General features: G+C 72.1%; 47 protein-coding genes. 26 read left to right on the forward strand and 21 right to left on the reverse strand.

Annotated features, from left to right (window positions below; translation table 11 throughout):
* From ACFWAR_RS28750 to ACFWAR_RS28785, 8 genes are all read right to left on the reverse strand, one after another.
* Positions 1–198: hypothetical protein (locus ACFWAR_RS28750; RefSeq protein ID WP_385783079.1), on the reverse strand; the 198-nt coding region annotated here is incomplete at its 3' end.
* Complete coding sequence (locus ACFWAR_RS28755; protein ID WP_385783082.1) at positions 195–1,079, reverse strand: NTP transferase domain-containing protein; 885 nt, start codon at positions 1,077–1,079, stop codon at positions 195–197. The genes ACFWAR_RS28750 and ACFWAR_RS28755, both read right to left, overlap by 4 nt.
* Positions 1,080–1,260: 181 nt before the next feature.
* Positions 1,261–1,800, reverse strand: a complete 540-nt coding sequence (locus tag ACFWAR_RS28760) for a bacterial proteasome activator family protein (RefSeq protein ID WP_385783085.1) — start codon at positions 1,798–1,800, stop codon at positions 1,261–1,263.
* Positions 1,801–1,883: 83 nt separating this feature from the next.
* Positions 1,884–4,733: an ABC transporter permease gene (locus ACFWAR_RS28765; RefSeq protein WP_385783087.1), complete on the reverse strand. Its 2,850-nt coding sequence runs from the start codon at positions 4,731–4,733 to the stop codon at positions 1,884–1,886.
* Positions 4,730–5,524 (reverse strand): ABC transporter ATP-binding protein, encoded by a 795-nt coding sequence (locus ACFWAR_RS28770; RefSeq protein WP_385783090.1) that lies wholly within the window; start codon positions 5,522–5,524, stop codon positions 4,730–4,732. The genes ACFWAR_RS28765 and ACFWAR_RS28770 overlap by 4 nt, the downstream gene beginning before the upstream one ends.
* Positions 5,517–6,200, reverse strand: coding sequence for a PadR family transcriptional regulator (locus ACFWAR_RS28775; RefSeq protein ID WP_385783093.1), 684 nt, complete (start codon positions 6,198–6,200; stop codon positions 5,517–5,519). The genes ACFWAR_RS28770 and ACFWAR_RS28775 overlap by 8 nt, the downstream gene beginning before the upstream one ends.
* Positions 6,201–6,288: 88 nt before the next feature.
* A complete protein-coding gene (locus tag ACFWAR_RS28780) occupies positions 6,289–6,789 on the reverse strand; it encodes a hypothetical protein (protein WP_385783096.1) in 501 nt (166 codons plus the stop codon).
* A 122-nt stretch (positions 6,790–6,911) separates the two neighbouring features.
* Positions 6,912–8,570 (reverse strand): protein kinase, encoded by a 1,659-nt coding sequence (locus ACFWAR_RS28785; protein ID WP_385783099.1) that lies wholly within the window; start codon positions 8,568–8,570, stop codon positions 6,912–6,914.
* 226 nt (positions 8,571–8,796) lie between these two features.
* On the opposite strand from ACFWAR_RS28785, the gene ACFWAR_RS28790 reads away from it, so the two are divergent.
* Positions 8,797–10,350 (forward strand): protein kinase, encoded by a 1,554-nt coding sequence (locus ACFWAR_RS28790; protein WP_385783102.1) that lies wholly within the window; start codon positions 8,797–8,799, stop codon positions 10,348–10,350.
* Positions 10,351–10,472: 122 nt separating this feature from the next.
* On the opposite strand, the gene ACFWAR_RS28795 is transcribed toward ACFWAR_RS28790, so the two are convergent.
* Positions 10,473–10,889 carry a pyridoxamine 5'-phosphate oxidase family protein gene (locus ACFWAR_RS28795; RefSeq protein WP_385783105.1) on the reverse strand — a complete coding sequence of 139 codons (417 nt, stop codon included), beginning with the start codon at positions 10,887–10,889 and terminating at the stop codon, positions 10,473–10,475.
* Positions 10,890–11,072: 183 nt separating this feature from the next.
* Positions 11,073–11,732, reverse strand: coding sequence for a response regulator transcription factor (locus ACFWAR_RS28800; protein WP_330331424.1), 660 nt, complete (start codon positions 11,730–11,732; stop codon positions 11,073–11,075).
* A gap of 323 nt (positions 11,733–12,055) precedes the next feature.
* On the opposite strand from ACFWAR_RS28800, the gene pdhA reads away from it, so the two are divergent.
* The 15 genes from pdhA to ACFWAR_RS28875 all read left to right on the forward strand — a co-directional run bounded on the left by pdhA (position 12,056) and on the right by ACFWAR_RS28875 (position 30,457).
* Positions 12,056–13,267, forward strand: coding sequence for a pyruvate dehydrogenase (acetyl-transferring) E1 component subunit alpha (pdhA, locus tag ACFWAR_RS28805; protein ID WP_385783108.1), 1,212 nt, complete (start codon positions 12,056–12,058; stop codon positions 13,265–13,267).
* A gap of 2 nt (positions 13,268–13,269) precedes the next feature.
* Entirely contained in the window at positions 13,270–14,250 is a 981-nt protein-coding gene (locus ACFWAR_RS28810) for an alpha-ketoacid dehydrogenase subunit beta (RefSeq protein WP_385783111.1), read from the forward strand.
* Positions 14,251–14,281: 31 nt separating this feature from the next.
* Positions 14,282–15,703 (forward strand): dihydrolipoamide acetyltransferase family protein, encoded by a 1,422-nt coding sequence (locus tag ACFWAR_RS28815; RefSeq protein ID WP_385783208.1) that lies wholly within the window; start codon positions 14,282–14,284, stop codon positions 15,701–15,703.
* 175 nt (positions 15,704–15,878) lie between these two features.
* Positions 15,879–16,196: an SseB family protein gene (locus tag ACFWAR_RS28820; RefSeq protein WP_385783114.1), complete on the forward strand. Its 318-nt coding sequence runs from the start codon at positions 15,879–15,881 to the stop codon at positions 16,194–16,196.
* Positions 16,193–16,759 (forward strand): hypothetical protein, encoded by a 567-nt coding sequence (locus ACFWAR_RS28825; RefSeq protein WP_354378765.1) that lies wholly within the window; start codon positions 16,193–16,195, stop codon positions 16,757–16,759. Before ACFWAR_RS28820 ends, ACFWAR_RS28825 begins: the two co-directional genes overlap by 4 nt.
* Positions 16,760–21,574 (forward strand): putative T7SS-secreted protein, encoded by a 4,815-nt coding sequence (locus ACFWAR_RS28830; protein ID WP_385783118.1) that lies wholly within the window; start codon positions 16,760–16,762, stop codon positions 21,572–21,574.
* Complete coding sequence (locus tag ACFWAR_RS28835) at positions 21,574–21,981, forward strand: hypothetical protein (RefSeq protein ID WP_385783121.1); 408 nt, start codon at positions 21,574–21,576, stop codon at positions 21,979–21,981. Before ACFWAR_RS28830 ends, ACFWAR_RS28835 begins: the two co-directional genes overlap by 1 nt.
* Positions 21,982–22,036: 55 nt before the next feature.
* Positions 22,037–22,990, forward strand: coding sequence for a GNAT family N-acetyltransferase (locus ACFWAR_RS28840; protein WP_385783124.1), 954 nt, complete (start codon positions 22,037–22,039; stop codon positions 22,988–22,990).
* A 97-nt stretch (positions 22,991–23,087) separates the two neighbouring features.
* Complete coding sequence (locus tag ACFWAR_RS28845) at positions 23,088–23,852, forward strand: hypothetical protein (RefSeq protein ID WP_385783127.1); 765 nt, start codon at positions 23,088–23,090, stop codon at positions 23,850–23,852.
* A gap of 219 nt (positions 23,853–24,071) precedes the next feature.
* Entirely contained in the window at positions 24,072–24,884 is an 813-nt protein-coding gene (locus tag ACFWAR_RS28850) for a hypothetical protein (protein ID WP_385783130.1), read from the forward strand.
* 170 nt (positions 24,885–25,054) lie between these two features.
* Positions 25,055–25,951, forward strand: coding sequence for a hypothetical protein (locus ACFWAR_RS28855; RefSeq protein ID WP_385783133.1), 897 nt, complete (start codon positions 25,055–25,057; stop codon positions 25,949–25,951).
* Between the two features lie 131 nt (positions 25,952–26,082).
* Positions 26,083–28,044 carry a C1 family peptidase gene (locus ACFWAR_RS28860; RefSeq protein ID WP_385783136.1) on the forward strand — a complete coding sequence of 654 codons (1,962 nt, stop codon included), beginning with the start codon at positions 26,083–26,085 and terminating at the stop codon, positions 28,042–28,044.
* A gap of 10 nt (positions 28,045–28,054) precedes the next feature.
* On the forward strand, positions 28,055–28,390 hold the full coding sequence (locus ACFWAR_RS28865) for a protease inhibitor I42 family protein (RefSeq protein ID WP_385783139.1): 336 nt from the start codon (positions 28,055–28,057) through the stop codon (positions 28,388–28,390).
* 64 nt (positions 28,391–28,454) lie between these two features.
* Positions 28,455–29,105, forward strand: coding sequence for a GntR family transcriptional regulator (locus ACFWAR_RS28870; protein WP_385783142.1), 651 nt, complete (start codon positions 28,455–28,457; stop codon positions 29,103–29,105).
* Positions 29,102–30,457 carry a nitrate/nitrite transporter gene (locus ACFWAR_RS28875; protein ID WP_385783145.1) on the forward strand — a complete coding sequence of 452 codons (1,356 nt, stop codon included), beginning with the start codon at positions 29,102–29,104 and terminating at the stop codon, positions 30,455–30,457. Before ACFWAR_RS28870 ends, ACFWAR_RS28875 begins: the two co-directional genes overlap by 4 nt.
* A gap of 171 nt (positions 30,458–30,628) precedes the next feature.
* On the opposite strand, the gene ACFWAR_RS28880 is transcribed toward ACFWAR_RS28875, so the two are convergent.
* On the reverse strand, positions 30,629–31,456 hold the full coding sequence (locus ACFWAR_RS28880; RefSeq protein ID WP_385783148.1) for a maleylpyruvate isomerase family mycothiol-dependent enzyme: 828 nt from the start codon (positions 31,454–31,456) through the stop codon (positions 30,629–30,631).
* A 159-nt stretch (positions 31,457–31,615) separates the two neighbouring features.
* Between ACFWAR_RS28880 and ACFWAR_RS28885 the strand changes: the two genes are divergently transcribed.
* Entirely contained in the window at positions 31,616–32,428 is an 813-nt protein-coding gene (locus tag ACFWAR_RS28885; protein ID WP_385783152.1) for a carbon-nitrogen family hydrolase, read from the forward strand.
* A 214-nt stretch (positions 32,429–32,642) separates the two neighbouring features.
* On the opposite strand, the gene ACFWAR_RS28890 is transcribed toward ACFWAR_RS28885, so the two are convergent.
* The gene (locus tag ACFWAR_RS28890) at positions 32,643–33,200 is read right to left on the reverse strand and encodes an LURP-one-related/scramblase family protein (RefSeq protein WP_385783155.1); all 558 of its coding nucleotides are present in this window, start codon (positions 33,198–33,200) and stop codon (positions 32,643–32,645) included.
* A 32-nt stretch (positions 33,201–33,232) separates the two neighbouring features.
* On the opposite strand from ACFWAR_RS28890, the gene ACFWAR_RS28895 reads away from it, so the two are divergent.
* Together ACFWAR_RS28895 and ACFWAR_RS28900 are read left to right on the forward strand one after the other, a co-directional pair.
* Positions 33,233–34,054 (forward strand): hypothetical protein, encoded by an 822-nt coding sequence (locus ACFWAR_RS28895; protein WP_385783158.1) that lies wholly within the window; start codon positions 33,233–33,235, stop codon positions 34,052–34,054.
* Positions 34,055–34,069: 15 nt separating this feature from the next.
* Positions 34,070–35,896 carry an NHL domain-containing thioredoxin family protein gene (locus tag ACFWAR_RS28900; protein ID WP_385783161.1) on the forward strand — a complete coding sequence of 609 codons (1,827 nt, stop codon included), beginning with the start codon at positions 34,070–34,072 and terminating at the stop codon, positions 35,894–35,896.
* 330 nt (positions 35,897–36,226) lie between these two features.
* Here ACFWAR_RS28900 and ACFWAR_RS28905 read toward each other — a convergent pair whose 3' ends face one another.
* The 7 genes from ACFWAR_RS28905 to ACFWAR_RS28935 all read right to left on the reverse strand — a co-directional run bounded on the left by ACFWAR_RS28905 (position 36,227) and on the right by ACFWAR_RS28935 (position 43,850).
* Positions 36,227–37,519, reverse strand: coding sequence for a M18 family aminopeptidase (locus ACFWAR_RS28905; RefSeq protein ID WP_385783164.1), 1,293 nt, complete (start codon positions 37,517–37,519; stop codon positions 36,227–36,229).
* Positions 37,520–37,631: 112 nt separating this feature from the next.
* The gene (locus ACFWAR_RS28910; protein ID WP_385783167.1) at positions 37,632–38,360 is read right to left on the reverse strand and encodes a hypothetical protein; all 729 of its coding nucleotides are present in this window, start codon (positions 38,358–38,360) and stop codon (positions 37,632–37,634) included.
* Positions 38,361–38,493: 133 nt separating this feature from the next.
* Entirely contained in the window at positions 38,494–40,320 is a 1,827-nt protein-coding gene (locus ACFWAR_RS28915) for an acyl-CoA dehydrogenase (RefSeq protein ID WP_385783170.1), read from the reverse strand.
* A 179-nt stretch (positions 40,321–40,499) separates the two neighbouring features.
* On the reverse strand, positions 40,500–41,033 hold the full coding sequence (locus tag ACFWAR_RS28920) for a hypothetical protein (protein ID WP_385783173.1): 534 nt from the start codon (positions 41,031–41,033) through the stop codon (positions 40,500–40,502).
* Positions 41,030–43,093 (reverse strand): hypothetical protein, encoded by a 2,064-nt coding sequence (locus tag ACFWAR_RS28925; protein ID WP_385783175.1) that lies wholly within the window; start codon positions 43,091–43,093, stop codon positions 41,030–41,032. Before ACFWAR_RS28925 ends, ACFWAR_RS28920 begins: the two co-directional genes overlap by 4 nt.
* Positions 43,093–43,536, reverse strand: coding sequence for a hypothetical protein (locus tag ACFWAR_RS28930; protein ID WP_385783178.1), 444 nt, complete (start codon positions 43,534–43,536; stop codon positions 43,093–43,095). The genes ACFWAR_RS28925 and ACFWAR_RS28930 overlap by 1 nt, the downstream gene beginning before the upstream one ends.
* 95 nt (positions 43,537–43,631) lie before the next feature.
* Positions 43,632–43,850, reverse strand: coding sequence for a hypothetical protein (locus ACFWAR_RS28935; RefSeq protein WP_385783181.1), 219 nt, complete (start codon positions 43,848–43,850; stop codon positions 43,632–43,634).
* Positions 43,851–43,968: 118 nt separating this feature from the next.
* Here ACFWAR_RS28935 and ACFWAR_RS28940 point away from each other — a divergent pair, with 118 nt between their 5' ends.
* The 6 genes from ACFWAR_RS28940 (at position 43,969) to ACFWAR_RS28965 (ending at position 48,116) form a co-directional block, all read left to right on the forward strand.
* Positions 43,969–44,844 carry a helix-turn-helix transcriptional regulator gene (locus ACFWAR_RS28940; protein ID WP_385783184.1) on the forward strand — a complete coding sequence of 292 codons (876 nt, stop codon included), beginning with the start codon at positions 43,969–43,971 and terminating at the stop codon, positions 44,842–44,844.
* Positions 44,822–45,004 carry a DUF397 domain-containing protein gene (locus tag ACFWAR_RS28945; protein WP_385783187.1) on the forward strand — a complete coding sequence of 61 codons (183 nt, stop codon included), beginning with the start codon at positions 44,822–44,824 and terminating at the stop codon, positions 45,002–45,004. Before ACFWAR_RS28940 ends, ACFWAR_RS28945 begins: the two co-directional genes overlap by 23 nt.
* Before the next feature lie 48 nt (positions 45,005–45,052).
* Positions 45,053–45,514 carry an SseB family protein gene (locus ACFWAR_RS28950; RefSeq protein WP_385783190.1) on the forward strand — a complete coding sequence of 154 codons (462 nt, stop codon included), beginning with the start codon at positions 45,053–45,055 and terminating at the stop codon, positions 45,512–45,514.
* Positions 45,515–45,535: 21 nt separating this feature from the next.
* Entirely contained in the window at positions 45,536–46,504 is a 969-nt protein-coding gene (locus tag ACFWAR_RS28955; protein WP_385783193.1) for an ArsR/SmtB family transcription factor, read from the forward strand.
* A 112-nt stretch (positions 46,505–46,616) separates the two neighbouring features.
* Positions 46,617–46,994 (forward strand): hypothetical protein, encoded by a 378-nt coding sequence (locus ACFWAR_RS28960; protein WP_385783196.1) that lies wholly within the window; start codon positions 46,617–46,619, stop codon positions 46,992–46,994.
* Between the two features lie 126 nt (positions 46,995–47,120).
* Complete coding sequence (locus ACFWAR_RS28965) at positions 47,121–48,116, forward strand: pirin family protein (protein ID WP_385783198.1); 996 nt, start codon at positions 47,121–47,123, stop codon at positions 48,114–48,116.
* Between the two features lie 30 nt (positions 48,117–48,146).
* Here the strand turns inward: ACFWAR_RS28965 and ACFWAR_RS28970 are convergent, their stop codons facing one another.
* Positions 48,147–49,229, reverse strand: a complete 1,083-nt coding sequence (locus ACFWAR_RS28970) for an AI-2E family transporter (RefSeq protein WP_385783200.1) — start codon at positions 49,227–49,229, stop codon at positions 48,147–48,149.
* Positions 49,230–49,234: 5 nt separating this feature from the next.
* Positions 49,235–51,436 carry a SpoIIE family protein phosphatase gene (locus ACFWAR_RS28975; protein ID WP_385783203.1) on the reverse strand — a complete coding sequence of 734 codons (2,202 nt, stop codon included), beginning with the start codon at positions 51,434–51,436 and terminating at the stop codon, positions 49,235–49,237.
* A gap of 125 nt (positions 51,437–51,561) precedes the next feature.
* Between ACFWAR_RS28975 and aspS the strand changes: the two genes are divergently transcribed.
* Positions 51,562–53,373, forward strand: a complete 1,812-nt coding sequence (gene aspS, locus ACFWAR_RS28980) for an aspartate--tRNA ligase (RefSeq protein WP_385783205.1) — start codon at positions 51,562–51,564, stop codon at positions 53,371–53,373.
* Positions 53,374–53,412 lie beyond the last annotated feature (39 nt).

A 53,412-nucleotide genomic window follows, 5' to 3' on the forward strand; every position in this document is an offset into this window, starting at 1 on the left:
CGCCGCGGCCGCGGCGCGGGGCGGGGCCGTACGCGCGGCGGCACCCGGCGCGTCGGCGTGGGCCGGGTCGGCGCCCGGTCCCGCGCCCGAGCCGGTGTCCCGGGCCGGGGTCGGGTGGTGTCGGGCGGTGGGGCGGCTCAGCGCGGCCAGGGCTTCGTCCAGGGCGCGCTCGGCGTCGGTGGCGTCGGCGGGTGTCATCCCGAGCCGGTCCCGTCGGCGGAGTCGGCCTCCGCCGCCCAGCGCAGGGCCAGGGCCGCGGCCTTGCGGGAGGCTTCGGCGACCGCCTCGGCGGGGTCGGCTCCGGTGGCTTCGGCCCGCGCCGCCGCGTAGCCGACCAGGAAGGTGGTCAGCGGCGCGGCGGGACGGGCGACGCCATGGGCGGCGTCACGGGCGAGGTCGAGCAGGGTCTTGGTGTCGACGGCGACGTCGATGCCCAGCTCGTTCTTGACGGCGGTGATCCATTCGTCCAGCACGGACCCATGCTCCCTGATCCGGGCGCGCGCGGCCGCGAGATCGTCCCAGGTGTCGCAGTCGAAGGAAGCGAGGGGCGCGGCCGCGCCCACTCGGACCAGTTCCAGTTCGGCGGTCAGCGCACGCAGCGGCAGCCCGGTGAGGCCGCCGTGTTCGGCGGCCAGCAGGGCGACCCCGTGGCGCAGCGATTCGGCCCGGTAGGCGGCGACGAGCGGCTGGTCGCGCCCCTCGGCGTCGCGCAGCAGGGCCCCGTCCACCGGGGCGCCCGCCGCGCCGGTGCCGGTCACGGCGGCGCGCAGCGCCCGTACGGTCCCGCGGTCGAGGAAGGGCAGGTCGGCGGAGAGCACGAGCACCAGCTCGGATTCGGTGTGCCGCAGCCCGGCGGCCAGCGCGGCCAGCGGCCCGCCCCCGGGCGGTTCCTCGCGGGTCCAGCGCACGGGCCGGGAGGTGGGGCGGCGGGCGCCGACGACCACGGTGTCCGCGGCGTCGGCGCAGGCGTCGAGCACCCGGTCGAGCAGGGCCCGTCCACCGACGCTCAAGGCGGGTTTGTCGGCGCCACCGAGCCGTCGCGCGGCGCCGCCGGCCAACACGATCGCGTTGTACGTCATGTCCCGAGTATGCGGGGGTTGTGTTTCATCTGGTTGACCCCGCTTAACCGGCATTTATCCAGAACCTCCCCGCGGGGCGGGGGCGGCGCTGAGGACGGGGCGAACGCCCGCGCCCCGCCACCCCCGTTGAGGGGCGGCGGGGCGCGGGCGGCGCGGGGTCCCGGCGGTGCGGGAGCCGGTGCTACAGGTACGGGCCGGAGCGGACGGCCCCGTGGCCGCCGTCCTCGTCGTCCTCGTGTCCGGAGCCGGGCGGCAGCGCGCGGCGCATCTGTTCCAGCTGCGCGCGGGCCGCCATCTGCTGGGCGAACAGGGCGGTCTGGATGCCGTGGAAGAGGCCTTCCAGCCAGCCGACCAACTGGGCCTGCGCGATCCGCAGTTCCGCTTCGGAGGGGATGGCCTCCTCGGTGAACGGCAGGGAGAGCCGCTCCAGTTCTTCGACCAGCTCGGGGGCCAGTCCGTCCTCCAGCTCCTTGACCGAAGCCGCGTGGATGTCCTTGAGGCGGACGCGGCTGGCCTCGTCGAGAGGAGCGGCGCGGACCTCTTCCAGGAGCTGCTTGATCATGCTGCCGATCCGCATGACCTTGGCGGGTTGTTCGACCATCTCCGTCACCGGCACCTCGCGAGACTCGTCATCGGCGCCGCCGACCGCCATCCCGTCCTGTCCCAGGATCAGGACGTGCGGGGGGCTGTCCTGCGACCGTTCACCACTCGGCATCTCCATGCCGACCATTCTCTCGCACACCTTCGTACTCACACGGTGTGCCCCCGGACAGGCGTGATCCAACCTGTCCGGGGGCACCGGGATCAGCCCGTGGCCCGGCGGGCCAGGGCGCCGCTGGAGCGGGTGACCAGTGCGGCGAGCAGGGCGGCCCCGAGCGGGACCACGACCATCAGCTCCAGGATGGTCTGCCACGGCACCACCACGGGCACCCACGGCGGGCTGCTGACGGCCTCATGGCCGTTCGCCACGCCGTACTCGTACAGGCGCGTCAGGTCGCGCCGCTCGACGAGCCGGAGCCCGGCGCCCGGCAGGATGCCCGCCGCGCAGCCCAGCACCACGCCCATCAGGGCGACCACCCCGCACTGGAAGCCGCTGAGGGTGCGCCGCACCCGCGGGGGTGCGCCGACCGCGGCCAGCGTCTTGAGATCCGCCTCCGAGTCCGCCTGGGCGAGGCCGGTGGCGATGCCCGCCGCACCGATGGTGACCAGACCCGCGAAGAGGGTCAGGGCCATCAGGACGATGCTGGAGGGCGCCTGGTAGCCCGCCTCGACGAACACCTCGGCGTCCGTGCCCATCCGGTCGATCTCGCCTTCCAGCTTCTGCTTCTGGACGGAGGTCGGGGTGCCGTCCAGGGTGAAGTACGAGCCGAAGGGGGCGGTGGTGATCCCGGCGGCCTTGACCGCGGTCGGCGGCAGGATCAGCTGGATCCCGTAGCCCTCGACGGATTCCGGCGCCTGGTGGACGGGGAACACCTTGTCCTCGCCCGGCAGTTCCTTGTGGGTCGAGCGCGCGGCGCTGGCCTTCTCCAGGTCGGTGATCAGCCGGATGGTGACCTTGCCGTCCTTGACGTTGCGCTTGTCGAAGGAGACGGCCTTGCCCGAGGTGAGGGCCGCCACCGTGCCGGGGTCGGTGACCGCCAGCGCGGTCAGCAGCTTCTGGTCGGCGACGACCGTCTGGTAGCGGGCGTAGTGGTCGCCGCGCGCACAACGCCAGTCGCTGCGCAGCTTCTTCTGCTCTTCGAGGCCGAAGGAGGCGGGACCGTGCTCGGCCTCGTCCAGCGGGCAGCGCTGTTCCTTGGGCACGATGAGTTCGGCCTCGCCGCAGCCCTTGACGTTCTGGCCGTAGCGCTCGCAGCTGGGCTTGCCGACGACGAGCCGGTCCACATCGGCCCGGACGGCGATCGGGTACTGCTGGGAGAGGGCCTCGCGGACGGCGGGCACGTCACGGTAGGAGCCCGCCTCGTTCGTGACGACGGTGCCGGAGCCGCTGGGCAGCTTGGCCACGTACTCGTGCACGGACTGGACTTCCTTGCTCTCGTGGTACGTCGCCACGGCGATCGTGCCGGCCACGGCGGCCAGGACGGCGGCCACGGCGGGGGCCGTGCGCCCGCGGTTGCGCACCGCGTCGCGCAGGGCGAGCCGCGGGGAGAGCGGCAGCCAGCGCCCGATCCGGCCGAAGAGGCCGACCAGCATCGGGGTCATGGCGACGAGGCCCAGCTCGGCGATGGCGCTACCGCCCGCGACGACGATGAAGCCCATGCCGGACACCGTGCCGTAGAGCGCGATCGCGGCGCCTGCGGCGAGGGCGAGCAGGCCGAGGACCGGCAGGATCCGGTTGGACCTGCGGACCCCGCGACGGCCCGTGAGCGAGGCCAGGACGCTCTGCCGCGACGCCGTGATGGCCGGGACGATCGCGGCCAGCAGGCCGGTCAGCACGGCCAGCAGGGCGATCCCGACGAGCTCCAGCGGCACGATGTTGAAGCCGGCGAAACGGGCGCCGAGCTTCTCCTCCAGCAGCGGACGCAGGGAGAGGGTGAGGATCACGCCGAGCCCGGTGCCGATGACAGCGGCGATGACGCCGAGCACCAGGCCGCCTGAGAGCACGATCGACCGGATGTGTCGCCGGTCGCCGCCGTTGGCGCCGACCAGGCCGAGCTGGCGGCGCGAGCGGCGCGCGCCGACCGCGAAGGCGGGACCCGCCAGCAGGCAGATCTCCAGCATGGCGAGACCGACGATGGTCGCCGCGATGGCCATTTCGGTGGTCCGGCCCGTCCGGCCCGTGTAGGTGTCGTGCCCCTCCTGCTGGAAGTACGGCACCGCGGAGTCGGCCGGCGGGTTCAGCACGACCGCCCGCGAGACCACGACCACGCCCTTGGCGTTGGCCTCCTTGACCATGTTCCACGTGAAACCTTCGCCGCCGACCTTGACGAGGTAGCTGTCGCTGGGGTGCAGGGGGTTCAGCCCCGCCTCCGTCAGCGCGCGGTCGAGCGGTTCGAGCAGGCTCCCGGGCGGGGCGAGGAGCTGCGGGGCCCCCAGGCTGTTGGGCAGTTCGTAGGAGCCGACGATCGTGTACGAGTTCTTCATGCCGCGGGGGGTGACCGAGGCGCCCACCGCGTACCCGGACTCGGCCAGGAACGCGTCGGTGGCGAGGATCTCGCCGTTCTGCCGGGGCAGCCGTCCGCTGTTGAGCGTGAGCATTCCCTTGAGCAGCGGGCTCGCGGCGTCCACTTCGCGCAGCTCGGTGCTCATCAGCCCGTTCGCGGTGCGCACCCTCCCGTAGGCGGTCGTGTTCTTGAGGCCCTGCGCGCCGGCCGGGAGCACCGCCTTGAGGTTGTCGGTGCGGTTCTCGTCCTCCTTCGGCGGCGTGAAGTTCTTGAAGCCGCCGACGGGCGCGTAGCTCTCCCCGTCGGGCTGCTGGTAGAGGGGTACGCCGAAGCTGGCGGCCCGCAGTTCGGCGTCGGCGGCGCCGAGCTTGCGGTCCATGGTCTGTGCGGGGGAGAGCTGGGCGCTGCGCAGGGTGAGGTCGGTGGCGCTCACCCCGATGATGGGCAGCGCCAGCATGGCCAGCACCAGGACGCTGCGGCCCTTGGCGCGCCAGGCGTCGCGGCGGGCGATCCGCAGGGCCGCGATCCAGGAGTGGTACCAGGCCTTCACTGAGCGGTCCCCAGCCCCGACAGCAGGGAGTCGGCCCCCGAGCGCAGGGTCTCGTCGACGACGCTGCCGTCGCGCAGGAAGACCACCCGGTCCGCCCAGGCCGCGAAGCGCGGCTCGTGGGTGACCAGGATGCCGGCGGCGCCCGCGTCGCAACGGGCGCGCAGCAGCCCGAGCACGGACTCGCCGGTCTCCGAGTCCAGGGCGCCGGTCGGCTCGTCGGCCAGCACGAGGCGGCGGTCGCCCACCAGGGCACGGGCGATGGCCACGCGCTGCTGCTGGCCACCGGACATCTCGTCGGGGAAGCGGTCGGCGAGCTTGCCCAGGCCCATCTCCTCGAGGGCGGCCAGGGCGGATATCCGGGCCTTGCGGGCGGAGGTGCCGTCCAGCTCGCGGGGCAGGGAGACGTTCTCGGCGGCGGTGAGGGCCGGTATGAGGTTGTAGTCCTGGAAGACGTAGCCGATGCTGCGGCGGCGCAGGGCGGCCAGCTGCTTGCGGTTCGCGGTGGTGATGTCGGTGCCCTCGACGATGACCCGGCCGCTGCTGGGGGTGTCGAGCCCGCCCGCGAGGGTCAGCAGGGTGGACTTGCCGGAGCCGGAGGGGCCCATGACGGCGACGAGCTCACCGGGGTAGACGCTGAGGTTGATGCCCCGCAGGGCGTGCACCTCGGTGGCGCCGCTGCCGTGGGTGCGCACGAGCTGGTCCAGCTGGAGGACGGGCTGTTGGGCGTCCCGGGCCGGGCGGCCGTGGTGCGGGTGCTGGTTCGGCTGCGGGTACGGGTGCTGGTCAGGCATGCGGAAGTCCCCCTCGGGACGGCTGGGCGGTGGCGGAAGCGGTGCTGGAGGCGGCTCGTGCCGGGGCGGGTCCCGGATCGGGACCGGGGTCGGCCGTCGAAGGTGCGGGTGCCGGGGCTCCCCGTTCGGCCAGGACGGAGAGCCGCACCAGCCGGGATTCGGAGTGGTCGAGCCACCGGGCCTCGGCCTCGGTCTGGAAGATCAGCTGTTCGACGACCAGGAGCCAGGCCACGTCGTCGCGTTCCTGGGACTTCCCGCTCTCGATGGCGGCGAGCGCCTGGGCCTTGAGCCGGGTGTAGTCCTGCATCGCCCGGATCGTGGCGTGGCGCTGGGACTGGATGACGGCGCGGATGTCCACGCCGGGCGCGCCCACGGCCATGGCGAGCTTGATCGACAGCTCGTCGCGGGGCGGGTTGGCGCGGTCGACGGGGCGCTCGTACCAGGAGCGCAGTTCCTCGTGGCCGGCGTCGGTGATGGCGTACAGGGTGTGGCCCGCGGTGTCCTCGCCGCCGGGGGCGACCAGGCCGTCACGTTCCAGCCGGGCGAGGGTCGTGTAGACCTGCCCGACGTTGAGCGGCCAGGTGGAACCTGTGCGGGATTCGAACTCGGTGCGCAGCTGTGAGCCGTACCGAGGTCCCCGTTCCAGGAGGGCGAGGAGGCCATGGCGGATAGACATACTCAGTATGTATACCGAGTATGTCGAGCGGGACAACCGCCAAAAGGCCTACGTCGTGAGGGGGACCCGGCCCTTTCGGGCCCTCGTGTCAGAGCCGGCGCAGCCGCACGCCCATGTAGCCCAGACCCACTCCCATCAGGGCGAATCCCGTACCCAGCGGCAGTATGTGCGCGGCCAGGTCGGCGGCCCGCCCGCCCGGTCCGCCGCCCAGCGCCTGGGCCGCGGGCTCGGGCGGCGGGCTCGGCTCGGCGCGCGGCGGGGCGACCTGCTCGACGGGGCGCGGCCGCACCGGCAGCAGCGGTCGGGAGGCCAGGACGGTCTCCGGGTTCGCGGGCTCGGCGGCGGGTCGCCCGGGGTGCTCGCGCCCGGCGCCCGCGACGCTGCCCGCCAGCTCGTCGTCCTCGGGGCCGTCGTACCCGGGCAGGACGTAGCGGACGGGCGCGGGGACGGCGTACGCGGGCGGTGCGGCCAGGGCCGGAGCGGCGGGCGCGAGGCAGGTGAGGGCGAGTACGGCGAAGGCCGTGAGGGCCAGGGGCGATGCGGCCGGGCCCGGCGCCGTCCCGGCGGGCCGGCGGAAGTACTGCGTCACGGGGAGCCCCTCCCGTCCCGAGCGACCGAGGTGTCACGCTCAGATTTACACGGTGGGGCAAAAGCGGCATCCCGGGCGCCCCATCAGGGGTGCCCGGGATGCCGAAGTGTCCTGCGGTGGGGCTACTGCGGGTCTCCGGTGGAGACGACGAGGGTGAACTCGGCGCCGTCCTTCGGCACGTCGGACATGGCCGCGGGCAGCTGCTCCAGCACCGTGTCCTGGCCGTAGACCGCCTCGTCGCGCGTCTGGATGGTGAACTTCCAGCCCGCTGCCTGGATGCACTCCTTCACCGACCGGACGTCCTTGTACCGGAAGTCCGGGGCGTCGACCTTGGTCGCGTCCTTGTACGACTTCGTGGCTTCCTTGCACTTCGCCGCGTCGATGGTGCGGGTGGTGTCCGGGCCCTTGTGGCCGCTCTTGGCCGAAGGGGACGAGCTCGCGGAGGAGGCCTGCTTCGGCTCGTCACCGCCCTTGTCGCCGCCGCTCAACGAGATCGCCGTGATCAGACCGCCGATGGCGAGCAGGGCCACCACGATCGAGCCGACGATCACCGGGGTGTTCCGGCCGCCCCCGGCGCCCCCGCCGCTCGTGGACGAGCTGGTGGTCGCGGGCGAGATGGTGAAGGGCGGTGGGGTCTGCGGCGCGTGCGGGGCGTACTGCGCGTGCTGCTGGGGCGGCGGCGTGTGCTGCTGCTGGTGCGGGTACGCGTACGCGGGCGGCGGCGTCTGCTGGTGCTGCGGCGCCGGGGTGGCGGGCCCGTACGGCGACGACTGGTACGGCTGCTGGAGCGCCTGCGGCGGCGGGGACTGGAACCCGGAGTCCACCGGCGGGAAGACCGCCGAGGACACCCCGGCGCCGCTGCTCACGGGCGCGCCCGCGACGATCACGGGAGCGCCGGTCTGCCCCGCCGACAGCACGCGCAGGACCTCGCCGCGCATGGCCTCGGCCGTGGGGAAGCGCTCGTTCGGGTTCTTCTTCAGCGCGCGGGCGACCAGCGCGTCCATCGCGGGCGTCACGGAGCGGTTGATGGAGGACGGCGCGACCGGCTCCTCCTGCACGTGCGCGTACGCGATCGCCAGCGGCGAGTCCGCCTCGAAGGGCAGGCGGCCCGTCAGCAGCTGGAAGAGCATGATGCCGACCGAGTAGAGGTCGGAGCGCGCGTCGACGGCCCGGCCGAGCGCCTGCTCCGGGGAGAGGTACTGCGGGGTGCCCACGACCATGCCGGTCTGGGTCATGGAGGTGACGCCCGACTGCATGGCGCGCGCGATGCCGAAGTCCATGACCTTGACCACGCCGCGCTTGGTCATCATCACGTTGCCCGGCTTGATGTCCCGGTGGACCAGGCCCATCTCGTGGCTGGTCTCCAGGGCCGCCAGCACGTCGCCGGTGACCTTCAGCGCCTTGTCGGCCGGCATCGCCCCGTACTGCGTGATGTCCGACTGGAGCGCGTTGCCGAGGGGCTGGCCCTCGACGTACTCCATGACGATGTACGGCATGAGCATGCCGTCGAGATCACCCTCGCCGGTATCGAACACCGACACGATGTTGGTGTGCGACAGTTTCGCTACAGCCTGGGCCTCGCGGCGGAAGCGCTCGCGGAAGGACTGCTCCCGACCGAGCTCGCTGTGGAGCGTCTTGATCGCGACCTGCCGGTCGAGCGCGGAGTCGTACGCGAGGTACACGGACGCCATGCCGCCCTCGCCGAGCAAGTCCCGCAGCTGGTACCGGCCGCCGGCCAAGGACCCGCCTGCGTACCGGCCCTCGGTGCCGTCCTGGCTCATGACTGTCGCTTCCCCTCAAGCAGTGTGCGTACGCGTCTGACAGAGCGCATATCGCGCCCAGTCTGCCGGAGGGCAAGCCCACGTCAAGCCAGCTGCCCGATCCGTGACCACACGGGGACAGGCCGTCGAGCCGGTCGGCGAGTCGCGCCGAGGCTGTAGCGTTCATCGGAGCACTCCGAACAAGACCCACCGCTTGTGCGGCCCAGAGAGACGACGGCGAGGACTGATGGCACCCGAACCCGAGGGAAACGGCGCCGGGATGGCTGATGGTCCGGAGCACTGGGGCGCCGGCGGGATCGTGGGTGACGGCCGCTACCGGCTGACCCACCGCCTCGGTCGCGGCGGCATGGCGGAGGTGTTCGCCGCCGAGGACGTGCGCCTGGGGCGGACCGTCGCCGTGAAGCTGCTGCGCGCGGACCTCGCCGAGGACCCGGTCTCCAAAGCCCGCTTCACCCGCGAGGCACAGTCGGTCGCGGGCCTGAACCACCACGCCGTCGTGGCCGTCTACGACTCGGGCGAGGACCGGGTCGGCCCCAACGTCGTCCCGTACATCGTGATGGAGCTGGTCGAGGGGCGCACCATCCGCGACCTGCTGATCAGCGCGGAGGCCCCGGGCCCCGACCAGGCGCTGATCATCGTGTCCGGCGTGCTGGAGGCCCTGGCCTACTCGCACCAGCACGGCATCGTGCACCGCGACATCAAGCCCGCCAACGTCATCATCACCAACACCGGCGCGGTGAAGGTGATGGACTTCGGCATCGCGCGCGCCCTGCACGGCGCGCAGTCGACGATGACCCAGACCGGCATGGTCATGGGCACCCCGCAGTACCTCTCCCCGGAGCAGGCGCTCGGCAAGGCCGTCGACCACCGCTCCGACCTGTACGCCACCGGCTGCCTGCTGTACGAACTGCTCGCGCTGCGGCCCCCGTTCACGGGCGAGACGCCGCTGTCGGTGGTCTACCAGCACGTGCAGGACGCGCCGGTGCCGCCCTCGCAGCTGCCCGAGGGCCACGCGATCCCGCAGGAGCTCGACGGGCTGGTCATGCGGTCCCTGGCCAAGGACCCGGACGACCGGTTCCAGAGCGCCGAGGAGATGCGCGGTCTGGTCGGGTACGCCCTCCAGATGCTCCAGGACCAGGGCGCGAACACGGGCACCTGGAACACCGGGCCGGTCACCATGGCGCTGCCGCACGGGCGCGGCCCCGCCGCGACCACGGCCATGCCGATGGGGAACACCGGCGGCCGCCAGCAGTACCCCTCGAACGCCACGACCTCGCAGTTCCAGCAGCCGATGGTGCCGCCGCTGAACCCGGACGACGGCTCCGCCTTCCCCGGCGGCGGCGGTGGCTACCACGACGGCGGCCAGGGCCACGGGAACGGTCAGGGCGGCTCCGGCGGCGGCCGTTGGAAGATGGTCCTCTTCGCGGCGCTCGCGGTGATCGCCATCGCGGCCGGGGTGGTCTTCGCCCTGGACAAGGCCGGCGGCAAGGGCACCCCCAGCACCGAGCAGAGCAGCTCGCAGAGCCCGCCCAGCAGCGAGCAGAGCTCGCCGAGCAGCCCCGAGACCTCGCCGTCGGACACGCCGGAGTCCCCGCGCTCGCGCGAGAGCTACACCCCGAGCCCGAACCGGTCGCGGACGCCGAGCTTCACCCCGTCGCCGACGCCGTCCACCTCGGAGTCCTCCAGCGAGCCCTCGCACACGCCGTCGTCGCCGACCCCGTCGAAGTCGCAGTCGAGCAAGCCGTCGACCCCCTCCCCGGACGACGGCCGCAACGGATAGCGGCGCGGGAGCACGCGTACGGGCCCGGCGGAATTCCTTCCGCCGGGCCCGTCGTCGTTCGTACCGCTCGGACTTCGTGATGCCGGGACTTCGTACCGCTCGTACCGCGGGGTTCGTGCTGCTCAGAGGGCGTGCTGGTACTGCCGGTCGTGATTCGCGGCCAGTGCGTGGACCGTCACGAACTGCGGCTCGATTCGCATGTAGACGGGGTCGAAGACCGCGCCGTCGATGAAATGCGGACCCGGACCGAAGAGTTCCAGTTCTGCCGTGGTCGGCTCGACGATCTGCGCCGTTCCGGTGAACTGCACCGACCACAACCGGGGGTCGCCGGTATTGAAGTTGTCGGCGCCGTAGGCGACCACGCTGCCGTTGCAGGCCTGGTGATATCCGAAGCCCGCGTGCATTCTCAGCACCACCTTGCCGTCGACCACGATGTGGCGGGCCAGTGCGAGGAAGGGCAGCGCGCGCATGCTGGTGGCGACCCGGCCGTACGGCACCTGGCGCAGCAGTTCGATGGCGTGGAGTTCCTCAGGGGACATGCCGTCCACTGTCCGGTACCGACACCGTGCCGGGAAAGAGGAGCCCGCCCCGATGATCGGGGACGTTGGTCCCGAATTAAACAGCGCGCCCCGTGGAATCACACGGCGAGCGTGCGGCCACGGGGCGTTGCGGTGCCGGGGGTCGGCGGTGCCGGGGTCGGCGGGGGGCTCGGGTGAGCCGCCCTAGCGCTTCTCGGCCTGGAGGCGGGCCACGTAGGCGGCGGCCTGGGAGCGGCGCTCCATGCCCAGCTTGGACAGCAGGCTGGAGACGTAGTTCTTGATCGTCTTCTCGGCCAGGTGCAGGCGCTCACCGATCACGCGGTTCGTCAGGCCCTCGCCGATCAGGTCGAGGATCTTGCGCTCCTGCTCGGTCAGGTTCGAGAGGCGGTCGTCGCCCTTCCCGTTCTTGCCGTCGCGCAGCCGCTCCAGCACCCGCGCCGTGGCGACGGGGTCCAGCAGCGACTTGCCGGCCGCCACGTCACGGACGGCGTGCAGCAGCTCGTTGCCGCGGATGGCCTTGAGGACGTACCCGGAGGCGCCCGCCATGATCGCGTCGAAGAGCGCCTCGTCATCGGCGAACGAGGTCAGCATCAAACACTTGATGTCCTCGTTCTGGGAGCGCACCTCGCGGCAGACCTCGACGCCGCTGCCGTCCGGCAGGCGGACGTCGAGCACGGCGACGTCGGGGCGGGTGGCCGGGATGCGGACCAGGGCGTCGGCGGCCGTACCGGCCTCGCCGACGATCTCGATGTCCTCTTCGACCGACAACAGCTCATAGACACCTCGGCGTACCACTTCGTGGTCGTCCAGGAGGAATACCTTGATTTTTCCGTCTTCGCGCACAGAATCAGTTTCACACACTCACCCCTTCCCTGCCGCAAGAGGCCGGGATAACGTGCCGTTGTTCCGGCCCCCTGCAAGGCTGTGACCAGTGGTTGTTCCCCGATCCTCGGATTTACTTGGAAATCCAAGCAAAATCGCAGGTCAAACGGGGTTTCGCAGATATGCGACGCACTGGGTAACGTGCATTGTGCAGGGCACTCGCCGGGGCACCTGTCACGCCGGAATCCCTACCGCGTCGCACCCACCCCGTGCGCGCGCACGGATTTTGGCGAGCCGCACTGGCCCCCGGAGAACCCGGGTGCCGGACCGACGGAGGAGCACACGTGACCGTGGAGAGCACTGCCGCGCGCAAGCCGCGACGCAGCAGCGGCACCAAGCGAGCGGCCGGCGCCGCGAGCGCCGGCAAGAAGGCCGCCGCTGCCGCCGCCGCCACCGAGAGTGCCGAGCCCCAGCTCGTACAGCTGCTGACGCCCGAGGGGACCCGGGTTTCGGCCGCGGACCATCCTGAGAACGCGGAATTCCTGGCCTTCGTCGAGGACATCACGGGAGACGACCTGCGCGGTCTCTACCGCGACATGGTCCTGACCCGTCGTTTCGACGGCGAGGCCACCGCGCTCCAGCGCCAGGGCGAGCTGGGCCTGTGGGCCTCGCTGCTGGGCCAGGAAGCCGCTCAGATCGGCAGCGCCCGCGCGCTGAACGACGAGGACTACGTCTTTCCCACGTACCGCGAGCACGGCGTCGCGTGGTGCCGCGGGGTCGACCCGACCAATCTGCTGGGCATGTTCCGCGGTGTGAACCACGGTGGATGGGACCCGAACCTCAACAACTTCCACCTGTACACGATCGTCATCGGCTCTCAGACGCTGCACGCGACCGGTTACGCCATGGGCGTGGCCAAGGACGGCGCGGACTCCGCGGTCATCGCCTACTTCGGCGACGGCGCCTCCAGCCAGGGCGACGTGGCCGAGTCGTTCACCTTCTCGGCCGTCTACAACGCCCCCGTGGTGTTCTTCTGCCAGAACAACCAGTGGGCGATCTCCGAGCCCACCGAGCGCCAGATGCGCGTCCCGCTCTACCAGCGCGCCCAGGGCTTCGGCTTCCCGGGCGTACGGGTCGACGGCAACGACGTCCTGGCCTGCCTGGCCGTGACCCGCTGGGCCCTGGACCGCGCGCGCCGCGGCGAGGGACCCACGCTGGTCGAGGCGTTCACCTACCGCATGGGTGCCCACACCACCTCGGACGACCCGACGAAGTACCGGCGGGACGAGGAGCGCGCGGCCTGGGAGGTCAAGGACCCGATCCTGCGCCTGAAGACGTACCTGCTCGCCAGCGGAGACGCCGACGAGGCGTTCTTCGAGGAGCTGGAGGCCGAGAGCGAGGCCCTCGGCAAGCACGTCCGCGAGGTCGTGCGGGCCATGCCCGACCCGGACACCATGGCGATCTTCGAGAACGTCTATGCCGACGGGCACGCGCTCGTCGACGAGGAGCGCGCACAGTTCGCCGCCTACCTCGCGTCCTTCGAGGGTGGGGAGTGACCATGCCGGTACAGAAGCTGACCATCGCCAAGGCGCTCAACGACTCGCTGCGCAAGGCGCTGGAGAACGACCCCAAGGTCCTCATCATGGGCGAGGACGTCGGCAAGCTGGGCGGTGTCTTCCGGATCACCGAAGGCCTGCAGAAGGACTTCGGCGAGGAGCGGGTCATCGACACCCCGCTCGCCGAGTCGGGCATCGTCGGCACCGCGATCGGGCTCGCGCTGCGCGGCTACCGGCCCGTGGTGGAGATCCAGTTCGACGGTTTCGTCTTCCCCGCCTACGACCAGATCGTCACCCAGCTCGCGAAGATGCACGCGCGCTCGCTGGGCAAGATCAAGATGCCCGTCGTCATCCGCATCCCGTACGCGGGCGGCATCGGCGCGGTCGAGCACCACTCCGAGTCCCCCGAGACGCTGTTCGCGCACGTCCCGGGCCTCAAGGTGGTCTCGCCGTCGAACGCGGCGGACGCCTACTGGATGCTCCAGCAGGCCATCCAGAGCGACGACCCGGTGATCTTCTTCGAGCCGAAGCGCCGTTACTGGGACAAGGGCGAGGTCGACGTCGAGGCGATCCCCGGCGAGCTGCACAAGGCGCGGGTCGCGCGGGAGGGGTCGGACGTGACCCTGGCCGCCTACGGGCCCATGGTCAAGGTGTGTCTGGAGGCCGCCGCGGCCGCCGCCGAGGAGGGCAAGTCGGTCGAGGTCCTCGACCTGCGGTCCATGTCCCCGGTGGACTTCGACGGCATCCAGGCCTCGGCGGAGAAGACCCGCCGGCTGGTCATCGTGCACGAGGCCCCGGTGTTCCTGGGCGTCGGCTCGGAGATCGCCGCCCGGATCACGGAGCGGTGCTTCTACCACCTGGAGGCGCCGGTGCTGCGCGTCGGCGGTTTCCACGCGCCGTACCCGCCGGCCCGCCTGGAGGACGAGTACCTGCCCGGCCTGGACCGGGTGCTCGACGCCGTCGACCGCTCGCTGGCGTACTGAGGAGATTTTCGTGACGATCAGCGAATTCAAGATGCCCGACGTGGGCGAGGGCCTCACCGAGGCCGAGATCCTCAAGTGGTTCGTGCAGCCCGGGGACACGGTCACGGACGGCCAGGTGGTCTGCGAGGTCGAGACCGCGAAGGCGGCCGTCGAGCTGCCGATCCCCTTCGACGGCGTGGTCCACGAGCTGCGCTTCGCCGAGGGCACCACGGTCGACGTCGGCCAGGTGATCATCTCGGTGCGGACCGGCGCCGATGACGAGGCCGGGGCTCCCGCCGCGGCCGCGGAGGCCGAGGCGGCTCCCGCGGCCGCCCCCGAGGCGGAGGCCGCGCCCGCCGCGCGCCAGCCAGTCCTCGTCGGCTACGGCGTCTCCACCGCCTCCACCAAGCGCCGCCCGCGCAAGGCGGCTCCGGCCGCGGCCGCGACGGCCGCCCCGGTGGTGCCCGCACCCGCCGCCCCGGTGGTGCCCGCCCCCGCGGCTCCGGTGCTCAACGGCAACGGCAGCAACGGCTACGGCGCCCACGGGTCCGCGGGCGCCGAGCGCCCGCTCGCCAAGCCGCCCGTCCGCAAGCTCGCCAAGGACCTCGGCATCGACCTGGCGGCGATCGTGCCCACCGGTGACGGTGGCGTCGTGACCCGCGAGGACGTGCACGCGGCGGCCACCGCCGCACTGGCTCCGCAGCAGCAGGCCGCGCCCGTCGCCCCCGCGGCCCAGGCCGCACCGGCGGCCGCGGTCGTGTCGGCGCCGGACGCGCGGGAGACCCGCGTCCCGGTCAAGGGCGTCCGCAAGGTCACGGCCCAGGCCATGGTCAGCTCCGCCTTCACCGCCCCGCACGTCACCGAGTTCGTCACGCTCGACGTGACGCGCACGATGAAGCTCGTCCAGGAGCTGAAGGACGACCCGGACATGGCGGGGCTGCGGATCAACCCGCTGCTGCTCATCGCCAAGGCCGTGCTCATCGCCGTCCGCCGCAACCCGGACGTCAACGCGTCCTGGGACGAGGCGGCCCAGGAGATCGTGCTCAAGCACTACGTGAACCTGGGCATCGCGGCGGCCACCCCGCGCGGTCTGATCGTGCCGAACGTCAAGGACGCGCACGCCAAGACCCTGGCCGAGCTGTCGCAGGGCCTGTCCGACCTGGTGGCGACCGCCCGTGAGGGCAAGACCTCCCCGGCGGACATGCAGGGCGGCACCCTCACCATCACCAACGTCGGCGTCTTCGGCGTCGACACCGGTACGCCCATCCTGAACCCCGGCGAGTCCGCGATCCTCGCGGTCGGTGCGATCAAGCTCCAGCCGTGGGTCCACAAGGGCAAGGTGAAGGCGCGTCAGGTCACCACCCTGGCGCTGTCCTTCGACCACCGGCTGATCGACGGCGAGTTGGGCTCCCGCTTCCTCGCGGACATCGCGGCGGTCCTGGAGCACCCGAAGCGCCTGGTCACCTGGTCCTGATCGACCGTTCGACGCATCGGCGAGGGCCGGTTACCCCCAGGGGTGGCCGGCTCTCGGTGCTGAGTACCGTGTGCGGATCGGAGGCCGACCCGGCACCTCCGGGAACGGGGCGCAGGACATGGGACTGACCGAGGAGATTTCCGACCTGAGGGGCGGATCCGGGCATCCACGGCGTTTGATCGGCGAATTCCGGCGCGCCCTGCTGCTCGCTCCGCTCGCCGACGGCGCCCTGATGTCGGGCGAGCAGGGCGGGGTCCGCTGGATCTACGCCTTCACGGACGAGGCCGCCCTGGCGCGCTTCGCGCTCGCGCGCGGCGCCGGGGACCAGGAGTGGGAGTACCTCGCGGTGCTCGGCGCCCGGCTGGCCGACATGGTCGTTCCCGGAGCCGAGGGCCCGACCGGCATCGCCGTCAACGTGGCGGACGGGGCGGGCGCGATGCTCTTCCCGCCGGTCGTGGGGATCGTCCCGGACGCCGTGGCGGTGACGGCATGAGCGGTGACCAGGACCTGGCGGTCGCGCCGGAGGCCGTGAAGAGCGTCCAGGACGGTCTGCGGGCGGCGGTGGGCGAACTGCGCGAGTCCGGTGCCGACGCGGGCGGGGCCTCGATGGGGGCCGGGTTCAGCTCGCTGTCGATGACCGGGATGGAAGCCGGTCACGCCGGCCTGGCCACGGACTTCGAGGACTTCTGCGAACGCTGGGAGTGGGGCGTGCGCTCCCTCGTCCAGGACGCGAGCACCCTCGCGCAGGCGCTGGGGATCTCCGCGGGGACGCTGTGGGAGGAGGACCACTACATCCAGGGCGCCTTCAAGGTCGCGGCCAACTCGGCGTACGGCAACCCGCACGCGAGCGAGGACGAGATCGAGGAGAAGGGCTGGGGCGACATCTTCCGGGCGGACGTCTACAAGCCCGACTACAGCCCCGAGTCGTTCGCCAAGAGCGGCCAGGACATCAAGGACACCTGGTCGCAGACCGGCGACAAGCTGATGACCACCGGGAAGATCGGTTCGTTGAAGGACATGGTCGACCAGGCCACCGGCAGTGGGGACGGCAAGTAGATGGGGCTCGGCGACTTCATTCCGGACCCCGTCGAGGACTGGGTCGAGGACCGCGTCGAAGACGTCGGCGACGCCATCGAATGGACCGGCGACAAGGTCGCCGGACTGGCCGACAAGGTGGGGCTGGAGGACGCGGGCGACTGGATCCGGGACAAGAGCCGCTCCGCCGCCAACCAGCTCGGCGCGGACGTCGCCGAGCTGGAACTCGGTCAGACCGACGACCCGCACAAGCTGGTCTACGGCAGCGTCTCCAAGATCCGGGCCCAGGCCGCGCACCTCCAGGACTTCAAAGCGGCCTTCGACAAGGTCGGCGGCGGACTCAAGGGGATGGACGGGGACGGTCTGAAGGGCAAGACCGCGGACGCCTTCCGCGAAGCGGTCGCGAAGGAACCGCCCCGCTGGTTCAAGGCGGCCGAGGCCTTCGGCAAGGCCGCCGTCGCCGTGGGGGGCTTCGCCGAGACGGTGGAGTGGGCACAGGGGCAGGCCAAGGAGGCGTTGGCGGACTACGAAGCGGCCAAGAAGGCCTCGACGGACGCCCGCAACGCCTACAACAAGCAGGTCGACGCCTACAACGACGCCATCGACGCGAAGAAGGACACCCTGCCGCCCAAGCCGGGCGGCTTCACCGACCCGGGCACCGCACTCGCCCACGCGGCCCAGGACAAGCTCGACGGGGCCCGCAAGCAGCGCAACGAGGTGGCGGAGACGGCCCGCACGGCGATCCGCGCGGCGCGGGACGCCGCCCCGGAGAAGCCCTCGTACGGCGAACAGTTCGGCGACGGGATGCAGTACCTCGACATCGCCAAGACGCACCTCACCGGCGGGGTCATCAAGGGCACGGCCGGCCTCGTCAACTTCGTCCGCTCGGTCAACCCGACGGACCCGTACAACCTGACGCACCCCGCCGAGTACGCGACCAGCCTGAACTCGACGGTCGCCGGGCTGGTCACCGCCGTCAACGACCCCATGGGCGCGGGCAAGCAGATGCTCGACCAGTTCATGAAGGACCCCTCCGAGGGCATCGGCAAGCTCCTTCCGGAGCTGATCGGCACCAAGGGCCTGGGGCTGGCGAAGAAGGCCGGTACGGTCGCCAAGCTCGCCGACGACATCCCGACCGGGCCCGGCCGCAAGGCCCTCACCGGAGACGGTCCGGACCTGCACAAGACGCCGGACGGCGAGCGGACCACGGGCGGCACGGACCCGGTGGACCTCGCCACCGGCCGGATGTACCTGCCGCAGACCGACGTGGTGCTGCCGGGCGCCCTGCCCCTGGTGTTCGGGCGCCGGGCGGAGTCCGGCTACACGGCGGGACGCTGGTTCGGGCCCTCGTGGAGCAGTACGGTCGACCAGCACCTGGAGATCGACGCCGAGGGCGTCGTCCTGGTCACCGAGGACGGCCTCCTGATCGGGTACCCGCATCCGGCCCCCGGCGTTCCGGTGCTGCCCGCCACGGGACCGCTCCGGCCCCTGGAGCGCACCCCCGAAGGCGACTACACGCTGACCGACCCGGTGACCGGTCACGTCCGCCGCTTCACCGCGCCCGCCCCGGAGGCCGGTGCGGACGGTCGGGCCCCGATCGCGGAGCTCGCGGACCGCAACGGCAACACCATCACCTTCGAGTACGACGCCGAGGGCGCCCCGGTGGGCATCGCCCACAGCGGCGGCTACCACCTGGACCTGGAGACGGCCGACGGGCGGATCACCGCCCTGCACCTGACCGGTGGCCCGCGGATCCTCGCCTACGACTACACCGGCGGTCGGCTCACCGGCGTGACCAACTCCTCGGGCCTGCCCCTGCGCTTCGACTACGACGAGCGCGGCCGGATCACCTCCTGGACCGACACCAACCACAGCCGCTACGACTACGTCTACGACGACCAGGACCGCTGCGTCGCCGAGGGCGGCAGCGGCGGACACCTCGCCCTCACCCTCGACTACGACGCCGTCGACCCGGGCACCGGTCACCGGATCACCACCGTCACCACCGCGGCGGGGCACACCCGCCGCTACCTGATCGACGCGCACCGCCGGGTGGTCGCCGAGACAGACCCGCTCGGCGCCGTCACCCACTACGCCTACGACCGCCAGGGGCGGCCGACCAGCCGCACGGACGCCCTCGGCGCCACCTCCCACCAGGAGTACGACGGGGCGGGCCGGATCATCCGCTCCGTCCGCCCCGACGGCCGGAGCGCGGGCACCGAGTACGACCGGCTGGGCCTGCCCGTCCGGGTGGCGAACGCCGACGGCACGGTGATCCGGCAGAGCTACGACGAGCGCGGCAACCGCACCTCGCTCACCACCTCGGCGGGCGCGGTGACGACCTTCGCCCACGACGAGCGCGGCCACCTCACGGCGGTCACCAACGCGCTGGGCGCGGTCACCCGCATCACCTGTGACGCGGCGGGCCTCCCGGTCACCAGCACCGATCCGCTGGGCGCCGTCACCCGCTTCGAGCGGGACGCCTTCGGCCGTCCGGTCCGGGTCACCGACCCGCTCGGCGGGGTCACGCTCATGGAGTGGACCACCGAGGGCAAGCCCGCCCGCCGGGTGGACCCGGACGGCGCGGAACGCCTGTGGGTCTACGACGGCGAGGGCAACTGCACGGCCTTCACCGATCCCTCGGGCGGGGTGACCCGCTTCGAGTACACCCACTTCGATCTCCTCGCCGCCCGCACCGGACCCGACGGGGTGCGGCACGCCTACACCTACGACGCGGGACTGCGGCTGACCGGTGTGCGCAACCCCCAGGGCCTGAACTGGGAGTACACCTACGACGCGGCGGGCCGCCTCACCTCGGAGACGGACTTCGACGGCCGGACCCTGAGCTACGCCTATGACCCGACGGGACGGCTCGCCTCCCGCACGAACGCGGCGGGCGAGGAGATCGCCTACGAGCGGGACGTGCTCGGCCGGATCGTCCGCAAGACCTCCCCGACGGGCACGGCCACCTTCGAGTACGACGTCTTCGATCTGCCCGCCGCGGTGACCTCGGCCGACGGCACCCACCTGGTGCGCATCCGCGACCGGCACGGGCGCCTGGCCGAGGAACGCGTGGACGGGCGGGCGGTCCGTTACGCCTACGACGAGCTGAGCCGACCCGTGGCCCGGACCCTGCCCAGCGGGGCGCGGACCCACTGGACCTACGACGCGGCCGGTCACTGCACGGGGCTGAACGCCTCCGGACGGGACGTGGTCTTCGAGCGGGACGCCGCGGGCCGTGAACTGACCCGGCGCATCGGTCGGAGCGCGACCCTGCACCACACCTTCGACGCCGCGGGCAGGCTCACCACCCGGCACATCACCGGCTCGGACCAGCGGACCCTGCAACGCCGCGGCTATGCCTACCGGGCCGACGGCAACCTGCTGGAGATCGACGACGAGACGAGCGGTCCGCGCCGCTTCACCCTGGACGGCGCGTCCCGGATCACCGGTGTGGACGCCGCCTCCTGGTCGGAGCGCTACGCCTACGACGAGGCGGGCAACCAGACGTCCGCCGACTGGCCCCAGGACCACCCGGGCGCCGATGCCGTGGGCGAGCGCGAGTACACCGGTACCCGGATCACCCGGGCGGGCCGGGTCCGTTACGAGCACGACGCCCAGGGCCGTGTGGTCCTGCTCCGGCGCACCCGGCTCTCCCGCAAGCCCGACACCTGGCACTACGTCTGGGACGCGGACGACCGGCTGACCGAGGTCACCACCGCGGACGGGACCCGCTGGCGCTACCGGTACGACGGGCTCGGCCGCCGCGTCGCCAAGCAGCGGCTCGATCCGACCGTTGTTTCACGTGAAACCGAGGACGTTTCACGTGAAACAGGCCTCCTCGACACGGGAGTTGTCGGTGTTTCACGTGAAACACCCGTCGCGGACCCCGCGGTCGCGGAGGAAACCCTCTTCACCTGGGACGGGACGACGCTGGCCGAGCAGACCACCCTCGTGCGGGACAACCCGCACGAGGTCACGCTCAGCTGGACGCACGCCGGACTGCATCCCCTGACCCAAGTCGAGTCCATCCGGCCCGTGGCCGCGCCGGGGGACCCGCGCGAGCTGCCGCAGCCGGAGATCGACAGCCGCTTCTTCGCCATCGTCACCGACCTGGTCGGCACCCCGACGGAGATGATCGACGAGCAGGGGGCCGTCGCCTGGCGCACCCGCTCCACCGTGTGGGGCGCGACGAGCTGGAACCGCGACGCCAGCGCCTACACGCCGTTGCGCTTCCCCGGCCAGTACTACGACCCGGAGACGGGCCTCCACCACAACCACTTCCGGACCTACGACCCGGAGACGGCCCGCTACCTGACCTCCGACCCGCTGGGCCTGACGCCGTCCCCGAACCCGGTCGCGTACGTCACCAACCCCCTGGTGTGGGCCGACCCGCTGGGCCTGAGCGGCTGCCCGGCGGCGGGCAAGGAGCAGTTGGCGCTGCCCAAGGCCGAGCGCGAACCCCCGAACATGTACGGGACGCCGATCACCTCCCGGCTGGCACGGCCGGGCGAGGAGTTCAACATGGTGTTGTCCAAGGGGCAGCCGGCCACCAGCCCCGGTGGGTTCGGCACCTTCGAAGGCGTCCCCAACCAGCAGTTCGTGCGCGACCAACTGGCCATCCGCACCGACTGGAAGGACGACGTCTCGATGCTCCAGCGGTACCGGTTCCCCGACACCGGTGACCCCATCCGGATCCAGGAGAGCATCATCGGCCCCCAGACGGACCCGACGCTGGGCCACCTGCCGGGTGGGGTCAGCCAGCTGGAAATCCTGAACTACGAAGACCGCGCCCGACTGATCCCGGTCGGCCCTCCCGTGGAGATCCCCAAGTAATGACGCAGGAACCCGAGATGACGGTCGACTGGACCGCCGGCGAGAGCACCGTCCGTTGGAACGACGGCGGCGCCGCGGTCGAGAAGCACCATGGCGCGCCGCCGCAGTCGGTCATGACCTGGACGCACGACGGCCGGACCCTGGTGCTGGTGGTGGAAGCCCTGGACACCCGGCCCTTCACGCCGAAGGACAACGCGGTCGTCTACCGGGCCGACGGCACGGAACTGCTCCGGCTGAGCCCCCCGGCGGACCTGCTGTCCGACCCGAACGCGGTGCTCGGGTTCTACAGTGCCTACCGGGACTCCGCGGGGCTGCCCCTGCTGGTCATCGCCACCCGCTCGGGCGACTTCCAGGGCCGCCTGGACCTGGCGGCGGGAGCGGTCCGCGACGCCCGCACCTGGCGCTGACGGCTTCGGGAAGAACTCCCTTTCCCCACCGGGCACGGAATGTGATCATCGGCGGATGCACCTTCGATTCCGCCCCGCCACCGCAGACCCCGCCGACCTCGATCGGGCCGTCGCCTACCCGGCCGACGGCCCGACCGATCCCGTCCCCGCCCTGGACGCCGAGCGGGTCCGGGACGAACTCGCCGCGCACCGGTTCCGGCCGGAGTGGACCTGGTTCGCCGAGGACGAGGAGGGCCGGATCCTGGCCCGCGCCCTGTGGTGGGGCCGCGCCGACAGCGAGCACCCGCTGGCGCTCGACTGCCTCCAGGTGCGGCCCGAGGTGTCCGACCCGGCCGAGCTGGCCGAGCGGCTCCTGGCGGCCGGTCACGAGGCCTTCGGCAGTCGGCCGCTGTACAACCTGTCGCTGCCGCACGACTGGCGGGCCACCCCCGCGCTCGCCCGCGCCGTCGCCTGGCGCGAGGAGGCCGCCCACCGGGCGGGGCTGAGCAGCACCGTCGAGCGGCTGCGTTACGAGTGGACGCCCGACGCGGGGACCGCGGAGCCCACGGGTCGGCTCGTCTTCCGCGAGGGCACGGACGAGGAGTTCCTCGACTTCTTCGCCCGGCTGTCCCGCGGCAGCCTGGACCTGCACACCCAGGCCGAGCTGCGGACGATGGACGACGAGGCCCTGGCCCGGGACGACCTGGCCTACTACCTCGACTGCCCGGGCGAGCGGTCCTGGTGGCGCCTGGCGCACCTGCCCGACGGCACCCCGGCGGGAATGGCGATCCCCTCCCGGACCCCCTACCACCGCAATGTCGGCTACCTCGGCGTCGTACCGGAGCTGCGCGGCAAGGGCCTGATCGACGAGGTCCTCGGCGAGATCACCCGCTTCCACGCGGCCGAGGGCGCCGACCGGATCACCGCCACCACGGACACCGTGAACCGGCCGATGGCGGCCGCCTTCGACCGCGCCGGTTACCGGGTGACGGAGATCCGCCTGGTGCTGGAGGAGCCGTCCGGCACCTGAGCCCCGGGGGCGGCGACGGGCGGCGCGGGCGGTAGCCGCAAGGCCACGGCCGGGCGGGCGTCGACGCGGTAGCGTGCCGCCGGGGAAGGGGGCCGGGGTGTCGATCGCCGAGTTGCAGGTGTACTCCGTCGAAGAGGCGGACGTGTCCGGTGGCGTGTGCGTCGTGCGCTGTGTGGGCGGGGTCGCGCGGGCCGGACAGGTCTACGCGGCCGGGGAATCGAGGCTGGGGCTGCGCCGGATCGAGCGGTACGGGCGCCCCGTGGCCTTCTTCGCCGCGGGCAACGTGGCCACGGTGCACCTGACCGGCGCCGTGGTCGCCCTGCTCACCCGGGGCCAGGTACTGACCGCGGTGCCGCCCGACGGGCACGCGCTGGGCGAGCTGGAGGCCTGGCTGGCCACCGATCCGCCGCTGGAGGACGAGCCCAGGCCGCTGGAGCTGCGCGCGCTGGCCATGGGCCGGGCGCGGGACGCCCGGCTGCCGGACGGGGCGCGGCTGCGCTGGGGCCGCGTCGCGGTGGCGGCGACCCGGCGCAAGGCCGCCCGGGCGGGGGAGGACGCGCTGGTGGCCGCCGCCGAGGAGGCGGCCGTACGCGGCTACCTCATCCAGCAGTTCGGCCCCGGGCCCGGCGGGGACCCGGCGGCGCTCTGCCGGGACCTGCTGGCGCTGATCGACCTGACCCCGGGGGCTGCGGCCGGGGAGGCCCGCTCCTGGCGCGACCTGCCCAAGGCCCGCATCCTGCACCTGCGCCGGATCAAGAACCTGCTGCCGTGGCTCGCGCTGGTTCGGCCGCACCTCGCGCCGGACGACCCCCTGGCCGCGGCCGTGGACGCGTGGACGCGGGTCCGGCCGCGGCTTCCGTAGCCGGATCCCGGCGGGCTGCTCGCCCGCACCCGTTCACGAGGGTGCAGCACGCACCGGGGGTGACGCCATCGCCGCTGGTCACAGGGGTGGGTGCGCCAGTTGCTCGGCGTGTCCCAGCGCGGGCCGCAGGGCGTCGAGTTGCGGGATCTGACGGGGTGTCCGTGAAGTGGGTTGCGACGGTACGTCCCATGCCGTCATCGCGCCCGACAGGAGAGAACGTTGCGCCGCTTCACCCGCTACACCGTCCCCGCAGTCCTCTGCGTGTCCCTGCTGGCCGCGTCCTCCGGCCTCGCCGGGGCGGCCTCCCAGGACGTGCGCAAGCCCGTCGCCCCCGGTTCGTCCCGGGCCATCCCGGGGACGGACGCGCTGCAACAGCAGGTCGCGTCCCTCGGCGTGACCGGCGAGGTCCTCAAGACCGTCACCGACCTGATCTCCGCCGTGCTCAAGGCTCCCGACGGGAAGATCCCCGAGGCGGACGCGGCCAAGCTGAAGAAGGCGGTCGACGACGCCCTCGCCAAGCTGCCGAAGCCCCCGGCGGACCTGCCGAAGCCGCCGGTCGACCTGCCGAAGCCCCCGGTCGACCTCCCGAAGCCGCCGGTCGAGGTGCCGAAGCTCCCGGTGGACGCCCCGAAGCTGCCCGTCGACGCCCCGAAGCTCCCGGTCGACGCGCCCAAGCTCCCGGTGGAGGCCCCGAAGCTCCCGGTGGAGGCGCCCAAGCTTCCGGTGGTCTCGGCCGTCGCCGCCGGGGCGAAGGCGGGCCCCCTGGACCTGGTCGGCGTCGCCGTGGAGAACCTCAAGAAGTCCGTCGACGGGCTGCTCAAGGCCTCGGGCCCCTGTGGCTGCTCGACCGACGCCACGGCCAAGTCCACCGACGTCGTGACGTCCCTGACCGCCCTGGTCGCGGCGCTCCTGACCGGCGGCGGACTCCCCGCGCTCCCCGTCCCGGCCCCTGCGCTCCCCGTCCCGGCCCCCGCGCTGCCCGTCCCGGCCCCCGCCCTCCCGGTCCCGGCCCCGGCCCTGCCCGTCGAGTAGCCGGGCGCCGCGATCTCCCCGGGCGGGGCCGGAAACCCGACTCCGCCCGGGGATTGACGGTCAGTCAGTAGCTGGTCAGGCTGGGCGGACTCAGTCGAACCAGTGGGGGGTCACACCGCATGGGGATGGGTTTGGATCCGGCGTTAGAAGCGGCTCGGGAGATCGTCGGGGTGACGTGGCCCCCGGCCGACGAGAGCCAGCTGGAGAGCGCGGGCACGGACTACGCGGCGCTGTGCACCGCGATCGAGAAGCTGAACACGGGCGGCAACGCCGCCATCGGCCACATCGTGGGCGGCCGCAGCAGGGGCGAGACCGTCGCCGCGATCGACGCCTCCTGGACGGCGTTCAAGACCCGCGGGATGCGGACGCTCAACGAGGCCTGCGGGCAGCTCTCGGGTGCGGCCGCCACCTTCGACGGCCTGGTCCTCCAGTGCAAGACGGGCATCAGGGACGTACTCGCCAGCGCCTCGGTGCAGAGCATCGTGGCCGCCCCGGGGGCGGTGCTGACCGGCGGGGCGTCGCAGACGGCGGTCGTGGCACAGGCCCGGTCGGCGGTCCGCCAGGTCCTGACCGCGACGGCGCACGAGCTCTACCGGACGATCAAGGACGTGGACGCCGTCCTCGCGAACCTGGAGGCCGGTCTGACCGACGGGTTCGAGTCGGGGAAGATCGCCCCGGAGCAGGACCAGGGCGTGGTCATCGACGACGACGAGTTCGCGCAGGCCCGGAGCGGCCTGGGGACCTCGACCACCGCCTTCGGCACGGCGGTGGGCACCTTCCGCGGCGTCGCGCCCGGGCGCCTGACCTCCCTGCACGGGGACGACGTGTTCCGGGAGGCCGGCGCGGCGATGGACCGGGCCCAGGAGACCGTGGCCCGCAAGGCCGCCGAGCTGGTCCAGGGCCTGGACGACTTCGCCGACAAGATCGGCCTGAGCGTCGCCAGCCACGCCTCGCACGACCAGGACCGCAGGCGCGCCTTCGACCGGCTGGACCCCGGCCCCGTCCCGTACGGCCCCTACGTCCCCGCCCCGACACCCGGTGGCGGGGGCGCGGGTACGGGGGGCTGACCTTCCGCAAGGACGTCGTGCACCGGTGCTCCCCCCGTGCCCCGGTGCCACCGTGCGGACCCCCTTGACGGCGGCGCGCGCCGGATGGACGCTCCGGGACCTCGCATCCGTACGCATCTGGGGGGACCGGTATGCCGGAGCAGTCCGACCAGCACGACCAGAACGACCCGCACGACCCGCACGACCGCAACGGCGGGGCCGACCCGCACCGCACCGTCCGCGTCCAGCTCGCCGGGGAGCTGCGGGCCCAGCTCGCCGGAGCCGGGGCCTCGTGGACGGTGAGCGAGCACCTCGCCGACCGCCAAGCCGTTCCGCGGCCCTCCCTGGGCCTGGAGCCGGGGGCCAACCTCACGCCCGCCGCCGAGGCGGGCCCCGTGGACCTGCGGGCGCTCATCGGCCGCGAGAGCGCGAACCGCGACCTCACCCGGCGCCGGGCGGCGCACGGCCTGCTGCCGGAGACGGAGCCGCCGGTCGTCGGGGCCCGACCGGCCGCCGTCGACTGGCGCAACCGCTGGGGCTGGCCCTGGATCACCAAGGTCAAGGACCAGAACCCGTGCGGCTCCTGCTGGGCCTTCGGCGCGACCGGCCTGGTCGAGTCGATGGCGCGGATCGAGCACGCGGTGTGGGCCGAGCGCTCCGAGGGGGACGTGCACGACGGCCTGAAGTTCAGCTGCGGCCAGGGCAGCAACCCCGAGACCGCGTTGGACTGGATCAAGGTCAACGGGGGCATCTGCGACCCGGACTGCTATCCGTACACGACCCCGCCGCCCTCCGTGCCCGCCGACCGCCGCGACGCCTGGCGGGCGGACTACACGCCCAGCTGGGACCGGTCCGGCCGGACCGTGCGGATCGCCGACTACGTCCGGCTCGGCGACGTGGAGCAGCAGAAGGTCTGGCTGGACACGGTCGGCCCGATGACGGCCTGCTTCGACGTCTACGACGACTTCTTCGGGCTCGGCTCCGGCGTCTACCGGCGCACCAGCGACCACTACGCGGGCGGCCACTGCGTGCTGATCGTCGGCTACGACGACGCGGCCGGGTGCTGGCTCTTCAAGAACTCCTGGGGCACGGGCTACCACGTGGGGGGCTACGGGCGGATCGCCTACGGCGAGGTGAAGATCGACTACTGGGCCAAGTGCGGGCTGCGCGGCACCAACGCCGACCCGTGGACCAAGCGCCGCCTGCACACCGGGAACGTCTTCGAGAGCGGCAACGGCCGTGCGCACCGCAACTTCGAGATGCTCGCGACGACCGGCGGCGGGCGGCTCCAGCACTGGTGGCGGGAGGGCGACGCACCCTTCCCGTGGGCCCGCGCCGCGGCCTTCGGCAGCGACGCCTCCGGGCTGCCCGCCTTCACGAGCACCACCTACAACCGGAACCTGGAATCGGTGCACGTCACCACGGGCGGGCGGCTGCACCACTGGTTCTACGACCAGTCCGGCGGCACCTGGCGCGACGCGGGCATCTTCGGCCCCTCCGACGCGGCGGTCGGCACCACGCCGGGGTTCATCCAGAGCGACTACGGCAAGCCGGGCAACTTCGAGGTGGTCCTGCGGACCGCCGACGGTCGCCTCAACCACTGGTGGCGGATCAACGGCTCGCCCTGGACCTGGAACGACGGCGGCCGCTTCGCCTCGGGCATCGCCCACTACGGGCCCGCCCTGGTCCAGACCCGCGGCCGACACCTGGACCTGGTGGCCACCCGTACCGACGGGCGCATGCAGCTGTGGTGGCGCGACGACCCGAACGGCTTCGCCTGGCGCGCGGGAGAGCTCTTCGGCACCGGGATCACCTCCGCGCCCTGCCTGATCGAGGGCCAGTACGGAGCCGTCGACGAGGACACGGCCGGCAACTACGAGCTGTGCGTGGCGGCCGGCGGCCGGATCGAGCACTGGTGGCGGGGGAACACGGCGGGCGCGGCCTGGAACCGCAGCGCGGTCTTCGGGCACGACGCGCTCGCGGTCACCGGGATGCTGCAGGGCAGCTTCGGGTTCAATCTGGAGGTCATCGTCCTGCGCACCGACCGCCGGCTCCAGCACTACTGGCGCGACGGCGCGGGATGGCACGAGGGGCCGGTGATCGGTCCCGCCTGAGGTGCGGCGAGTGAGCGAAGGGGCCCCGGTGGAGGTACGGACGGTGGCGCTCCGCGTCGGTGAGGCGTACGTCCTGCGCCTCACCGGGCGCGGGGCGCGCGGGTACGTGTGGACCTGGCAGGTGATGGGCGACGCGGACGCGGTGGAGGTGGCCGAGGGACCCTCCGGCGGCGCGGAGGCGGCGCCCGTGCTGCCCGGCGCGCCGGTGGAGCGGACGTACGTCGTGCGCGGCCGGTGCCCCGGCGGGCGGGCGCGGATCCGCTTCGCCCAGGTCCGGCCGCCCTACCCCGACGAGGCGCCGTACGACGAGTTCGTGCTGGAGGTCGAGGTCGAGGCGGCGGACTAGGCCCGGGGTGTCCACATCCCGGACGGGCGGCCGGTTGCACCTCTGTTGTATCTATGCTGTGCGCATGCCATCCGCCACCCTCGCGCCCACGGCCGCCGAACGCGTCTACCAGCACGTCAAGAACGGCGTGCTCGAACGCCGCTACGAAGGCGGGACCCTGCTCACCGAGGGCGAACTCGCCGACGCGGTGGGCGTCTCGCGCACGCCCGTGCGCGAGGCGCTGCTGCGTCTGGAGACGGAAGGGCTGATCAAGCTCTACCCGAAGAAGGGCGCGCTGGTCCTGGCCGTCTCCGCGCAGGAGATCGCCGACGTCGTCGAGACCCGGCTGCTCGTCGAGGAGTTCACGGTCCGGCGGGCCGTACCGGCCGCGCCCGCCCTGCTGGAGCGGCTCGCGCAGCTGATCGAGGAGCAGCGCGGGCACGCCGCGAGCGGCGACCTGAGCGCGCTGATCGTCGCCGACCGCTGCTTCCACGCCGAGATCGTCCGCAGCGCCGGCAACCAGATCCTGTCCCGGCTCTACGACCAGCTGCGCGACCGGCAGCTGCGGATGGGCGCCCGGCTGCTGCACGCGCACCCCGAGCGGATCGCGAAGACCCTCGCCGAACACGCCGAGATCCTGGACGCGCTGCGCGCCGGGGACGGCGAGGGCGCGGCCGCGGCGGTGCGCGGGCACGTCGGACGGGTCGCGGCCCTGGTCCGGGGTGACGCGCGATGAGCGCCTCCGTGCCCGTTCCGGCGGCCCCCGCCGTCCTGCCGCCCGCGCCCCACCTGCCGAAGGACCCGCCGGGCGGGCGGCGGGCCGTCTTCGTCTGGTCCATCGGCGTCGCCGTCTACTTCGTCGCCGTCATCTTCCGCACCAGCCTGGGCGTCGCGGGCCTGGACGCGGCCGACCGCTTCCACGTGAGCGCCTCGGCCCTGTCCACCTTCTCGCTGCTCCAACTGCTCGTGTACGCGGGCATGCAGATACCCGTCGGCCTGATGGTGGACCGGCTCGGCACGAAGAAGGTGCTCACGCTCGGCGCGGTGCTCTTCACGGCCGGCCAGATCGGCTTCGCGCTCTCCCCGTCCTACGGGACGGCGCTGGCCGCGCGTGCCCTGCTGGGCTGCGGCGACGCCATGACCTTCATCTCGGTGCTGCGGCTGGGCACCCGCTGGTTCCCCGCCCGGCAGGGGCCGCTGATGGCGCAGCTCGCCGGGCTGGTGGGGATGGCGGGCAACCTCGTCTCCACGCTGGTGCTGGCGCCCGTACTGCACGGGGTGGGCTGGGTGCCGGCCTTCGCGGGCAGCGCGGTGGCGGGGCTCGTGGTGCTGGTGCCGCTGCTGCTGTTCCTGCGCGACCACCCCGAGGGGCACGCGCCGGCGCCGGTGGCGCGGGGCGAAGGGGGCTACGTACGCCGTCAGATCGCCGAATCCTGGCGCGAGCCCGGGACCCGGCTCGGGCTGTGGGTGCACTTCACGACGCAGTTCCCGGCGATGGTGTTCCTGCTGCTGTGGGGGATGCCGTTCCTGGTCGAGGCGCAGGGGCTGTCGCGCGGCGGGGCGGGCGGGCTGCTGACGCTGATCGTCGTCGCGAACATGGGCTTCGGCCTGGTCTACGGGCAGTTGGTGGGGCGTCGGCAGGCCGCGCGGATCCCGCTGGCGCTCGGCACGGTGGGGGTGACGGCGCTGATGTGGGGCGCGGTGCTGGTGTATCCGGGGGAGCGGGCGCCGATGTGGCTGCTGGTCGCGCTGTGCGTGGTGCTGGGGACGTGCGGGCCGGCGTCGATGATCGGCTTCGACTTCGCGCGTCCGGCGAATCCGCCGGCGCGGCAGGGGACGGCCTCCGGGATCACCAACATGGGCGGGTTCATCGCTTCGATGACGACGCTGCTGGCGGTGGGGGTGCTGTTGGACGCGACCGGGGACGACTATCGGGTCGCGTTCTCCTCGGTCTTCGTGCTGGAGGTGCTGGGGGTGTCGCAGATCCTGCGGTTGCGGGGGCGGGCGTTGCGTCGGGAGGGGGAGCGGGGTGGCTCCGTCGGGGGGTCGGGGGTTCCGGTGGCCGGAGCCGCCGTGGTCGAGGTCTGACGCGGGGGCGTCCCCGCCGCCGCCGTGCGTGGTCGGGCTGGTCCGTGGGCGCCCTCGAGTGCCGGTCGGCTCGAGGTGCCTCCGGCGGCGCCTCAAACGCCGGCGGGGCTGGATTTGGCCGGGCCCGTCTGTAGCGGGACTGGTTTCGGCCGGGCCCCCGGCTGGGGTGGGCTACGGGGTGACCGCGAAGTGGGAGAGGATCGCTTCGGCCAGTTCCGGGTCGCCCTCGATCTTCACGCGGTCCGCGTGGGTGTGCCAGCGGCCGCGGCCCGCGGCGAGGCGGACGTAGGTCTCCCAGTCCATCACCAGCGTCACCGCGGGGCCCAGCGAGGGCGAGTTGTCCATCGTGCCGCGGCCCTCGGCGTCGATCCGGACCGTCCGCATGAACTCCAGGGTCCCGTGCACGTCCAGCACCACCGCCGAGCCCGCCGGGGCGCCCGCGTGCTTCGCGACGACCTTCGGGAGCCCCGCCAGCAGCATGTCCCGGGCCACCAGCGCGCCGGGGGAGTCCCAGTTCCCCGGGACGCCCAGCGCGGCCCGCAGGTCCTGCTCGTGGATCCACACGTCGAAGGCCCGCAGCCGCAGCGCCAGCTCCAGGGTCACCTGATCGCCCAGCGGTCCGCGCACCATCGTGGTGGCCGGGTCCCGCTTCTCGTTGCGCAGCTGCCGCATCCGCCGGATGACGGTGTACTCCAGCTCCGACGTCATCTCGGGGGCGGTGTGGTGGCGCCGGACGTCCACCTGGACCTCCATGTACCGGGTGAACTCGTCCACCACGTGGCGCAGGTCCCGGGGGAGGGTGTGGATCGGGCGGGGGTCGCCGAGCTGCTCGCACTCGATGCCGATGATGTGTGACACGACGTCACGGACCGACCAGTTGGGGCACGGGGTCGCCCGGTTCCATTCGGCCTCCGCCAAGGGGAGGACCAGTTCGGATATCGCCTCGATGGAGTGGGTCCACGCATCGACATAGGGCTGAAGGCTGGGATGGACGGTCAACGGGACCCCTCGCGTGCTGTTCAGTGGCGCGTTGTGGACGGTCGGACTGGCGGGCGGCGGCCTTGTCAAAGTTACGCTGCCGTTGAGCACCCCGGCAGTGCTTTCGTGTGACGATCGTAGGCCCCGAGTTGACGGCTTCCATGCCAGAACGGTGGTAGTGTGCGCGCCTCCCTGATCCAAATCGCGGTGAACGAGGGCGAGTCGGTGGTTTCCCGACGTGCCCGGGTGGCGGACCTCGTCCGCGAACAGAGCGGCTCCGACCTGGTGGTGCTGCCGGAACTGTGGGGCGTGGGCGCCTTCTCCTACGAGCAGTTCGAGACGGAGGCGGAGCCGCTGGACGGCCCCACCTTCGAGGTGATGTCGAAGGCGGCGCGCGACGCCGGGGTCTGGCTGCACGCCGGTTCGGTCGTGGAACGCTCCGGTGACGGCTCCCTCTACAACACCACCCTCGTGCTGTCCCCCGAGGGCGAGCTGGCGGCCACGTACCGCAAGATCCACCGCTTCGGCTTCGACCAGGGCGAGGCCGTGCTGATGGCGGCGGGCGGCTCGCTGACGACGGTCACCCTGCCGCAGACCGTGCTCGGCATCGCCACGTGCTACGACCTGCGCTTCCCGGAGCTCTTCCGCGGGCTGGTCGACGCGGGCGCGCAGACCCTGGTGGTGGCCGCGGGCTGGCCCGCCCGCCGCCGCGCGCACTGGACCCTGCTGAACCGGGCGCGCGCCGTCGAGGACCAGGCGTACGTCCTCGCCTGCTGCACCGCCGGGACGCACGCCGGGGTCGAGCAGGCGGGACACAGCCTGGTGGTGGACCCGTGGGGCGAGGTGATCGCCGAGGCGGGTCCGGGCGAGGAGGTGCTGACCGTGGATCTGGACCCGGCCAAGGTGGCGGAGACCCGGGAGCAGTTCCCGGCGCTGAAGGACCGGATGCTCGGCATCCGCCCCCCGGCCCGCGGCACCTGGGCCACCTCCTAGGCCGTCTCTTTCGGATCTTGCCTGGCCCGCGCCGCCCGGCACCGCACCTCGCCGCACTGCCGGGGCAACCGAGTACCTCCAGTACACGGCAGCCCCGGCAGCACGCCGAGGCACGGCACCGGACGACGCGGGCCTGACCGGCAAGATCCGAAAGAGACGACCTAGCGCCCGCCCGCACCGGCCGCCGCGCCCCCACGGGGCCCGCGGCCGGTGCTCAGCCCCCGCCCCGGCGGCGTTCGCCGTCCCGGGCCGCCTCCCGTTCGTCCGCCCGGTCCTCGTCCCGCTCCTCGCGCTCCTTCTCGGCCATCCTGATCACGCACACGGCCACCGCGAGCAGCAGCGCCGCGTCCGCCTCCTCCCGGATCACGTCCACGGCGTACGTCTCGCGGACCCGGTACCACTGGCGGGAGATCAGCGACAGCAGCTCGCCCTCGTACTCGACCTTGAACTCGCGGTCCAGGATCCGCCCGCTGACGTCGAGGACGGTCCCCTCGGACAGGGTCACGCGGTAGTGGTTGCGCAGCAGCGAGAGCCGCTTCTTGCGGATGACGGCGAGCTGCTCCCCGTCCCGCTCCAGGGTCATCGCGTCGCGGAAGCTGAACATCTTCTCGCGCAGCGTGATCAGGATCCGGCCGTCCGGGTCCTTCAGCTCCAGGGTGTCGCGGACGCGCAGCGCCTTCCCGTCGACCAGGTAGGCGTGGCGGCCCGCCTCGTCCTCGACCCAGTAGTCGTCGCCGATGGCCAGCACTTTGTCCCGAACCAGGTATTTCATGCCGTCATCGCTGCCCGCGATAGGTTGCCGCCATGCCTCTCCTCTACGTGACCGACCTGGCCTACCCGGCGCGCGGCCGCCGCTACGGCGACGAGGACGTGTTCCTCACCTCGCGACTGCGCGAGGAGTTCCCCCTCGCCCTGTGCCACCCGCTCGACGCGCGGGCCCTGATGCCCGGCTTCGACGCGGTGATCGTCCGCAACAGCGGGCCCGTCCTGCACCACCAGGAGGCCTACGACGCCTTCCGCGCCCACGCCCTGGCCACCGGGGCCCGGGTCTACAACCCGCTCACCGGCCGCGCCGACATGGCCGGCAAGCAGTACCTGCTGGACCTCACCCGGTCGGGCCATCCGGTGATACCCACCGTCGACGACCCCGCCGACCTGCACCTGCTGCCGCAGGTGGCCGAGTACGCCGTCAAGCCCCGCCAGGGCGCCGACTCGATCGGCCTGGCCTTCACCGCCGACCCGGCCGCGCACCTCGCGCAGCAGGGGGCCGCCCCCGGCTCGCTCCTGGTCCAGCCCCGGATCGACTTCGTCCACGAGGTGTCCTTCTACTTCGTCGACGACGCCTTCCAGTACGCCCTGTACGCGCCCGACCCGGACCGCCGCTGGGACCTGGAGCCCTACGAGCCGAGCCCCGCGGACCTCGACTTCGCCCGCACCTTCATCGGCTGGAACACCCTGACCCACGGGATCCAGCGGGTCGACGCCTGCCGCGCCCCGTCGGGCGAACTCCTGCTGGTCGAGCTGGAGGACCTGAACCCCTACCTGTCCCTGGAGCTGCTCCCGGAGCCCGTCCGTGACGCCTTCGTGAACGCCCTGGTGGCCTCGCTGCGGTCCTTCCTGGGCTGATGGCACCCTTGACGCATGAATCCTGCCGCGTCCGCACCCCGTCGCGCCCGAGTCCGTGCCCCCGAGCTGATCGGCAAGGGCGGCTGGCTCAACACCGGTGACACCTCCTACACCCTCGCCGACCTGCGAGGACGGATCGTCATCCTCGACTTCTGGACCTTCTGCTGCATCAACTGCCTGCACGTCCTCGACGAGCTGCGGGAGCTGGAGGAGAAGCACCGGGACACCGTCGTGATCATCGGCGTGCACTCGCCGAAGTTCGTGCACGAGGCCGAGCACCAGGCCGTCGTCGACGCCGTCGAGCGCTACGAGGTCCACCACCCGGTCCTCGACGACCCCGAGCTGGCCACCTGGAAGCAGTACGCCGTCCGCGCCTGGCCCACGCTCGTGGTGATCGACCCGGAGGGGTACATCGTCGCGCAGCACGCCGGTGAGGGGCACGCGCACGCCATCGCGCGGCTCGTCGAGGAGCTGGAGGCGGAACACGCGGCGAAGGGCACCCTGCGGCGCGGGGACGGGCCGTACGTGGCCCCGGCGCCGGTCGCGACCGACCTGCGCTTCCCCGGCAAGGCGCTCGTGCTGCCCTCCGGGAACGTCCTGGTGTCCGACTCGACCCGGCACCAGCTCGTGGAGCTGGCCGCCGACGGCGAGTCCGTGGTGCGGCGGATCGGCAACGGGGAGCGCGGTTTCGGGCCCGACGCCTTCAGCGAGCCGCAGGGCCTGGCGCTGCTGCCCGACGGCCGGGTCGTGGTCGCGGACACCGTCAACCACGCCCTGCGCGTCTTCGACCCGGCCACCGGAGCCGTGGAGACCGTCGCGGGCACGGGCCGCCAGTGGTGGCAGGGCTCGCCGACGGCCGGGCCCGCGCGCGAGGTGGACCTGTCCTCGCCGTGGGACGTGGCCTGGTGGCGGGGCCGGGTGTGGATCGCCATGGCCGGTGTGCACCAGCTGTGGACCTGGGACCCGGAGACCGACACCGTCGCGGTGGCGGCCGGTACCACCAACGAGGGGCTGGTCGACGGACCCGCCGCCGAGGCGTGGTTCGCGCAGCCCTCCGGGCTCGCGGCGGCCGGGGACCGGCTGTGGATCGCCGACTCCGAGACCAGTGCGCTGCGCTGGGTGGAGCCGGTGGCGGGCGAGCCGGACGGCTACGCGATCCGGACCGCCGTCGGCAGCGGCCTCTTCGACTTCGGGCACCGGGACGGCGCGGCGGACCAGGCGCTGCTCCAGCACCCGCTCGGGGTCACCGTCCTGCCGGACGGTTCGGTCGCGGTCTGCGACACCTACAACCACGCCCTGCGCCGCTACGACCCCGCCACGGGCGAGGTCAGCACGCTGGCGACCGACCTGCGCGAGCCCAGTGACGCGGTGTTGGTCGGCGAGGACATCCTGGTCGTGGAGTCCGCGCGGCACCGGCTGACCCGGCTGCGGCTGCCGGAGGAGGCCGTGCGCGTGGAGTCGGTGGCCCACCGCACGCAGCGCGCGGCCACCGAGGTCGCGCCGGGCACGCTGCGGCTGGACGTGGTCTTCCGTGCCCCGACCGGGCAGAAGCTGGACGACCGGTACGGGCCCTCCACCCGGCTCCAGGTCTCCTCGACCCCGCCGGAGCTGCTGGCCGAGGGCGCGGGGCAGGGGACGGACCTCTTCCGGGACCTGGTGCTCGCGGAGGGGGTCGGCGAGGGGGTGCTGCACGTCTCCGCGATGGCGGCCTCCTGTGACGACGACCCGGAGAACGAGTACCCCGCCTGCCACATGCACCAGCAGGACTGGGGCGTTCCGATCCGCGTCGCCGACGGCGGCGCGGTCCGGCTCCCCCTGGTCCTGGCGGGCCTGGACGACTGACAAGTCAGCCCCGCCGGCGTTTGAGGCGCCCCCGGAGGGCCAACCCGGCCGGGGGCGCCCACCGGGCCGCGCCACCTCCGGGGGGTGGTTCCCGTCGACAGGGCGCCTGCGGCGGCTCTGCCCTCCGGGGGGGGGGGGGGGGCCCGGGGGGGGGGGGGGGGGGGGGCGGCGCCCCCCCCCGGGCGGGGGGGGGGGCCCGCAGGGGCCAAAAGCCGGGGCGAGGGGGTGGTGTCCGGCCCCCCGGGCGGGGCCCCGCCCGCCGCCGCCGGGGGCCCCCCCCCCCCCCCCGGCGAGGCTGGATTGGGCCCGGCTCCGCCCGCCGGGGGTGGGTCAGCCTTCCAGGAAGGAGACCAGGGCGTTCGCCAGGAGGTACGGGTCATCCGCGCCGCACAGTTCGCGGGCACTGTGCATGGAGAGGATCGCGACGCCGATGTCGACGGTCTGGATGCCGTGCCGCGCGGCCGTGATCGGGCCGATCGTGGTGCCGCAGGGCATCGAGTTGTTGGAGACGAAGCTCTGCCACGGCACGCCCGCCCGCTCGCACGCCGCCGCGAACACCGCACGCCCGCTGCCGTCCGTCGCGTACCGCTGGTTGACGTTCACCTTGAGGATCGGGCCGCCGTTGGCGCGCGGGTGGTGCGTCGGGTCGTGCCGCTCGCCGTAGTTGGGGTGCACCGCGTGACCGGTGTCGGAGGAGAGGCAGATGGTGCCCGCGAAGGAGCGCGCACGGTCCTCGTAGCTCCCGCCGCGCGCGAAGACTGAACGTTCCAGCACGTTGCCCAGGAGGGGTCCGTCCGCGCCCGTGTCCGACTGCGAGCCGTTCTCCTCGTGGTCGAAGGCGGCCAGCACCGGGATGTGGTCCAGGTGTTCGGCGGTGGACACGGCGGCCAGCGCCGCGACGCCCGCGTGCACCGACAGCAGGTTGTCCATCCGCGGCCCGGCGAGCAGTTCTCGGTCACGGCCCAGGTAGGCCGGCGGCTCGATCGAGTGGACCATCAGGTCCCAACCCGCCACCGCGCCCTGGGGCAGGCCCTCTTCCTCCTCCAGGAAGGCGATCAGATCGCCCTCGTGCGCCTCGCCCAGACCCCAGATCGGCTGCATGTGCCGCTGCTTGTCCAGCTTGAGGCCGTCGGAGTTGACGGACCGGTCCAGGTGCACGGCCAACTGCGGTACGCGCAGCAGCGCGCGGTCGATGTTGACCAGCCGCTCGGTGCCGTCGCGCAGGGTCAGCCGACCCGCGAGGCCCAGGTCGCGGTCGAGCCAGGTGTTGAGCAGGGTGCCGCCGTAGACCTCGACGGCGATCTGCCGCCAGCCCTGTGACCCGGTGTCAGGAAGCGGCTTGACGCGGAGGTTGGGGGAATCGGTGTGCGCGCCGATGATCCGGTAAGGGGTGTGCGGGGTCGCGCTCTCGGGGACGTACCAGGCGATGAGCGCGCCGCCGCGCAGTACGAACTTGCCTCCTGCGCTCGAATCCCAGGCGTCCGTTTCCGACAGCTGCCTGAAGCCGGCCTTTTCCAGCCGCTCGCCCGCGTTGGCGACGGCGTGGTACGGCGAGGGACTCGCCGCCAGGTAGGTCATCAGATCGTCGGTGTGGCCGCGGTCGAAGCGGGCGGGAGAGCTCATGTGGTTCACCTTAACGACGGTCGTGTTCGTCATGGCCGGGCTGTGGCGGATAGCCGACGGACAGCCGGAGGACGAGGGCGCGGTGGTGGTGTGAACTGCGATCCCGGTCGGCTCAGCCCGGCGGACGCTCGAAGCGGCGCTGCAGCTGCCTGCGCTCGCCCCGGCGGATGCGCGGGAGCATCTCGGGGGTCTGCGCGGAGCGCTGTGCGCGCCTCTTGCGTCCGGCGCAGAAGATACATGCCTCGCCGGGCGGAGCGTCGGGATCCATCGGCGCGCCGGGATGTTCGGCACATCCCGACGCGTTGCGCGGGCGGGACAGCTCGCGGGCCACGATGAAGGCCCGGTGCAGGTTGTCGGCGACCCGGACGAACTCGTCGTCCGGTGAGCCGATCGTCAGGTGGAAGCGGCATTCGTCGAGCGTACGGAGGTACAGCCGGAGCTTCTCCAGCGTGTACGGGCCCTCGGGCACGGGGTAGCCGAGGCGGCGCTGTTCTCCCGCCGGAGCCGGGGCGGGGGCCCCGCCGCGGCCGCGCAGGCCCATCCGGCGCCGGTCGTTGCAGAGCAGGCAGCGGCCCCAGCCGTCGGGCGCCTCCGGGTCCAGGGCGCCGTTGGGGTGCTGCGGGCAGCCGGTGTAGCTCTTGGAGGGAGCCAGGGCCGAGGCCGTCTGGAAGGCGGTGTAGAGCGCGTCCGCGATGCCGTCGTACTCGGCGGGGTGCGCGCCCTCGTAGAGGTCCTGGACGCCGTCGCCGAGCGCGCCCAGCTTCGCGTGCAGCTCCTTGAGGGCGTACGGCCGCCCGGTCGGGACGGAGTACCCCCTGCTGTGCTGCTCCTGTGCGCTCATACCTACGAGCGTCCCACGAACCGCCGACAACCCGTGCACGCGGTCGGCCGGACCCCAGCTGAGCTGGGAGTCCGGCCGGCGCGCGTACACCGCGTACGTCGTTGGGTTCCTGCGGGGCGGTGTCCGGGAGGGTCTAGAAGGCGGCCTCGTCGAGGTCCATCAGGGTGTTGTCGACGGCCTCGGCCAGCTGGCGCTGGACCGCGACGCCCGGCAGGACCTGACCGGCGAAGAACTTCGCCGCGGCGATCTTGCCCGTGTAGAAGGCGACGTCCTTGGCGGCGGCCGTCGGGAGCTTCTCGGCGGCCACGGCCGCGCCCTTGAGCAGCAGGTAGCCGACGATCACGTCGCCCGAGGCCATCAGCAGGCGGGTGGTGTTCTGGCCGACCTTGTAGATGTTCTTGACGTCCTCGCCGGTGGCGGTGAGGTCGGTGACCATCTGGCCGACGATGGCCTCCAGGTCCACGGCGGCCTTCGCCAGCGCGTCGCGGGCGCCGGAGAGCTCTTCGCCGCCGACGGCCTCGGCGAGGAACTTCTTGATCGTCTCGGTGAGGACGTTCAGCGAGGCGCCCTGGTCGCGGACGATCTTGCGGAAGAAGAAGTCCTGGCCCTGGATCGCCGTGGTGCCCTCGTAGAGGGTGTCGATCTTGGCGTCGCGGATGTACTGCTCGATCGGGTATTCCTGCAGGTAGCCGGAGCCGCCGAAGGTCTGCAGGGACTGGGCGAGCTGCTCGTAGGACTTCTCCGAGCCGTAGCCCTTCACGACCGGCAGGAGCAGGTCGTTCAGGCCGATGAGGGAGGAGGCGTCCTCGCCCGCGGCCTGCTTGACCTGGATCTCGTCCTGGACGGAGGCGGTGTAGAGCACCAGGGCGCGCATGCCCTCGGCGTACGCCTTCTGCGTCATGAGCGAGCGGCGCACGTCGGGGTGGTGCGTGATGGTGACCTTGGGCGCGGTCTTGTCCATGAAGTTCGCCAGGTCCGGACCCTGCACGCGCTCCTTGGCGTACTCCAGGGCGTTCAGGTAGCCGGTGGAGAGGGTGGCGATGGCCTTCGTGCCGACCATCATCCGCGCGAACTCGATGATCATGAACATCTGGCGGATGCCGTCGTGCTTGTCGCCGATCAGCCAGCCCTTGGCGGGGTGCTGGTCGCCGAAGGTCATCTCGCAGGTGTTCGAGGCCTTGAGGCCCATCTTGTGCTCGACGTTCGTGGCGTAGACGCCGTTGCGCTCGCCCAGCTCGCCGGTCTCCCAGTCGAAGTGGAACTTCGGGACCAGGAAGAGCGACAGGCCCTTGGTGCCCGGGCCGTGGCCCTCGGGGCGCGCGAGGACGTAGTGGAGGATGTTCTCCTCCATGTCGTGCTCGCCCGAGGTGATGAAGCGCTTGACGCCCTCGATGTGCCAGGAGCCGTCCGCCTGCTCGATCGCCTTGGTGCGGCCCGCGCCGACGTCCGAACCCGCGTCGGGCTCGGTGAGGACCATGGTGGAGCCCCAGCGCTTGTCGACCGCGATCTGGGCGACCTTCTTCTGCGCCTCGTTGCCCTCTTCGAAGAGGATGCCGGCGAACGCCGGGCCGGAGGAGTACATCCAGATGGCCGGGTTCGAGCCGAGCAGCAGCTCCGCGTAGCCCCAGATCAGGGAGCGGGGCGAGGTGGTGCCGCCGATCTCCTCGGGCAGGCCCAGGCGCCAGTACTCGGAGTCCATGAAGGCTTCGTAGCTCTTCTTGAAGGACGCCGGGACGGGCGCGGTGTTGGTGGCCGGGTCGAAGACCGGCGGGTTGCGGTCGGCGTCCGTGAAGGACTCGGCCAGCTCGTTCTCGGCGAGGCGGGCCAGCTCGGACAGGACGCTCTTGGCGGTCTCGGTGTCCATCTCCCCGAACGGGCCGGTGCCGTACAGCTTGTCGCGGCCGAGCACCTCGAACAGGTTGAACTCGATGTCGCGCAGATTCGACTTGTAGTGCCCCATGGCTACGGCTCCGTTTTAAGGATCGGGGAGAGAAGGTTCCTCGTACTTACCAATCGGTAATGTCATGATGCTACCCGTGGGTAATAAGAACAACCCTTGCTCGACGACTGTGACCAGCATCAAGCCAGAAACGCTCGAGAGCAGCTCAAGAGGGCCCGCCCGAGCAGCGCACGGGCGCCTCACGCGCAGCCCGCCGCCTTCTGTGCCGCCGGGAGGTACGCCGTGATCAGCGCGGCGAGCGCCGTGCGCCGCCGCGCGACCTCGGAGGCCCCGCCATCGCCGGGGACGGACGCCTCGGCGATGAAGACGTGCGGGGCGCCCCGGTAGGTGCACCTCACGGTCGCCAGGGCCAGCGAGTCCGCCACCCAGCCCTCGGCGCCGCCCGGGACGGCGGCCTGCTCGGGGTGCCCGGAGCGGGCGAGCTTCTCCTGGACGACCTTCGGCAGCTCCGCCACCTCGGTGCTCACGTCCGTCTTGAGCGAGAGCGCCGCTTCGCCGTCCACGGAGAGCGTGCAGCGGGCGCTGCCCTGCCCGAGGTCGACCGGCTCGGCCCGCAGGGCGTCCCCGGGTGGCAGCAGGGGGTCCAGGGCCGCCGCGCCGACCGGTACGCCGCAGGCGTCCGCCGGGACGGCGTACTCGCGGCCCTGGCCGCAGCCCGCCAGGGCGAGCAGCAGGCCGACCGCGGCCAGCGTCGTCAGGCCCCGGCGGCTCATCCGTTGCCCGCCAGGCCCGAGGCCCGCTGGTTGCCGTCGAAGGCGGCGCCGTTGATCTCGTGCGTCAGGGTGTAGCGGTTCTGGCCCGGGTGCGGGTTGCTCGCGGCCCACTCGTCGGCCAGCGCCTGGAGCTGGCGCTCGCGGACCGTGAAGGTCTCGCCGTTCTGCCGCGAGATCTCGGCGTTGATCCGGGCCTGCTCGTCGAGCTGCCACTGGTAGGCGAGCGCGTCGACGCCGCGCTGCGCGACGTCGCCGACGACCGGGATGAAGTTCACCGCCGAGCCGAAGCCGTGGTAGATCCACTTCGCGTCCCAGCTGGGGTCGTCCTTGTCCGTCTGGATCGCCTGGTACCGGGCCTCCTCCAGGAAGCCGACGGTGGCCCCGGCGCGCAGCAGGGTCTCCTTCTGGTCCGTGGGGACGCCCGTGTGGATGTCGTTGACCATCTCGCGGTTCATCGCCTCGTTGAGCATGCCGTAGGCGTTCTGGTCGCGGGAGACCTGCTTGCTGACCTCCAGCAGCTCCTTGCGGTCCAGGAGGCGGGGGTCGCCCGCGTCGTCGGCGAGCGTGCTGGCGGTGTGGTTGACCACGTCGCTGTGCCGGGACAGCACCTTGGCCATGTCGTCGCGCATCTCGGGCGGGAAGTCGTTCCCCGCCTGCGAGAGGTACGTCAGCGAGCGGTCCAGCACCTTGCGGTGCTCGGGTCCCAGGTCGACCTGCTGGGCGTTCGGATCGAGCGGGTTCTGCCCGGTCGCCGCCGCGACCAGGGCGTTGCCGGTCGCCTCGCGGGAGGAGTTGCCGTCGTGGCTGTTGAGCGGGGTGTCGTCGAAGACGGGCCGGTCCTTGAGGACGTACTGCGCGTTGTCCGTGGGCTGCGTCGTGTTGAAGAACTCGGTCGCCGCGTTCGGGCTGTTGGCGAGGCCCGTCATGAAGCCGGTCATCGGGTCGCGGCCGAAGTCCTCGCCGATGAAGTTCATCTTCGGCATCGGCGGGACGCCGCCGTTCCAGTAGTGGTCCGGCATCTTCATCTTCTTCTCGGTGGCCACGAGCGCGTTCCCGTAGTCGTTGAGGAAGCGGTTGTCCCAGTCGCCGTTGCGCATCAGGTTGCTCATCAGCTGGAAGCCGTAGACCCGGGTGCCGCGCGTCTGGACCATCTGGTCGCCCTGCCGGACCATCTCGTCCTCCCAGGCGCGCATGGCCGGGCTGTCGGACTGGGTGGCCCCGGCCAGCGTGAAGCTGAGGTTCTTCTGGAAGTCGCCGAGCTGGTCGAGCCGGGCGCGCTGGAGGGTGCCGCCGTCGGAGGGGTCCGAGAGGTCCGCCCAGAAGTCCAGCAGGCCGCGCGGGCCGAGGGTCTTGGCGAACTCCTCCTGGAAGAGGCGGTCGTCCTTGTGGGCGGCCAGGTCCCTGTTCAGCTGGTCGAACTCCTCGGGCGTCAGGTCGTCGCCCTTCGTCTTGAGGAGGTTCGCGATCCGCTCCGCGTCCTTGATGGCCGCCGCGGCCACGTCCCGGTTGTAGTAGCTGGCGTCGGAGAAGCCGTACGGGTTCTGGCTCACCAGCATCGACAGGGCCTGGGCCGCCGTGGTGTCGCTCTCGGTGGCGCGCTGGAGGATGCCCTGGACGGTGTCGCGCAGTGCGATGGCGTCGGCCTCGGTGTGCTCGGGCACGGGGTGGCCCTTGGCGGCGCGGTCCGGGTGGATGTTCATGGTGACCGTGAAACCGCCGTTGCCGGTGCCGACCACGGTGAGGTTCCGGGCGAGGGCCTGCTCGATGGTGGTGTTCAACTCGGTCTTGTAGCCGACCAGTTCGCCGTGCGTGTCGCTGAGTATGTTGCGGATGCTGTCCGCCTCGGTCGCGGCGTCCGAGAACTCCTTGGCGGTCTTGCCGATGAACTCCCGCGTCACGGTGGCGTTGACGCCCTTCCAGTTCGCCTTGGCCGCCTTCCCGCCCATGTCGGTGCGCGCGTCCTCGGACAGCTGCTGGAGCTTGGTGACCATCGCGGACCAGTCGCCCACGGCGGTGGCGAGCTTGCCGAAGTCCGCGTGGCGGAGTGCGTCGAGGTCCATCAGTGGTGCGCCCTTTCCTCGAAGCCCTTGTCCAACTGCTCGTACTTGAGCTGGGTGGCGATCCAGTGCTCGCCCTCGGCGTGCGCGTTCTGCGTGTAGTCGAGGTGGTTGGAGATGTGCGCGCACGCCTCCATCAGGCTGTTGACCTGCGTGTTCCAGGCATCGGCCACGGTGGACAGGGCGCCGCCGAGCGCGAAGTCCTTCTTCATGGCCCCGGCCGCCTCGTAGGTACTGGCCTTGGCGTGGTCCCCGTCGGTGTCCAGCCGCTGGTGCAGCTTGAAGGCCGCGTCGCCGACGGCCGCGAGGTCCTGCTGGGTGACGACGAGATCCCCTTGCGGCGCGGGCCCGCCCCCGTCCTCGGCGGGCACGTGGTTGAGGCGCATCCCCGTCTGCTTGTCGGCTACCGAGGCGCGCACTTGCGCCCATTCCTGGTCGAACGACATCGGATTCCCCCGTAGAACGTGACGTCATCGGATCGATCCCGGCCAGGCTAGTACGCGCCACCGCCGGGGCCCCAGGGCCTTTCGTTCCAGTACTGCTACCGCCTCATCGACGCCGTGCGCAGTACGTCGGCCAGCCGGTCCGCGGTGGTGACGTTGCAGTTGCCGAGGCTGATCAGGGGTGGGATCAGGTAGGCGCTGGCGAAGGTCGGCAGGTCCAGCCCGAGGGAGGGCAACGTGATCCCGTGCGCGGTGAGCGCCTCCCGCAGCCGGATCATGCTGGCGCGGGCCGTGTCGTCGCAGTCGTGGTCGCTCATGGGGACCTCCTGGTGGTGGGTGCGGAGTGTGACGAATCCCCTACAGCGTGGAGCGGGGCCGCGTAGCGTGGGAAGCGTTTGGGCTCCACGGCGCGAAGTGTGGAAAGGGCGGGCGTTCATGGCCGCACGCAAGGACCTCGACGGCTCGGCGAGCGTGCCGGCCTTTTACGGCAAGGAGTTGCGGTGGAAGCGGGAGGCGGTGGGCCTCACGCTCCAGCAAACCGTGGACGGCAGCTTCTACGGGGTCAGTTACCTGAGCGAGATCGAGCGTGCCCAGCGGCGCATGCCGGTGGATTTGGCTCGGCACGTGGACCGGGTCCTGCGGACGGACGGCTTCTTCGAACGGCGTTGCGAGGACGTACGCAAGGCCAAGAAGGCATTCCACGCGCCCTACTTCGCGGATGCCGTGGATATGGAGACCCGCGCTCGGGACATCGAGGAGTGGTGCCCCATGCTCATCCCCGGTCCCTTGCAACTGGAGCCGTACATCCGGAAGATCATCCACGCGTTCAACCCGCTGGACGACGAGGAAGTGGTCGATGGGAAGGTCGCCGCGCGCAGGGACCGAGCGTGGGTCTTCGAGGATGCTGACGGCCCCGCCTCCTGGGTCGTCTTCCATGAGTCGGTCCTCAGGCAGCCGCTGGTCGACGATGACGCCATGGCGGAGCAACTCGCCCACGTGGCGGCTGTTGCTCGGCGCCGCCGGTTCATTCCACAGATCCTTCCGTGTAACGCCGGAGCTCATCCGTTCATGATGGGGTCCGCTTTCCTGATGAGCTTCAGCGATGCCCCACCGGTCATGTATACGGAAGGCATGTACAGCGGCCAGATCGTTGATGATCCGGGCACCGTGGTGCAGTACCAGCAGGCGTACAACCGGCTCAGGGCCGCTGCACTGCCGCCCGAGGTTTCGCTAAAGATGATCGAGGCAGCAGCGGAGGACTACGGAAATGGCAACCATGCACGCCGGATTGAACGCAATCACCTGGCGTAGGAGTAGCCGCTGCACCGCCCCCGAAGGGCTGTGCGTCGAGGTCGCCGACGGGGTCGTCGGGATCGTTCCCGTCCGGGATTCCAAGGTCGAGGGCGGCCCCGTCCTGCTGGTCTCGGACGCCGCGTGGGCACCCTTCGTGCGCGGGCTCAAGGGTCACTGACCGGAACTCGACGTCAAGGCGGGCCGCCGCCTCGGTAGGCTTCGGCCCATGTACGGCTACGACCAGAACGTGAGCGCGGGGCAGCAGCAGTACGGGCAGCCCCAGCAGGGGTACGCGCAGCCGCCGCAGCAGCCGCTGTACCCCGAGCCCTCGCCGCCGACCCTCGCGGACGCGGTGCGGGCCTTCACGACCGGGTCGCTGTCCGCCGAGGACTTCCAGCAGATCTTCGCGACCTCGAAGGTCTACTGCCCGCGCGGGGACACCCCCGGGTTCCTGGCGCTGCACAACACGCAGCAGCCGGTGATCCCGATGTTCACCACGCTCAAGGAGCTGCGCCGCTACGCGGGCAAGGAGTCCAAGCACTTCATCATCACCGGCGCCGAGGTGATCGACCTGCTGCCCACCGGTTACGGCTTCGTCCTCGACATGGAGGGCGACCACCGGATGGTCTTCGACGCGAAGGCCGTGGAGCAGATGGTCGACTACGCCATGCGCCGCATGTACGGATAGGGCGAACGCTCAGGGGGGCGCGTGCTCAGGGTCCACTTCACCGCCGAGGATCTGCTGGGCGTCCGGTTCGCCCCCGAGCCGCTGCCGCTCGTCGAGCTGGCGCTGGCCGTGGTGGCCGCGCAGCGCACCGACGCGCCCGAGGTCTTCGGCCGCTGGCGCCAGCGGCTGGGCCGGGAGCTGCCGCGGGCCGCGCTGCCGCTGCTGGAGGTGCTCCGCCCGGACGGCGACAACCCGGCCTTCGTGGAGCCCCCGGTGCGGGACTTCGAGGAGGCGCTGGACGCCGTACGCCTGGCCGCCCCCCTCGTCGACGACGCGGAGCTGAGCCGGATCCTCGCGCGCAGCCGCGGCGGGGCCGCCGTCGGGTCGTGGCTGCGGGGGCTGCGGGAGCGGGACCGGGAGTCCTGGGGGCTGCTGGAGGACGCCCTACGGGCCGCCCACGAGGTGGTGATCGCCCCGCACTGGGCCGCGATCGGCCAGTCCTTCCGGGCGGACGTCGCCTGGCGCGCCCACCTGATGGCCACGCACGGGATCAAGGCCGTCCTGGCCAGTACGCACCCGGACGCCACCTGGTCGGGGACGGTCTTCGAGGTCGGCCGTCCGCCCGACTTCGAGATCCGGCTGGAGGGGCGCGGGCTCACCCTGATGCCCTCGCCCTTCTGGACCGGTCGGCCGCTGCTCGCGGGCCACCCCGACGGCTCGAACCTGCTGATCTACCCGGCGATGACCCCGATGCCGCTGGTGCCGCCGGGGCGGGCCGAGGGCTCGCTGGACGCCCTGCTGGGGCGCACGCGGGCGGCCGTACTGTCCCTGCTGATCCAGCAGCGGACCACCAGCGAGCTGGCCCGGGACCTGCACATCAGCCTCCCCTCCGTCTCGGAGCACACCCGCACCCTGCGCGCGGCGGGCCTGATCACCACCCGCCGCGACGGCAAGGCGGTCCTGCACACGGCCACCGGCCTCGGCGTGGACCTGCTGCGCAGCGGCGGCTGAGCGACGCTTCGGCGCTGCCCGAAAGGATCGCGACCGGGCCCCGCCCCGGCGGACCATCGGCGCAGCGGGGGGATCCACGGGGGACCCCCCCGCCACGACCGAGGAGGCAGGCATGACGCGTACGTCGACCCGCACCAAGCTCGCGGCACTGGCGGCGACGGCGGTGATGGCGCTGGGTACGGGGGTCCTGGCGGCGTCGCCGGCGTCGGCGAAGGCCGCGGACTCGTCCTTCGGCTGCGAGTCCGGAGCCGTCTGCATCTACGCCGGCGAATGGGACTGGTCCAACCCGACGAACGCGTACTACAGCGCGGGCGTCCACCGGATCTACGGCAAGGAGGGGCGCCACATCGTCTACAACAACCAGACCCCCGGGTGGACCGTGCGCCTGTGCACCGGCATCGGCACCGGGTGCGGACCCAAGATGAAGGCGGGCGACGGTTGGCCGGAGAACCTCTCCCCGATCAACTCGCTGAAGATCGAGCGGCCGTAACCCTCCAGGGCCGGTCAGGGGACCCGTGGGCCCCGGGGGAATTCCCCCGGGGCCCCTTCTGTTCTGTCAGGCATGGCGGAAAGTTCGAGTTTCAACTAAACTCGACGCCAGAAGGAGGTCCCGACCATGCCTGCAGTGACTGTGGAGAACCCGTTGACGCTCCCCCGCGTCGCCGAGCCCGACCAGGAGACGACCGCCCGCAAGGTGCTGGCCGTCACGACCGCTCCCGGTGGTTTCGAGGGCGAGGGATTCCCGGTGCGCCGCGCGTTCGCCGGGATCAACTACCAGCACCTCGACCCGTTCATCATGATGGACCAGATGGGCGAGGTGGAGTACGCGCCGGGCGAGCCCAAGGGCACCCCCTGGCACCCCCACCGCGGCTTCGAGACCGTCACCTACCTGATCGACGGAACCTTCGTCCACCAGGACAGCAACGGCGGCGGCGGAGTCATCAACGGCGGCGACACCCAGTGGATGACCGCCGGCAGCGGCCTGCTGCACATCGAGGCCCCGCCGGAGTCCCTCGTCGTGTCCGGCGGGCTCTTCCACGGCCTCCAGCTGTGGGTCAACCTGCCGGCCTCCGACAAGATGATGCCCCCGCGCTACCAGGACATCGGCGGCGGCCAGGTCCAGCTGCTCTCCACCCCCGACGGCGGCGCACTGCTGCGCGTCATCGCCGGTGAGCTGGACGGCCACCAGGGCCCGGGCATCACCCACACCCCCATCACGATGATCCACGCGACGATCACCCCCGGCGCGCAGATCACCCTCCCGTGGCGCGCGGACTTCAACGCCCTCGCCTACGTCATGGCCGGGCGCGGCACCGTCGGCACCGACCGGCGCCCGGTGCACACCGGGCAGACCGTCGTCTTCGGCGAGGGCGGCTCGCTCACGGTCCGGGCGGACGAGGCCCAGGACTCCCACACCCCCGACCTGGAGGTCGTACTCCTCGGCGGGCAGCCGATCCGGGAGCCGATGGCGCACTACGGGCCGTTCGTGATGAACAACAAGCACGAGCTCCAGCAGGCGTTCGACGACTTCCAGGCCGGGCGGCTGGGGCGCATCCCCACCACCGCGCGGACGGGTCTGGGCCACCGCGGCACGGGCACGGCGAACGACTGACCCGAGGGCCGGATCGAGGACCGAGGGCGCTCAGGCCGGGGCAGCGGCCCCGGCCTCCGGCGCGGGCGGTGGCGCCTGCTCGGCGGTGTACCGGGCGCGCAGCTCCGACAGCACCCCGAAGCCCGCCGCCGCCAGCGGCACGGCCAGCAGCATGCCCAGGATCCCGGCCACGCTGGCCCCGGCGGTGATCGCCAGCAGCACCACCGCCGGGTGCATCTGGACCGTACGGCTCTGGATCATCGGCTGGAGCACGTTGCCCTCCAGCACCTGCACGGCGAGCACCACGCCCAGCGTCCACAGCCCCGTGACCCACCCCCGGTCCGCGAAGGCGACCAGGACCGCCACCGCGCCGGAGAAGAACGCGCCGAGGTAGGGGACGTACGCGCCGACGAAGACCAGCGAGCCCAGCCCCACCGCCCCCGGCACGCCCAGGATCAGCAGGCCGATGGTGATGCAGACGGCGTCGATCAGGGCGATGAAGGTGGTCCCGCGCATGAAGCCTTCGACCGCCTGGAAGGCGCGGCGGGCCATCGCCACGGCCGTGTCGCCGGCGGAGCGCGGCACGACCGAGCGCAGCGCGTCGGCGGCCCGGTGGGAGTCGCGCAGGAAGAAGAACACCAGCAGCAGCGCGAGGAGCGCGGTGGCGAGCACCTCGCCGACCACGCTGATCCCGGCGAGGACGCCGGAGGCCGCGGTGGCGCCGAAGCGCGTCAGCAGCTCCTTGGCGTTCTTCGCGAGGAAGGGCACGGTCTTCCCGTCGCCCCCGTAGTGCTTGGAGAGGCGCTCGACCGCGTGGCGCAGGGCCGAGAGGATCTGGTCGCCGGTGTCGAGTATCGCGGCCACCACGACGTACGAGGCCCCGCCGACCACCCCGATGATGGCCAGGCAGGTCAGGGCGGCGGCCAGCGACCGGTTCACCTTCATCCGCACCAGGCGCCGGTACATCGGGCGCAGCAGGGCGGTGCCCAGCAGGGCCAGCAGGACGGGCGTCACCGCGGTCTGGAAGACGTCGCAGAGCCAGAGGAAGACGCCGACCACGCCGGAGACGAGGAGGGCGACGACGCACCAGGCGGCGAGGCGCCGCACGGGCGCGGGGAGCAGGGAACTGATCACCGGCCTCAGCGTAGGGCCGGGTCCCGCTCGTCCGGGAGCGGATCGGGCTTGGACTGCTCGTCCAGCTCGAACCAGATCGACTTGCCGTCGCCCCGCGGGTCCACGCCCCAACGGTCCGCCAGCATCTCCATCAGCAGCACGCCGCGTCCGCTGGACGCCATCTCGCCGGGGTGCCGCTTGTGCGGCGGTTCGTCGCTGGAGTCGGCCACCTCCACCCGCAGCCGCCGCTCGCCCAGCTCGCCGACGGCCTCGGCCGTGAGCAGCGCGTCGCCGTCCGTGTGCATCAGGACGTTGGTGACCATCTCGGAGACCATCAGGACCGCCGAGTCCCGCTGGTCCTCGTCCGCCCAGTCGTGCAACAGCTCGCGGATCTGCTGCCGGGCGCCCGCGATGCGCTCCGGCTCGGCCTGCGCCACGGTCAGCAGCGTGCGCCGGACCGGCCGGGCCGGGTGCGTGAGCGGGGTGCCGCAGCCGCAGCCGGGGTCCTCGCGGCACAGCAGCACCACGGCTATGTCGTCCTCGCGCCGGTCGGCGAGCGGGCCGGTGGTGTGGTGCGAGGAGGGCCCGTGGACGGCGGAGACCAGCAGGTCGGCGAGCTTCTCCAGGCTCCCGCCCTCGTGCGTCTCGGAGTGCGTCTCGGACTCCAGGATCGCGCGCAGCCGGGCCCAGCCGGTGTCCAGGTCGTGCCCGCCGGTCTCGATCAGGCCGTCCGTGCACAGCATCATCGTCTCGCCGGGTTCCAGGGTGAACCGGGTCGTCGGGTAGTCGGTGTCGGCGACGATGCCGAGCGGCAGCCCGCCCGCGGTCGGGCGCATCAGCACCGTGCCGTCGGTCATCCGGACCGCCGGGTCGGGGTGGCCGGCCCGGGCCACCTCCATCAGGCCCGTCCGCGGGTCGCACTCGACGTACAGGCAGGTCGCGAAGCGCGGGCTGAGGTGGTCGCCGTACCCGTCCCCGTCCTCGTGGGGGGCGGCGCGCTCGTCGGACGAACTCAGCCCGGCGAGGAAGCGGGAGGCCCGGGAGAGCACGGCGTCCGGTCGGTGCCCCTCGGACGCGTAGGCCCGTACGGCGATCCGCAGCTGGCCCATCAGGCCCGCCGCGCGCACGTCGTGCCCCTGGACGTCCCCGATGACCAGGGCGAACCGGCCCGACGGCAGCGGGATCATGTCGTACCAGTCGCCGCCCACCTGGAGGCCGCCACCGGTCGGGACGTAGCGCGCGGCGAGGGTCATGCCCGGGATCTCGGGGCCCAGCTGCGGCATCATCGACCGCTGGAGGCCCGTGGTGAGTTCCCGCTCGGATTCGGCCACCACGGCGCGCTGGAGCGCCTGCGCGAGCATCCGCGCCACCGTGGTGAGCACCGAGCGCTCGTCGGGGGAGAAGGACACCGGGTGCTTGAAGGCGGCCATCCAGGCGCCCATGGTGCGCCCGGCGACGATCAGCGGGAGGAAGGCCCAGGAGGTCCGGCCGAAGCGCTGCGCGAGCGGCCAGGTGGCCGGGAAGCGCCGTTTGTAGTCCTCCGGGGTGGGGAGGTAGATCGCCCGGCCGCTGCGGACGACCTCCGCGGCCGGATAGTCGGTGTCCATGCGCATGTCCGCGAAGGGGGACTCGTCCCCGGCGTCGTGCCCGTGGTGCCCGATGATCGACAGCCGGTCCCCGTCCATCCCGAAGACGGCCAGCCCGTCCGGGCTGAAGCCGGGCATCGACAGCGAGGCCGCGACCCGCAGCACCTCGGCCGTGGAGCGGGCCTCGGCCAGCGCGCGGCCCGCGTCCAGCAGGAACGCCTCGCGGGAGCGCCGCCAGTCCCCGGTGATGGGGGTGTGGACGGCCGTGGTGCCCGGTTGGGGCTCGGCGATCTCCTGGATCGTGCCGATCAGCTCGTAGTCGATCCGGCCGTCCGTGGCCGTGTGCGGCACGGGTTTGGAGCGGCTGCGCACGGTCCGCAGGACGCGCCCGTCCACATCCATGATCCGCAGCCGGGCCTCGGCGAGGGTGCCCTCGGCGACGGCCAGGTTCACGATGCCGTTGATCTCGTTCCAGTCGACCGGGTGGAACCGGGACCGTACGGACACCTCGGGCAGGGTGACGGGCTCGGCGGGCAGGCCGAGCAACCGGGCGGCCTCACCGTCGAGGGTGACCGTTCCGGCGGCGTTGTCCCAGCGCCACAGACCGGTGGCGATCGCCGCCAGGACGTCCTCGGTGCGCATTTAGTCATCTTTACAGGTCATCCCGTTCGGGTGCCCGTTCACACGGGCCCACGGGCGTGCCCGGCCGGGCGGTAACCTGGGCAGGGTTGATTTCCACCCTGCTATCGCGAAGAACTGGATGAACGATGCATCGGTACAGGTCCCACAGCTGCGGCGAGCTGCGCAACTCTGACGTCGGCTCCGACGTCCGACTGAGCGGCTGGGTGCACAATCGTCGTGACCTGGGCGGCATCCTCTTCATCGACCTGCGGGACCACTACGGTCTGGTCCAGCTCGTCGTCCGCCCGGGCACCGCGGCGAACGAGGTGCTCTCCAGCATCTCCAAGGAGTCGGTCGTCCGCATCGACGGCAAGGTCGTCTCCCGCGGCGAGGACAACCGCAACCCCGAGCTGGGCACCGGTGACATCGAGATCGAGGTCACCGACGTCGAGCTGCTCGGCGGCGCGGCCCCGCTGCCCTTCACGATCAACACCGACGACGGCGTGAACGAGGAGCGGCGCCTGGAGTACCGCTTCCTCGACCTGCGCCGCGAGCGCATGCACCGCAACATCATGCTGCGCTCCGCCGTCATCGCCTCCATCCGCTCCAAGATGGTGAACCTCGGCTTCAACGAGATGGCGACCCCGATCCTCACCGCGACCTCCCCCGAGGGCGCCCGTGACTTCGTGGTGCCCTCCCGCCTGAACCCGGGCAAGTTCTACGCCCTGCCGCAGGCGCCGCAGCAGTTCAAGCAGCTGCTGATGATCTCCGGCTTCGACCGGTACTTCCAGATCGCGCCCTGCTTCCGCGACGAGGACGCCCGCGCCGACCGTTCGCCGGGCGAGTTCTACCAGCTCGACGTCGAGATGTCGTTCGTGGAGCAGGAAGACGTCTTCCAGCCCATCGAGAAGCTGATGACGGAGATCTTCACCGAGTTCGGCAAGGGCCGCCCGGTCACCTCGCCGTTCCCGCGGATCCCCTTCCGCGAGTCGATGGTCAAGTACGGCAACGACAAGCCCGACCTGCGCACGAAGCTCGAACTGGTCGACATCACCGACGTCTTCGAGGGCTCCGAGTTCAAGGCGTTCGCGGGCAAGCACGTGCGTGCGCTGGCCGTCCCGGACACCGCCGCGCAGCCGCGCAAGTTCTTCGACGGCCTGGGCGAGTACGCGATCTCGCTGGGCGCCAAGGGCCTGGCCTGGGTCCGCGTGGGCGAGGACGGCGGCCTGACCGGCCCGATCGCCAAGTTCCTCACCGAGGAGAACGTCAAGGTCCTCACAGAGCGGCTCGGTCTCGCGGCCGGCCACGCGGTGTTCTTCGGCGCCGGCGAGTTCGACGAGGTCTCCAAGATCATGTCGGGCGTCCGCGTCGAGGCCGCCAAGCGCGCGGGCCAGTTCGAAGAGGACGTCTTCCGCTTCTGCTGGATCGTCGACTTCCCGATGTACGAGAAGGACGAGGAGACGGGCAAGATCGACTTCTCCCACAACCCCTTCTCCATGCCGCAGGGCGGCATGAAGGACCTGGAGGAGAAGGACCCGCTCGACATCCTGGCCTGGCAGTACGACATCGTCTGCAACGGCATCGAGCTGTCCTCCGGCGCCATCCGCAACCACGAGCCCGAGCTCATGCTGAAGGCCTTCGCGATCGCGGGCTACGAGGCCGAGACCGTCGAGCGCGAGTTCGCGGGCATGCTGCGGGCGTTCCGCCTCGGCGCCCCGCCGCACGGTGGCATCGCCCCGGGCGTCGACCGCATCGTGATGCTGCTGGCCGACGAGCCGAACATCCGCGAGACGATCGCCTTCCCGCTCAACGGCAACGCCCAGGACCTGATGATGGGCGCGCCGACGGTGCTGGAGGAGACCCGCCTGCGCGAGCTGAACATCGCGCTGCGCAAGCCGGTCGAGACGAAGGCGGCCGCCCCGGCGGCCGAGGCGGTCGCGCCTTCCGCCGCCGAGTAGTCGACGTACGCGAACGCCCCCGCCGGATCCGATCCGGCG

The sequence above is a fragment of the Streptomyces sp. NPDC059917 genome (assembly GCF_042730635.1).
GTDB lineage: Bacteria > Actinomycetota > Actinomycetes > Streptomycetales > Streptomycetaceae > Streptomyces.

Bases quoted from the DNA above. Each gene is read 5' to 3' on its own strand.
- ACFWAR_RS28755 (WP_385783082.1), bottom strand. From the start codon at position 1,079: ATGACGTACAACGCGATCGTGTTGGCCGGCGGCGCCGCGCGACGGCTC.
- ACFWAR_RS28760 (WP_385783085.1), bottom strand. From the start codon at position 1,800: ATGGAGATGCCGAGTGGTGAACGGTCGCAGGACAGCCCCCCGCACGTC.
- ACFWAR_RS28770 (WP_385783090.1), bottom strand. From the start codon at position 5,524: ATGCCTGACCAGCACCCGTACCCGCAGCCGAACCAGCACCCGCACCAC.
- ACFWAR_RS28775 (WP_385783093.1), bottom strand. From the start codon at position 6,200: ATGTCTATCCGCCATGGCCTCCTCGCCCTCCTGGAACGGGGACCTCGG.
- ACFWAR_RS28785 (WP_385783099.1), bottom strand. From the start codon at position 8,570: ATGAGCCAGGACGGCACCGAGGGCCGGTACGCAGGCGGGTCCTTGGCC.
- ACFWAR_RS28790 (WP_385783102.1), top strand. From the start codon at position 8,797: ATGGCACCCGAACCCGAGGGAAACGGCGCCGGGATGGCTGATGGTCCG.
- ACFWAR_RS28795 (WP_385783105.1), bottom strand. From the start codon at position 10,889: ATGTCCCCTGAGGAACTCCACGCCATCGAACTGCTGCGCCAGGTGCCG.
- ACFWAR_RS28810 (WP_385783111.1), top strand. From the start codon at position 13,270: ATGCCGGTACAGAAGCTGACCATCGCCAAGGCGCTCAACGACTCGCTG.
- ACFWAR_RS28815 (WP_385783208.1), top strand. From the start codon at position 14,282: ATGCCCGACGTGGGCGAGGGCCTCACCGAGGCCGAGATCCTCAAGTGG.
- ACFWAR_RS28825 (WP_354378765.1), top strand. From the start codon at position 16,193: ATGAGCGGTGACCAGGACCTGGCGGTCGCGCCGGAGGCCGTGAAGAGC.
- ACFWAR_RS28830 (WP_385783118.1), top strand. From the start codon at position 16,760: ATGGGGCTCGGCGACTTCATTCCGGACCCCGTCGAGGACTGGGTCGAG.
- ACFWAR_RS28835 (WP_385783121.1), top strand. From the start codon at position 21,574: ATGACGCAGGAACCCGAGATGACGGTCGACTGGACCGCCGGCGAGAGC.
- ACFWAR_RS28840 (WP_385783124.1), top strand. From the start codon at position 22,037: ATGCACCTTCGATTCCGCCCCGCCACCGCAGACCCCGCCGACCTCGAT.
- ACFWAR_RS28860 (WP_385783136.1), top strand. From the start codon at position 26,083: ATGCCGGAGCAGTCCGACCAGCACGACCAGAACGACCCGCACGACCCG.
- ACFWAR_RS28870 (WP_385783142.1), top strand. From the start codon at position 28,455: ATGCCATCCGCCACCCTCGCGCCCACGGCCGCCGAACGCGTCTACCAG.
- ACFWAR_RS28875 (WP_385783145.1), top strand. From the start codon at position 29,102: ATGAGCGCCTCCGTGCCCGTTCCGGCGGCCCCCGCCGTCCTGCCGCCC.
- ACFWAR_RS28890 (WP_385783155.1), bottom strand. From the start codon at position 33,200: ATGAAATACCTGGTTCGGGACAAAGTGCTGGCCATCGGCGACGACTAC.
- ACFWAR_RS28895 (WP_385783158.1), top strand. From the start codon at position 33,233: ATGCCTCTCCTCTACGTGACCGACCTGGCCTACCCGGCGCGCGGCCGC.
- ACFWAR_RS28900 (WP_385783161.1), top strand. From the start codon at position 34,070: ATGAATCCTGCCGCGTCCGCACCCCGTCGCGCCCGAGTCCGTGCCCCC.
- ACFWAR_RS28905 (WP_385783164.1), bottom strand. From the start codon at position 37,519: ATGAGCTCTCCCGCCCGCTTCGACCGCGGCCACACCGACGATCTGATG.
- ACFWAR_RS28910 (WP_385783167.1), bottom strand. From the start codon at position 38,360: ATGAGCGCACAGGAGCAGCACAGCAGGGGGTACTCCGTCCCGACCGGG.
- ACFWAR_RS28915 (WP_385783170.1), bottom strand. From the start codon at position 40,320: ATGGGGCACTACAAGTCGAATCTGCGCGACATCGAGTTCAACCTGTTC.
- ACFWAR_RS28920 (WP_385783173.1), bottom strand. From the start codon at position 41,033: ATGAGCCGCCGGGGCCTGACGACGCTGGCCGCGGTCGGCCTGCTGCTC.
- ACFWAR_RS28925 (WP_385783175.1), bottom strand. From the start codon at position 43,093: ATGGACCTCGACGCACTCCGCCACGCGGACTTCGGCAAGCTCGCCACC.
- ACFWAR_RS28930 (WP_385783178.1), bottom strand. From the start codon at position 43,536: ATGTCGTTCGACCAGGAATGGGCGCAAGTGCGCGCCTCGGTAGCCGAC.
- ACFWAR_RS28935 (WP_385783181.1), bottom strand. From the start codon at position 43,850: ATGAGCGACCACGACTGCGACGACACGGCCCGCGCCAGCATGATCCGG.
- ACFWAR_RS28940 (WP_385783184.1), top strand. From the start codon at position 43,969: ATGGCCGCACGCAAGGACCTCGACGGCTCGGCGAGCGTGCCGGCCTTT.
- ACFWAR_RS28950 (WP_385783190.1), top strand. From the start codon at position 45,053: ATGTACGGCTACGACCAGAACGTGAGCGCGGGGCAGCAGCAGTACGGG.
- ACFWAR_RS28960 (WP_385783196.1), top strand. From the start codon at position 46,617: ATGACGCGTACGTCGACCCGCACCAAGCTCGCGGCACTGGCGGCGACG.
- ACFWAR_RS28965 (WP_385783198.1), top strand. From the start codon at position 47,121: ATGCCTGCAGTGACTGTGGAGAACCCGTTGACGCTCCCCCGCGTCGCC.
- ACFWAR_RS28975 (WP_385783203.1), bottom strand. From the start codon at position 51,436: ATGCGCACCGAGGACGTCCTGGCGGCGATCGCCACCGGTCTGTGGCGC.
- aspS (WP_385783205.1), top strand. From the start codon at position 51,562: ATGCATCGGTACAGGTCCCACAGCTGCGGCGAGCTGCGCAACTCTGAC.